We start from the raw sequence: 57,671 nt of genomic DNA on the forward strand, positions 1-57,671 counted from the left end.
TGAGGTCGGCGTGAAGATGGCGGTGGGCTACTGGGCGAACGCCGGACGAGCTCGCCATCGGGTGGTGGCGCTCGAGCATAGCTACCACGGCGATACCTTTGGCGCCATGTCCGTCGGCGCCCGCTCCGTGTTCACCGCGGCGTGGCAGCCGATGCTGTTCTCCGTGGACTTTCTGCCGTTTCCCGAGCGCGGCCGGGAAGACGAGACGATCACGGCGTTCGAGCGGCTGCTGCAGACGGCGGGCGATGATATCGCCGCGCTGATTGTTGAGCCACTCGTGCTCGGTGCCGGCGGCATGCTCGTCTATCCGCCATGGGTGCTGGGTGAATTATTGGCGTTATGCCGCCGATACGACGTGTTTTTGATCGCCGACGAGGTGATGACCGGCTTCGGGCGCACCGGCACCCGTTTCGCCTGCGAACAGGCAGGCGTCGTACCGGACGTGCTGTGTCTGTCGAAAGGGATTACCGGCGGTTTTCTGCCGATGGGTGTCACCCTCGCCAGCCGTCGCCTTTACCAAGGCTTCCTGTCCGAAGACCGGGGGCGGATGTTCTTTCACAGCTCCTCGTTCAACGGCAATCCGTTGGCTTGTGCCGCCGCCATCGCCAACCTTGCGATCTGGGCGGGCGAGCCGGTGCAGGCCCGCATCGATGCCATTGCCGCCCACCATACGGCGCGCCTCGCGAGATTCCGCGATCATCCGTTGGTTGCGGATGTCAGACAGTGCGGCACGATCGCCGCGCTCGAACTGCGCAGCCAGCAGGCCGGGTACCTTTCGGATCTCGCCCCGCGGCTCTACGCGTTTTTCTTATCGCGCGGCGTTTTGTTGCGTCCCCTCGGCAACGTGGTGTACGTCTTGCCTCCGTATTGCATAACAATCGACGAACTCGACGGGATTTACGATGTCATCGGGGACTGTCTGGCCGCTCTCGGAAATCGAAGCCTCTAGCGCCGATCTGGTGGAACCGGTTCGCGCCCGCCTCGCTTGGTGGGTCGAACATCCGGTTCAGCATGCGCGCTTCCTCAACACGCTGGCGCTGATGGAGCATATCGGCAGCCGCAAGATCATGGTCAGCCAGACACGCGGCGCGCTCGGCCAGGACATCCTCAAGCATCTCGCCGAGGAAACACGCCATTCGTTCTTCTTCAAGCGCGCGGCCGAGGGCATCGCCCGACGAACGCTGGAGTTCGACACGAAGGACGCGGTCGCGCCGGGCTCGGCGTGCATGTATTTCGGCCGTCTCGACGCCTCGATTGGCGCGGCGCTCGGTCGCGACGTTCACATCGAAATCCCCTACCTCTACGTCTCTCTGACCATCGAACTGAGGGCGATCTGGACCTACCGCCTCTATCACGACGTCCTGACGCGGCACGCGGCGAGCCTGTCGTTGAAAAGTGTCCTTGCCGAGGAGGAAATGCATCTCGATCAGATGCTCGCCCGCCTCGAACACCTGAGTGCCGCGCCGCGGGACTGGTTGCCGGGGTTCACGGATACGGAAGATCGCCTGTTCCGCAGCTTCTGGTCCGCGCTCGAAGCTGACAGCGGCGGTGAACGCCGCGCGGCCTGAACCCAACCGCCCCGATTCCGCCCGCCGGCTGCCATCATCCGATCCCGCGGATACAAAAAGGGCGCTGCCCGCAGGCAGCGCCCTCGCTGCTTAAACAGCGTTTGCGCGATCGCGCTGGTCCACCGCTGGCTGCTTACGCGGCGCGGCGGGTATCCGCAACCTGCGGCTGAGCCGTCTCGACGGCTGGCCCGGCACCGATCTGAATGCGCCGCGGCTTCATTGCCTCGGGCAACTCGCGTACGAGGTCAATCACCAGCAGACCGTTGTTCAGCTTGGCGTTCACCGCATGGACATGGTCCGCGAGCTGGAACTGCCGCTTGAACGAACGGCTGGCGATGCCGCGATAAAGAAACGCCGTTTCGGTCTCCGCGTCTTTCTTGCGGCCCTCGACGACGAGTGCATTCTCGCGAGTCTCGATCGCCAGTTCGCCCTCGGCGAAACCAGCGACGGCAAGCGTGATCCGGTACTGATCCTCTCCCGCCTTCTCGATGTTGTAGGGCGGATAGCCGTTACCGGCCTCGCTCCATTGAACCGAGTTTTCGAGCAGGTTCATGAGCCGATCGTAGCCGACGGTCGAACGGAACAACGGGGAAAAATCGAAGGTGGTCATGGCTGCACATCCTTTGCATCAAGCAATGTGTCATCGCCGCTGAACGGCCGCGGCGCACGAGGCCGTTCGCGGCACCGAACCCCGATCGGGCATCCGGCAACAATGAGGTATGATGACAATTGCCGCTTCGCAAGCCCCCGCGCCACGCCTTTTCCAGCGCTTCAGTCGCCCCGCAGCTTCGCATTGAGCGTGTACGTCCCCGTCCAGCGTCCGCTTGCGAGGACATGCGTGTCCATCGCCTGGAGCGCGTCCGCGCCACCGAAACGGGCAGGAAGATCGAGGCTCGCAACATCGAGGGCATAGACGGAAAAGTGGTAATGATGGACGAGTTCGTCGTTCCATGGCGGGCACGGTCCGTCGTAGCCGCCGTAATCCCCCTTCATCTGTTCGTCCGAGGCGAACCAGTCGGTATAATTGTTGATCCCGCGCACACCGAAGTCGCTGCGGCCGGTTGGCTTGCCGCCCGGAGTAATTCCGCTGGAATCAGCGCCCTTCGCCAGCTTGCGGGTGCTGGGGGGAATGTCGACCAGGACCCAGTGGAAGAAATCGACACGCGGCAGATCGGCGGAGACCACCTTGCCTTCCTGGTTGACGTCATCCCCACGGGACGGAACATCCGGATCGCAGCAGACGATCGCATACGACCGCGTGCCTTCCGGGGCGTTCGACCAGCGGATCGCCGGGCTGACGTTTGGCCCCATCGCGATATGGCCCTGCTCGGCCGGCACGCAGAAGGCGTATTCGTCCGGGATCGGATCGCCGTGAGCCCAAGCGTCGATCACCACATCAAGTGTCTTGTTCATGTCCTCTCCCCTGTCGATCTGTTTATCCCACGCGAGGCACCGCAACGCCTGCGCGAGTGGCGAACCCTAGCATACTTACCGGCAGCCGATCAGCGGGCAACGCCCCCAATTCCGGGACGCGCGGGACAGTGGACCCGCTGTGGCGTGGGGCTGCTATTTCCAAGCAAGAAAGGCATGCTCATATTAGGCAGGTCATGCGAGAGCAGGGGACGTGCCAATGACGACACGACGATCTGCCTGGCGGCGGCGTTTGCTGCCGTTGCTCGGGGGTGGGGCGCTCGCTGGCTGTGCCTTTCTCCAGACGCTGCCGCCGCCGTCCGATCTCGCCGAGCGCCTCGGTGACTTTCCCACGACCGGGCTGCCGCTGGCACGCCCCGTCGTCGTCTATTGGAACGAGCATCAGGTACCGTTCATCGAAGCCGAAAGCGACGACGATGCCGCCTTTGTTTTGGGGTTGGTCCATGCTCACCTGCGCCTCGGCCAAATGGCTGTTTTTCGTCGCATTGCCGAGGGGCGCACCGCCGAAATGGTCGGACCGCTCGCTCTCGACATCGACCGCGGTCTGCGGACCCTCGGTTTCGGACGCGCGGCACCGGCGATCTTCGCAACGATGCCGGACGACTCGCGGCGCTGGCTCCGGCGTTTCGTCGACGGCATTAATTACTACCAGGCGACGGCGCGGCGGCTGCCGGCCGAATACGCCATTCTCGGCCTGTCGCGCGAGCCGTGGAGTCCTGAGGATCTGCTCGCGGTTGGCCGGCTGGCCGGCAGCGACGTCAACTGGCTCGTCTGGTCCAATCTGCTCAAGCTGCGTGGCCGCGACGACTGGCCGATGATCTGGGCCCGGCTCGCCGGGGCGGGCGGCGATCGCGCCGTGCCGAGGACGGGCGAACACCAGGGCGCGGCGTTCCATATCGACGGCATCCTTTCCGGGCTCGCGCGCTCCGGCAGCAACAGCCTCGCCATCGCGCCGACACGCACGCGCACCGGCGGCGCTATTCTCGCCAGCGATCCCCACCTCGGTCTCACTCTGCCGAACACCTGGCTGCTCGCCGGGTTGAAGTCGCCCTCGTACCACGCCGTCGGCCTGATGCCGGCGGGCTTGCCGATCTTTGCCATCGGCCGCAACCCCCACATCGCCTGGGGTGGCACCAACATGCGCGCCGCCTCCAGCGATCTCGTCGATGTCTCCGCCCTGCCGACCGAGGAGAAGTTTGCGCGAGAGGAGACAATCCGCGTGCGCTGGTGGTTTGATCGCACCACGACGGTCCGTACAACCCGGTTTGGCCCGATCCTCTCCGATGCACCGCAGATGCGCGGGCTGCCCGTCCCCGAGGTTTCGCTCCGCTGGACCGGTCACGAGGCCAGCGACGAAATCACCGCGATGCTCGCCGTCGCGCGGGCGCAGACCTTCGACGGCTTCCGCGCTGCCCTCGCCGGCTTCGCCGCGCCGGGCCAGAACATGCTCTATGCCGACGCCCAGGGGAACATCGGCCAGGTCCTGGCTGTGCGTGTTCCCGTCCGGACCGGGCCGCCGGACGATCTCATCGTCTCCCCGGCTGAAAGCGATGCAAGCTGGCGACGAATGCTCGGCCCGGCAGACTTGCCGGCAACGCTGAATCCCGAACGCGGGTTCATCGCTTCGGCGAACAACAAGCCCACGCATCTTGCCGAGAACACCACCGTTGGCTGGTTCTTCTCACCCGACGACCGCGTCCGGCGCATGGCGGAACTGGTGAGCGCTGGCGATCGCATCGGAATTGAGGACATCACGGCGATGCAGCGCGACGTCCGGGTGGTGTCGTCCGCGACCCTCGCCCGACTGTTCGTCACGAAAATAAGCTCGGTCGGCATCGACGATGCGCTCGACGGCAATGCCGCCCGCGTTCTTACGCTGATGGCCACCTGGGACGGTGACTACCGCGCCGACGCGCAGGCTCCGGTCGCATTCGAACTCTTCCGGGTCGCGTTTATGCGCGATCTCTATCAGGCCCGCTTTGGCGAAGACGACTGGTCGGCGTTTGCCGGAGTCGGGCGGATCAATGCCCTCTTGATGGAGGACATCGCCGCGGCGCCTGCGGACGCGCTTGCGGCGCGTTTGCGACACAGCCTCGACGCAGCGGCAAGCCGGCTCGAGGGGTTCCCGACCTGGGGCGACATGCATCGCCTGCAGCTTCGCCATCCGCTGGCGGCGGTACCGGTGGTCGGCAAGCGCTATGTCTTCGCCGACCATCCGATCGGCGGCTCGTCGGACTCGCTGATGAAGACGGCTCACGCGGCAACGGATGAACGGCATCGGGCAAGTTACGGTGCCAACGCCCGCTCGATCGCCGATCTGAGCGATATGGACCGGTCGTGGTTTGTGCTGCTCGGCGGGCAGGACGGCTGGCTGAACAGTTCGACCTTTCTCGACCAGGCGCCGCTCTGGCTTGACGGGCAATATATCGAGATGCCGCTGCGCCACGAAACCGTGCAGGCGCAGTTTCGCCGGGTAATGATTCTGCAGAAAGGGGAGCCGCATTGATGAAATGCGCCATGCCGACGGTCGTCCCAGAAAGGCGCGATGAGACGATGCCGCGACGGCGCGCGCGCAGAGTGGACGCAACGCCGCTCCTCAAGCTCTATGCCCGACGCCGATACCGGCAGCTTACGATACAGGACCCCGTCGCGGCGCAGGAGCGCACGCTTTCGGCGCTGATCGCCAAGGCCCGCGCCACGCGCTTCGGGCGTGATCACGGTTTTTCCGCCATCGACACCGTTGCCGCGTTTCAAAGCGCCGTGCCGCTGCGCCGCTATGACGAGATGTGGCAGGCGTACTGGAAAGACGGTTTTCCCCGCCTGACCGAGGTGAGTTGGCCGGGGACCGTCCCTTATTTCGCGCAAAGTTCCGGAACGACCAGCGGCGTGACCAAGTACATCCCGTGCACGCGCGAGATGATCGCCTCGAACCGCAGGGCCGGCCTGGATCTGCTGTCCCACCACCTGATCAACCGGCCTCAGAGCACCATTTTCGCCGGGCGGAATTTCATGCTCGGCGGGAGTACCCGTCTCGTCGAACTCGCGCCTGGTATCTGGAGCGGCGATCTCAGCGGCATCGCCGGCCGGACCGCGCCCGCATGGTTTCGGCCGTTCTACTTCCCGTCACGCCACCTGGAAGTGATCGCCGACTGGGAGGAGAAGATCTCCCGGATGGCGCCGGCGTCGTTGATGAAAGACATCCGCACCTTGGGCGGTACTCCAAGTTGGATGCTGCTGTTCCTTGAACACCTGGCGTCGCTGTACCCCGATCAGCCGCGCCGTCTGCACGCCTTTTATCCGAACCTCGAAATGCTCGTGCATGGCGGAGTGAGCTTCGCGCCTTACCGCTCCGCGTTTACTGAATGGCTGACGGGGGGTCATGCGGAAACTCGCGAGGTTTACCCGGCGAGCGAAGGATTCATTGCCGCTGCCGATCGCGGCGACGGCGAGGGCCTGCGCATGATCGTCGATAACGGTCTCTTTTTCGAGTTCGTGCCGGTCGATGAGCTGGGCAGCCCTTCGCCGACGCGTCACTGGATCGGCAATGCCGAGACCGACATCAACTACGCGCTGGTCCTGAGCACCTGTGCGGGCCTGTGGAGCTACATCATCGGCGATACCGTCCGCTTCGTCGACACCCGCCCGCCGCGCATCCTGGTCACCGGCCGGACGTCTTACAGCCTCTCCGCCTTCGGCGAACATCTGATCGGCGAGGAGGTCGAGCGCGGGATCGCCACCGCGGCGGCGGCGATCCATGCGCAGATTGCCGACTATTCGGTGGGCGCCGTGTTTCCTCAAACCAGCGCCGATGTCGGCGGGCATCTGTTCATCGTCGAGTTCTCGGGCGCGCAGCCCTCAGGTGACTCACTCGCCACCTTCGCCAAGGTGCTCGACGAGACGCTCGCCGCCATCAACGAGGACTACCAGGTTCACCGCACCAACGATTTCGGCATGCGCCCGCCGCAGGTCCATCCGGCACCGCACGGAACCTTTGCCGCCTGGATGAAGCGCCGCGGCAAGCTCGGCGGCCAAAACAAGGTGCCGCGCATCATCACCGATCCCGCGTTGTTCGAGGATCTGAAGGCGTTCAGCCAAGGGCACGGCGCGGAGCAAGAAAGCTTCTGACCGAGGATAAATCCGGGGGTTCCCGATAAGCGCGAGGTATCAGATGGCCTCGTTGATGGTAAGCTCGAATAAGCCCGTCTGAGGAGGGAAGCAAGAAAAGGTAAAACCGACCGTAATCGGAACCGACGGCAAGGACACGCTGGCCGGTGATATGTAGTCGACCGGCGGAACCAATGCGTCTTTGGAGATCGAACTTGGCAATGCCACAGACTCAATCGACGGCAGGGACGGCGGATATGTGAGCGACTTCCACCAGTCGCTTTTTGGCCTCGCCGGCGATGATGTCATCGCCGGAGACATATTCATATTGGGCCGGAATGCCGAGGTCGACATCCTTGTCGGCCACGGCGAAGACGCTTCCTACTATTACTACGATGCCCAAGGATTTCGCGGTGGTGACGATACGGTCGTTGGCGACTTTCTCGCCGGCCCGGAGAATGCGTGGTGCCGGATCGTCGCCGCCGCCGGCGCGAGTTCCATTGGGCGGTTGAACAGCGTCTCCGTTGCAAACGATGTGGCCTTCGGGGAAGGCGGAGGGGATGTGCTCGTGGGCGACGTCGACCGGCGGGAGCAGGCAGCCGAACTCTTCCTCACGGCCTATGCGGGAAAGGGTTGGGATGAATCTACTCTGGCCGGTGGAGACGAAAACGAGGTCCGCGCGTTTTCCGATGTATTGTCCGGCGGTGGGGGGGGGACGACTTACTTGTCGGCGATCTCACCTCGCTTCGATCGGCGGCAAACTACAGTGGCGGTGCCTCGCTCCGAGCGGCTGCCGGGACTGGAGGCAGCACTTCCTCTGGGTATTACGGCGACAGCGAAGACGGCGGCAAAGGCAATAACGTTCAGGCCTTCGGCGACGCGCTGGCCGGCGGGGACGGCGCCGACACCTTCGTCTATCCGGCCCGGGACGCATTCGACTTCGGGGCGCGGTCCCTCGATGTGATCGGCGATTTCGGCGACGGCGACAGCCTCGATCTGAGCGACCTCGTGCGGAAAGGAGAGATCTCCGGGGAGACGATCGATGTGGCGCTGCGGCTGCGCGTCGATGCTGAGGGGGCGACGATCGAGGCCAACGTCGCCGATCCAATGCTATGCGGTGACCAGGCGGTCGAGCGCGGGTTCGGGGCGGGCGACGATCGGCTCGAGGTCGAGACCAATGTCGAGGATGGGGGCGCTGTGGGTCAGCCAGCCGAGTGAGACGATATCGACGCCGGCCGCGGCGATATCACCGAGATTCGCGAGCGTGATCCCGCCCGACGCTTCGGTGACCATGCGACCGCCGACGATCTCGACCGCCTCGCGCAGCCGCGCCGGAGGCATATTGTCGAGCAGCACCGCATCGGCGCCGACGGCGACGAGCTCGCGAAGCTGATCGAGGGTATCCACTTCCACCTCGATCTTGACCATGTGTCCCAGCCGCGCCCGCGCGCGCTCGACGGCGGCACGGATGCCGCCGGCGGCGACGATATGGTTGTCCTTGATCATCACCCCGTCGTCGAGGCCAAAGCGGTGATTGGCACCACCGCCGACGCGAACCGCGTACTTCTCAAGCGCTCGCAGCCCCGGCGTCGTCTTGCGGGTGCAGACGATGCGCGTGCGCGTGCCGGCGACGACGTCCGCCGCGGTGCGCGTCGCCGTGGCGATGCCGCATAGCCGGCACAAGAGATTGAGCGCCGTCCGCTCCCCCGTCAGGATCGGCCGCGCCGGGCCCTCGACGACGGCGATGGTGCCGCCTTGCGGCACGTCACTGCCATCGGGACAGTCGACCACCATCGACAGGCCGGAGTCGAGCAGGCCGAACACCGACAGCGCCACCGGCAGGCCGGCGACGCGGCCCGGGCGGCGGGCAACGAAGCGGGCGCGGACGAACGCGTCGTCCGGGACCACCGCATCGGAGGTGAGGTCGCCGGCGAGGCCGAGATCCTCTTCCAGCGCCCGACGCACGATGCCTTCATACATCAACGGATAGAGCGGACCCACGTCGATCATGTCTATTCCTTCGTATCATCCGCCACGTTCTTATCGCCCGGCGGGCCGCACGCGACCGGAAGAGTGCCCGTGACTACGGTGCGACGACGCGCGCCCGGTCACGCACGCGATCGTTTTCGATATCGGCCATCGTCAGCACCTGCCGGCGCTCCCAGTCCGCGCCCGCCTCGGGATGATCGGCGCGGAAGTGAGCGCCGCGGCTCTCCGTGCGCCGCAGGGCGGCGGTGACCAGTAACCGCGCGACGGTGAGCATGTTGTCGAGTTCGCCGGCACGACGAAGACCGGCGAAATCGGCGGGGCCGTCGGCGAGCGCCTCTGCCTGCAAAGCAGCAAGCCGAGCCTGAAGCGCCGCGAGGCCGGACGAGGCCACAGCGAGACCGTCGCCCGTGCGGACGATGCCAACGTGTTCGGTCATCAGCGCGCGCAGCTCGGAGCGCATCGCCTCGAGCTCGGCTTGCGGCAATGCCGCAATCACCGGCGTGCCACGAGCGGAATCGACCGCCGGACTGCTCGTCCGCGCGGATGCACGGATATCCCCGGCGACACGATGACCGAAGACGAGCCCCTCAAGCAGCGAGTTACTGGCAAGGCGATTGGCGCCATGCACTCCCGTCATCGCCACCTCGCCGCACGCCCACAGGCCGGCAACGCCGGTGCGACCGTGCTCATCGGTGACAACGCCGCCCATATGATAATGGGCCGCCGGAACGACAGGGACCGGCCGCTCGCAGGGTTCATAGCCCGCCTCCCGGCAGAGGGCCAGGCCTTGCGGGAAACTCTTCTCGCCCTTTGCCGCCAGTGCCGGACGCATGTCGAGCATCACCGGATGCCCCGATGCTGTCCGCCGGGCGATGGCGCGGGCGACGACGTCTCGCGGCGCCAACTCGGCCAGGGGATGTTCATCCGGCATGAACCGGTGCCCGTGTTCGTCAAGCAGCAGCGCGCCGGCGCCGCGCAGCGCCTCGGTCAGCAGCGGCAGACGCGATCCGCCGCCGGCACCCGCCGGCAGCAGCGCGGTCGGATGGAACTGAACGAACTCGATGTCGGCGAGCCGCGCCCCGGCGCGCGCCGCCAACGCCAGCCCGTCGCCGGTTGCTTCGACGGGATTCGTTGTCGCCCGCCACAGGTTGCCGGTGCCACCCGTCGCCAGCACGACGTGGTTCGCGTGAACCTGAACCCACCCATCATGGGCGTGAAAGGCGGTCAGCCCGGTGACGCGCTCACCGTTGCCGACCAAGTCGGTAACGAAGCAGTCGGTCACGATGCGAACCGAGGGCGTCGCCGCGATCATTGCCAGCAGGGCGCCGACGAGATTGCGGCCGGTAGCGTCACCTCCGGCATGAACGATGCGGTCGATCGAATGAGCGGCCTCCCGGCCGAGGACAATGCGTCCGTCCGGCGCGCGGTCGAACGGCACACCGGCATCGATCAGCGAGCGCACCGCTTGCGCCCCCTCGCGGGCGAGCAACAGGGCGCGGGCCTCATCGACGAGTCCAGCGCCAGCGGCGACGGTATCGGCGGCGTGGCTTTCCGCGGTATCGCCAAGCCCCACCGCAGCGGCGATGCCGCCCTGGGCAAGCGCGCTCGATCCGCTGGGCGCCGCCGGTGTCTTGGTCAGCAGCAGTACCGGCGCCGGTGCCAGCGCCAGCGCGCAGGCGAGTCCGGCGACGCCGGAACCAACGATGACGACACTGCTCCGCCAGTGCTGAACGAAATGCTCTCGATATGCATCGGGCATGGGTGACGTTCCTTTAGCGGCCGACCGCCAGCATGCGCTCGACGGCGAGCCGCGCACGGTCGGCGACCTCGGGGTCGATCTCGACGCGCGGCTCAAGCGTCTGCAGCGAGCGGTGGATGTTGGACAAGGTGATCCGCTTCATATGCGGGCACAGGTTGCACGGGCGGACGAACTCGACGTCGGGCACATCGGCGGCGACGTTGTCGCTCATCGAGCACTCGGTCACCATCAACACCTTGGCCGGTCGGCGGTCGCGAACGTAATCGATCATCTGCGCCGTCGAGCCGACGAAGTCGGAAGCTTCCAGCACGTCGGGCGGGCATTCCGGGTGAGCGATGACGACGAGGTTCTCGGTGCCTTGTCGGTAGCGGCGGACCTCGTCGCCGGTGAAGCGTTCATGCACCTCGCAATGGCCCTTCCACTTGATAATCTGGACCTTCGTCTGCGTGGCGACATAGCTCGCAAGGTACTCGTCCGGGAGGAAGATGACCTTATCGACTCCCAGAGACTCGACGATCTTGACGGCGTTGCCCGACGTGCAGCAGATGTCGCACTCGGCCTTCACCGCGGCGGACGTATTCACGTAGGTGATCACCGGAACGCCGGGATAGGCCTGGCGAAGCATCCGCACGTCATCCGGTGTGATCGACTCGGCCAGAGAACAGCCGGCGTTCATATCCGGCATCAGCACGATCTTGTCCGGATTGAGCAGCTTCGCCGTCTCCGCCATAAAATGCACGCCGGCGAGAACGATGACGTCGGCATCCGTTTCGCTCGCCCGCTGCGCCAGCGCCAGACTGTCGCCGACGATATCCGCCACACAGTGGAAGATCTCCGGTGTCTGGTAGTTGTGCGCGAGAATGACCGCGTTCTTTTGCCGTTTGAGCCGATTGATCGCGTCAACGAACGGCGCGTGCACGGGCCATTCAAAGCTGGGAATGATCCGGCTGACCCGCTCGTAAAGCGGCTGGGTGGCGGCCGCCACGTCGGGCGTATAGGCGAGAACGGCGTCTGCGGTTGCGATCATTTGAAACCTTGACCAAGCGAAATATCAAACGCGTATTTATGCTCGAATAGAGCATAATTCAACACTACTATCCCAAGGCGAGCGCCGGGGGTCAAGGCGCATTCATCCAACTGCAACGTGTTGTAACAGAATGTGAAGTCGCGACGCGTTTGCGGCTGCTCAGGGGCTGGGCGCGCTTGTGGCAGGCCACTTTGTATTTGCTAGAAAGAACATTTAAAGAACATATACCCGATCAGTCGACAGTTTTAGTCGTTTTAGGTCACATATCCGCCCTATCATTAATAGTAAAACAAACAAATATCTTGAACCGGCAGAAAGGCAGATGGTAAATATTAGCTCATATGGGTGAGATGCACGCGGATGGGGGGTCGATGACTCACAATCCGCCTCTGTGTGCGGCAGCCGCCGTGTCGGCTTGCCCGCGCTGGAGTTGAACAAAAAAAACAATATAACCGCAGGATAACGGGAAGTTAGAGGTAGCACGAGCAATGTTACGCGGGACCGTTTCGCAACTCGATGCAAGTATCGAGCCACTTCTTCAATATCGGAGCTCAATCAATGGCTACCATTACGGTCCCTGTGGGTGCTTTTCGTGGAGATACATGGACTCCTCTATCACAAATTTCTCAGTTTACCTGGACGAGCGCGGACAATAATCACGCTGTCGGCACACACGGTTCCTATACAATTGAGCTCGTTGGAAGCTCGAATGATATCGCCGTCTCCGGCGGCGACCTGACCGCGGGATCTATTGATTCATGGACGTACAAGAAAAGTGGTGTAACTCAATTCGCGCTGACTTCGCTTAGCGCTGTCGATCTGTTCGATGCGGGTATCACATCGAATACCACACTTCAACAAGCACTATTTGCTGGTGACGATACATTCACCGGCACCGTCAACATCAAGAATGTCATCTATGGCTATGGTGGTAACGATTCTTTCACCGGTTTCAGTAATCGCGACGTTTTCTTTGGCGGTAACGGCGACGATAGTCTCCTTGGCATGGCCGGTAATGACCTCCTGAAGGGCGACGCCGGCAACGATACTCTCGACGGCGGCACCGGCAGCGATCAGATGGTTGGCGGCACCGGCGACGACCTGTTCATCGTCGACAGCACCGGCGATACGGTCAACGAGGCGAGCGGGGGCGGCACCGATACGGTTCAGAGTTCGATCAGCTACACCTTGTCGACCTACCTTGAGAATCTGACGCTGACCGGTGCCAGCAACCTGCGCGGGACTGGCAATTCTCTCGATAACATCATCACCGCGAACACCGGAAACGACTCCCTGGTCGGTAATGCCGGCGATGATACATTCAGTTTCGCCTCAGCCGACCTGACAGTGGACGATACGATCTCCGGCGGCAGCGGCACCGATGTGGTCTCGATCTCCGACGCGGCAACCGTCATCGACGCCGATTTCACGCATGCCACCAGCGTCGAGGAGCTTGCCGAGGGTCTGACCAACGGCGCGCTGACGGCAACCTTGGGCGCGCTCGCCGACGCAGCCGGACTCACCAGCGTTACCGGCAATGGCACGGGCGCCGATGCAATTACCGTTGGGGCAGCCTTCGAAAACGACCTAACCATCGATCTCGGCACCGGCGGCAATGACAGCATCGATGCGTCCGCTTATACCGGCGATCTGACCGTCCAGTCGGTCGCCAGCGGGATTGATGCCAACGACACCATCACCGCTGGTAGCGGCGACGATGCCCTGGAACTCACTGCCGATAACGGCACCGCCACGCTTGGCGCCAACGTTACCGGCATCGAGACGATCACCGTCGAGGAAGGTGAGTCGACAACCGACGACATCACCATTGTGACCAACGACGCCAACGTTGGTGCCGGCGACACCCTCACCGTCGACGCCTCGGCGCTGACCGACAGCGACGCGACGCTGACCTTCACCGGATCGGCCGAGACCGACGGCAACTTTGACGTTACCGGCGGTGCTGGCGACGACGTCATTACCGGCGGTGCCGGCGATGATACGATTGATAGCGGCGGCGGCAATGACAACCTCACCGGCGGTGCGGGCGACGACATGTTCGCCTTCCTGAACGCCGACTTCACCTCAGGCGACAGCATTACCGGCGGTGCCGACGACGATACGATCGCGATCAGCGACGCGGCGACGGTCGTCGATGCCGACTTCACCAATGTCGCAACCACCGAGGTGCTCGAACAGGTCACCGCGGCGACGGCGCTGACCGTAACCCTCGGCGCATTGGCTAACGCCTCCGGCCTCGCCACGATCATCGGCAACACCGGCGTGGATACGGTCACCGTTGGTGCCGGCTTCACCAACGCGCTGGAGGTCGACATTTCGACCGGCGCCGACAGCGTGGATGCCTCGGCAAGCACCTCCGCACTGACGATCGTCGCCGACGCCGCCGCGATCACCGCCGCCGATACCCTGGTTGGCGGCAGCAACGACGACGGCGTGATCCTGCTCACCGCCGACAACGACGCGACCGGCGCGGTGTTCGGCGCCAGCGTCAGCGGTTTTGATACGATCACTGTTGTCGAGGGTGATCCGGTCACCAACGACATCAAGATCACCATCAACGACGCCAATATCGGCTCGGGCGACACCCTCACCGTCGACGCCTCGGCGCTGACCGACAGCGGCGCGACTCTGACCTTCGACGGCTCGGCGGAGACTGACGGCGACTTCTCGGTTATCGGTGGCGCCGGCGACGACACCATCCTTGGCGGTGACGGCGACGACCGGTTTTACTTCACGAGTGATCACTTTGATTCGAGTGACAGCATCACCGGAGACGACGGAAGCGATGTGATCTACATCACCGACGCTGCCACCGTTATTGACGCCGACTTCACCAATGTGACCGGTGTTGAAGGGCTGGGTCAGGCTACGGCGGCGACCGCCTTCACGGCAACCCTTGATGAACTGGCGATGGACGCCGGCTTGACGGCGGTCGGCGGCAACACGGGCAACGACTCGATCACCATTGGCGCTGGCTTCACCAACGACTTGGACGTCATCATCAATACCGGCACTGACACCGTCGATGGCTCGGCGTCGACCGCCGACCTGACGGTAATCGCCTCCGCCGCCTCGATTACCGCCGCCGATGAGTTGCACGGCGGCAGCGATGACGGCGACGTGATTGAACTCACCGCCGACAACGACGGCACCGGCGCGGTGTTCGGTGCGAACGTCGACGGGTTCGAGACAATCAGCGTCGTTGAAGGCAATACTCCCACCGACGACATTATCATCACCACCAATGACGCCAACGTGGCCGCGGACGATACCCTCACGGTTGATGCCTCGGCACTTACCGATTCTGGCGCAACTCTAACCTTCGACGGAACGGCCGAGACCGACGGCAATTTCTCGGTGACCGGCGGCGCGGGGGACGACAGTTTCTCTGGTGGCGCGGGAGACGATACGTTCGACGGCGGCGCCGGCTCGGGCGATACCGCCGATTATTCCGACGCGGGGACGGCTGGCGTCATCGTCAACCTGACCAATCCATTCAGCACCAATGCGTTCGGCAGCGATATCGGATTTGATACACTGCTCAACGTCGAGCATATCATCGGCACCGACTTCGCCGACATCCTGACCGGCGGTATCTCGGCCAGCACCCTCGAAGGCGGTCAAGGCGACGATCAGATCAACGGCAGCTCGTCCGCCGACAGCCTTGACGGTGGCGCGGGTCTGGACATCATCGACGGCAAGCAGGGTGCCGACGACATCAATGGCGGCACCGGCGCCGACACGATGACCGGCGGTGCCAGCTCTGATACTTTCATCTTTGCCGCCGGAGACAGCGGTACACCGAGCGCCACAAACTTCGACGTCATCACCGACTACGCCGGCGATACGATTGATTACAGCGCTAGTTTGGTGGCCACCGACACCAGCGGCGGCGGCACCGCCCCCGGGAATGCTGCTGTCGATGCCGATGGTGTTGCGACGTTCGATGCGGCTGACGATACGCTTGCCGAGCAGATCGTTGCCGTTGAGGCCGATCTTGGTGGTGACACCGCCGGTGAATACGCATTCTGGGAGTTCAACGGCTCCACCTACATGTTCATCTCGGACGCGGTGGCCGGCGTCGGCGTTGACGACGTGCTCATCAAGCTGAGCGGCGTGACCGGTCTGACCACGGCCAATCTGGCGGGAGGCGATCTCGTCATATCATAGTCGGGATCGGCCGCGCCGCGGCCGACAACCGTTCGTGCCGCAATAACCGACGCGCGAAGGGGCCACCCCGGTGGCCCCTTTTCTATGCCTCGGCCCTCGGTCGAACCTGCCAATACTGCACGGCGTCGGCGGCAGGTCGAGCCTCAGGCAACGCTAAAGCGGGCGCGGGCGCCGCGCTCGATGGCAGCGGCGATCAGCCGGTCGATCTTGAGGCGATGGCGGATCATCTCGAGCATCCGCGCCTCTTCCTCGGGAACCTCCTGGTCGGCGGCGGCAACGTCGCAGGCCAGCGCGTAGGCGGTCTCGCGCAGCCGCGTCGGCAGCGCCGCCTCGATCTGCGCGAACGCCTCGTCGAGGCCATCGTCGTCGTTGAGCAGTTCGGCGCAGGCGGCGGCCGTCTGCATGACGAGCTCTCGATTATAGTCCGCGAACACCGGCAGGGTGCGGATGATCTCGCCGATCTTTTGCAGTTCGGAGTCCGGCATGCGCCGATCGGCGGCGGAAACAAGAACCATGGTGTAGATCAATGCGGCGTGGTGACTGATCATCTCGGAGCCTCGGTTATCGACGCAGGTCGGGCGGGAAGGCCGTTCGGCGAGAGGGTTAATGCGCGCCCGGGTGGGTCAACGTCAAGCCATGTACCGGCTGGCGCGATGGATGCCCGACAGGAATGCCTGGGGAGAATGCCGACGAAGAATGCCAGGTGGGGTCAGCCGCTCAGCAACGCCCGGGTTTCGGCGATGGCCTCGGCCAGCCCCAACCGGCGGATCGAAACGCCGTCGGGAAAGGCGCCGGATAGCCGGCTCGGCAACTGGCGATCGAGCATGACGAAGACGCCACGGTCGCCGGCGCGGCGGATCAGCCGGCCGTAGGCCTGCTTCAACTTCAACCGTACCAGCATCTCGTCATAGCGCCGCCCTCCCATCGCCTCGCGCCGCGCCCGGTGCAAAAGGCTCGGCCGCGGCCAGGGTACCCGGTCGAAGACGATGAGGCGCAGCGAGCGGCCGGGAACGTCGATGCCGTCGCGCACGGCGTCGGTTCCGAGCAGGCAGGTATCCTCCTCGGCACGGAAGATATCGATCAGCGAGCCGACGTCGAGCGGATCGACGTGCTGCGCCAATAGCCCGAGTCCGGCCTCCTCGAGCGGCTGGGCGATCGCCGCGTGCACCGCGCGCAGCCGGCTGATTGCGGTGAACAGCCCGAGCCCGCCGCCATTGGCAGCGACGAAGAGCGTCCGGTAGGCCGCTGCCACCTGGCGCACATCGTCGCGAGCGACGTCGGTGACGACGATAACGCGGGTGCAGGCGGCATAATCGAACGGTGAGGACAGCGCCGAGCGCTCAGGGGCTGCATTCAAGTGCCGCGCGCCGGTCCGGTGCTCCGCTGCCGCCCAATCGGCGCCTGCGTCGCCGGTGCCGTCGCGCAGGGTCGCCGACGTGATCAACGCGCCATGGGCCGGGCGTAGGACAATGTCGGCGAACGGGCGCATCGGATCGATCCAGTGGCGACAAAGCCCGACATCGAGCTCCCGACCTTCGGCGCGTTCCACCGACAGCCAATCGAAGAACCCCTCCGGTTGCGGCTGGTCGAACGCTCGCAGCATCGAACGCCAGCCGGCGAGAGGTTCGCTTGCCCGCCGCTGGATGCTGCGGCGCAGGCCGTCGATGCGCTGGCGCGCGGCTGTATCGAGCGTTTCCGCCTCATCATCGAGCCGCGTGACAAGCGCCGCGACCAAGGCCCGCAACGGTCGGGCGAGCTGGCCGAGCGCCGCTTCCAGCGTCGACGCCGCTTCGATCAACCCCGGAACAGCTGGTTGAGGTTCGGTCTCTAGGCTGAAGGACAGCTCGCCCTCGCGGCTGCGGGCGTAGACCTGCTGGCGGACAAGGGCGAGAAATGCCTCGGCGGGTCCCATTGGTGTGCCAGCGGCGAGGCGCGCGCGCCAACCGGGACCGGGAAGGCCGCGGGCATGAACGAGCGCCTCATCGAGGGCAGTCGCGGCCTCGCGCTGCTCTCCGATCATCTCGAAGGCCCGGTCCTTGAGGCCTCGCCGGCGCTGGCGTCCCCCATCCTCCGCGCCTCTCAGCCAGCGCCGGAGTTCGGCGGTTTCCCGGCCGCTCAGATGCAGCGAAAACGTCTCATCCGCGGCGTCGAAGAGTTGATGTCCTTCGTCGAAGACGTAGCGCGTTGGCAAAATGTGCTCGTCGGCGCTGCGCGCTGCCTGGATGATCACCAGCGCATGGTTGGCGACGACGATCTCGGCTCGCCGCGCCCGGCGAATGGCGCGTTCGACAAAGCAGCGCCGATAGTGGCGGCAGGCGCCGTAGATGCATTCCCCGCGGGTATCGGTGAGATCCAAGGTGAGCCCGGCGCCGAGCAGATCGGCGAGCCAGGCGGGAAAATCGCCGCCGACCATATCGCCGTCGCGTGTCGCCAACGCCCAGCGGGCGACGAGGCCGAGGGCGGTTGCATCTTCGCGACGGGCCGAAAGCCGCTCCAGGGCCTCCTCGTAGTTCAGCAGGCAAAACAAATTCTCGCGCCCCTTGCGGACGATCACCTTTTGTCCCTTGTCCCGCAGGTCGGGATAGGCACGATCGAGCTCCTGATCGAGCTGACGCTGGAGGTTGCGCGTATAGGTGCTGATCCATACCGCGCCGTGGTTTTTCTGCGCCCAGAGCGTCGCTGGCGCAATGTAGCCAAGGGTCTTGCCGATGCCGGTGCCGGCCTCCGCCAGGACGACGCGTGGCTCATCCGAGCGATCGCGCGGCATGAACGCCGCCGCGGCGCGCGAGGCATAATCGAGCTGCTGCGGGCGTGGCTCGGCCGAGACACCCAGGAGTTGAACGAGACGCGCGCGCGCCTCGACCGGTTCGACGGGGCGCGAATCGGGTGGTGCCTCGCCGGCGCGATCCTCCCAGTCCTTGATCTGCAACCACACCCGCATTCCGTCTTCCGGCCGATCGACCCCGGGCGACGCGGAGCCCGAGCCAAGGGCGGCGAGAACCGATGGAGCCCAGCGCCATCCGCCACGGGCCATCGTCCGTGCGATCGCGGTTGCGTTTCTGCCCGGCGATGCGGTGAGTTCAGCGAGCAGCGCGCGGGCGGCGGCGAGAAGCATCTGCGCCTGAGCCTCGCGCGTCTGCGGTACCGTCAGCAGGAGCGCGTCGGCAAGGCCACGCGGTGTCGGTACGCAAAAGCGGCCCGGGCGGACAAAGGCGAACAGCTCGAGGACGTCGTGAGCGTCGATCGCCGGCAGGTGCAGGCGTCTCGCCGCTACGCGCGCGTGACAGACGACGGGCGCGGCACCGCGGCGGAGGCGCTCGGCTGCCGCCGCGAGCGTCAGCGTCTCGTTGGCTCCCGCTTCTATCCAAACCGCTTCGCGCGCGCCGACCACCAGCGCCGGAACGTCGGGCAGGCACGCGCGGGCGGCGGCGAATGCGGCATGAGTCATGCCCCACTATAGCGCTCCGGACGCGTTCGCCATCCCTTCACGTCGAAGTCGTCGAGATGACTCTGTCGCCAAACAGGAGCATTCGGTTGTATTCGCTCCCAGCCTTTCATGGTGCACTCTTCTCACGGAGGGATGGAATCATGGAGGATGGAAGAATACGCCACGGGCGAGGTTCTTCGTGCAAGTGCCGCAGAGCCTGGGTCTGGGCGGGCGAGGCCTAGCCGGTGCGACAGAGGCGGCCCGTGATCACCGCCCTCGTTGCGCGCGCGATTGTGCGATAGGGCGGGGGGGGGGGAACGGAGAGAGGGCATGATCCGCATCACCGAGCGCATCGCCATCGACGAGGCGGAGATCGAGGAGAGCTTCGTGCGCGCTTCGGGGCCGGGTGGGCAGAACGTCAACAAGCTGTCGACGGCGGTGCAGTTGCGCTTCGATGCCCGGCGTTCGCCGTCGCTGCCGGCAGCGGTGCGGGCGCGCCTCGCGCTGCTCGCCGGCCGGCGGCTGACCCAGGACGGGGTGATCGTGATTATCGCCCGCCAACACCGCACCCAGGACCACAACCGTCGCGACGCGCTTGAGCGCCTGGTCACGCTGATCCGCGCGGCGGCGCAGCCCCCGCGGACGCGCACGCCGACGCGGCCGACCGCGTCGTCACGCCGCCGGCGCCTGGACGCGAAGGCTCGCCAGTCGCGGCGCAAGACCGAGCGCAGCGGCGCAGTGGTGGACGACTGATCGATCGCTTGTGCGTCGGGCAAGCGGAGCCAGCGGATAAGCACGCATGAAACGCGGCGTTGATCCCGCATGCTCGCGCAGCGTTGACAAGGCCGTCGCGGCCGGACATAAAGTCCTCTTTTGGAATGCGGGGCCGGTGGCGGAACACCGGCCCAACGTGTTTTTGGGAGGGGTGCGATGATTCCGCCGGTCATGGCGACGTACGACCGGTTCGACCTAGCCGTTGATCGCGGCGAGGGCGCCTACATCGTCGCTACGGACGGTCGCCGGTTTCTCGACTTCGGTGCTGGTGTCGCGGTGAACGCGCTCGGCCACTGCCACCCGCACCTCGTAGAGGCGTTGCGGGCGCAGGGGGAGCGGGTCTGGCACTGCTCGAACCTCTACCGCATTCCCGGGCAGGAACGGCTGGCGGCACGCCTCGTCGAGGCCAGCTTTGCCGATGCCGCCTTTTTTTGCAACTCCGGTGCCGAGGCGATTGAGTGCGGCATCAAGCTGGTGCGCAAATACCAGCACGTCGCCGCCGCACCCCAGCGCTATCGCATCATCACCTTTACCGGGGCATTCCACGGCCGGACGCTGGCCACCATTGCCGCCGGCGGTTCCGCCAAGTATCTCGCCGGTTTCGAGCCGGCGGTCGACGGGTTCGATCAGGTCGCCTTCGGCGATCTCGACGCCGCCCGCGCCGCCGTTGGTCCAAAGACCGCGGGCATTCTCGTCGAGCCGATCGAAGGCGAGGGCGGTATTCACGTGGCATCACCCGCATTCCTGCGCGGGCTGCGTGCGCTGGCCGACGAGCACGGCCTCTTGCTGTTTTTCGACGAGGTGCAGTGCGGCATGGGTCGCACGGGACGCCTGTTCGCCCACGAATGGGCTGGTGTCGTTCCTGATGTCATGGCGCTGGCCAAGGGCCTCGGCGGCGGTTTTCCCCTGGGGGCCTGTCTCGCCAACGCCCGTACCGCGGCGGCATTTTCTCCGGGGAGCCACGGCTCGACGTTTGGCGGCAATCCGCTGGCGATGGCGGTGGGCAATGCCGTGCTCGACGTCATGCTCGCCGATGGTTTTCTCGCCGGTGTCGCTGCTGCCGCCTCAGAGCTGCAGCGGCGCCTGGCGATACTGCCTTCTCGCCATCCAGCCGTTATCGCCGAGGTTCGCGGCGCGGGTCTGATGTTGGGGCTGCGTTGCGTCGTCGAAAATCGAACGCTGGTACGCACGTTGCTCGGGTTGGGCCTGCTGGCGATTCCGGCGGCGGACAACGTCGTCCGCCTGCTGCCGCCCCTGATCATCGGCGATGGCGAAATCAACGAAGCCTGCACCATCATCGAGCACGCCTGCGCGGAGCTCGGCAGCCGTGCGGCGTAGATGTCTGCGCCAAACGTTGCGATACCATCGCTTATGATGGGGCCAAGACACTTTCTTGATCTTGATCGCTTCGCTGGCGATGTGTTGCGGCAAATTCTCGATCGCGGCCTGCAGATCAAACGCGCCGGCCGCGCCGGCGCGGATCGGCGTCTGCTCGAGGGCCGGACACTGGCGATGATCTTCGAGAAACCCTCGACCCGCACGCGGGTTTCGTTCGAGGTCGGCATGCGCCAGCTTGGTGGCGACGTCGTGCCGCTCAGCGACAGCGCCTCGCAGCTCGGCCGCGGTGAGACGATGGCGGACACGGCGCGGGTGCTGTCCCGCTATGTCGACGTGATCATGATCCGCACGGACGAGCCGCAGAAACTAGCCGAACTCGCCGAATTCTCCAGCGTTCCGGTTATCAATGGGCTGACGGATGAATCGCACCCGTGCCAGCTCATGGCCGACGTTATGACCTACGAGGAACATCGCGGCAGCATCGCCGGGCGGACGGTGGCCTGGAGCGGCGACGCCAATAACGTCGCCCGGTCCTGGGTCCATGCTTCGGTCCGCTTCGGTTTCCGTCTGCGCGTCGCCTCGCCGATGCCGTTTCGCGGGCGCAAGCGGCTGATGGACTGGGTGCGCGCCGAGGGCGGCGAAGTGATCCTCGCCAGCACGCCGGAAGAGGCAGTCGAGGGCGCCGACCTGGTGGTCACCGATACGTGGGTGTCGATGGGGATGAAGGAGGCGGAACGGCGCCATATCGCGCTTGCCCCCTACCGAGTCGACGAGGCGCTGATGGCCCGTGCCCGGCCCGACGCGCTGTTCATGCATTGCCTGCCGGCGCATCGCGGCCAGGAAGTCAGCGAGGGTGTCATCGACGGGCCGCAGTCGGTGGTCTGGGACGAGGCAGAAAACCGCCTGCACGCACAAAAAGGCATTCTCGCCTGGTGTCTCGGCTGACTTGCGCGTCTCGGGCACGGTCCGCGGACACGGATCGATGACGGACGACGACGGAATGCTCCCGCCGCTCACGGTTGACTGCGTCCAGCCGTTTCAAATCGAGGCGACGGGCGTGCGTGGCCGGCTCGTTCGCCTCGGCGCCACGCTCGAGGGCGTTCTGGCTGGTCACGCCTATCCGCCGGCGGTCGCAGCGATGCTGGCGGAGGCGCTGGCGATGGCCGCGGTGCTGTCGAGCAGCTTGAAGTACGATGGCATCTTCACCTTGCAGCTCGAAGGAGACGGGCCGGTCGGGTTGATGGTTGTCGATTACACCAGCAGTGGTCACGTGCGGGGCTACGCGCGATTCGACGCTGAACGTCTGGCCGCCGAGGCGCCCGCCGCCAACGCGTCCGTCCCGCAGCTGTTCGGCGCGGCGCGGATGTCGTTCACCGTTGATCAGGGCCCGGACACCGCGCGCTATCAGGGGATCACCCCGCTGGAGGGGGCAACGCTCGCCGCGTGCTGCCACGCGTATTTTCGTCAGTCAGAGCAGCTGCAGACGGCGATCATGCTGTGTGCTTCGGATATGGCACGCGCGGAAGAGCCGCGCCGGGCCGGTGCGCTGATGATCCAGCGCCTGCCGATCGCAAACCCGCTGCAGTCCGACGCCGCGGAAGACGACTGGCGGCGCGCCGTCGCCATGATGAGCAGTGCCACCGCCAGCGAACTGTTATCACCCGCGCTCGCTGCCGATTCTCTGCTTTACCGGCTGTTCAATGAAGATGGCGTGCGAGTCTACCGCCAGCGGCCGCTGGCATACAGATGTCGCTGTTCACAAGCGAAGGTCGAGCGCACGCTTGCCGCCTTTCCGCTTGCCGAACTGATGGCGATGGCTGAGAACGGGGTGCTGCAGGTGACCTGCGAGTTCTGCAAGGCGAACTACGTCATGGACGAGGCCGCCCTGCGGGCAGTTGGCTCCCGCTGACCAGAATAGAGATTGAAGCAGACGTTCGGGGCTATCGACGATGAAGACCGCGAGCCTGATCATCCTTGCGCTATTGGTCCCCTTGGGGGTGACGAGTTGCGAGACGTCTCCGGCGCCGCCGCGCGAGCTATCGTTCGTTCACGCGTCGCCGATCCTGCTCAATGTCGGCACCGCCGAGATCGACTCGAAGTATCACAGTTCCTCCTCGCCACCCAACATCGAGGGGACGGTGACGCCATCGCCGGAGGGCGCGCTTATCCGCTGGGCGCAGCAGCGGCTGCGTTCCGTGGGCACGCAGAACGTTGCCCGGTTCACCGTCTTGAATGCACCGCTGACGGCCGAGACCCTGCCGGCTTCCTCGGCGCTCTCTGGTGTGTTCGGCAGTGCGCCGGGCCAGCGCTGGACGGTGACCCTCGAAGCCCAGATCGAGATCTTCGACGACAGCGGAAGCCGCCTCGACGGTTACAGCGCCAAGGTCTCGCGCACGCGCGACATGGAAGGCGGGCTGACCTACGAGGAGCGCAATCGCCGCTGGTTCGAGATGCTCTCGGCGACGATGAACGAGTTCGACTCGCAAATGGAATCGGGACTCCGTCAGTACGCTGGCTCATGGTTGCGGTAAGCGTGGTGTGACGTATTCCGGCCGCTTTCTCGCTCTCGCGGCAGTCGTCGGGGTTTTGACCGGTCTTCTCTCCACCGGCTTTCAGGTGGGGATTGCCCTCGTCATCGGCGGCTATGCGGCGGTGGTGCGCCGGACGGCTGAAATCGGCGTTCCCGGCTGGATCGTCGCCGCGTCACTGAGCGCGGTGATGGTGTCTGCTGCGGTGCTGATCTTGCGCCGGATCGCGCCGGAAGCCGCCGGGAGCGGCATTCACGAAGTCGAAGCCCACATCGATGGCGTGCGCCCGTTACGCTGGAAGCGGGTGCTGCCGGTCAAGTTCGTCGGCGGTATCCTCGCCTTGGGCGCCAACCTGACCGTGGGCCCGGAAGGCCCGGTTGTGCACATGGGCGGGGCGGTGGGCCGGATGCTGGCCGATCGGTTCCACTTGCGCGGCGAGCACGGCAAGGCTCTCGTCTGTGCCGGCGCAGGCGCAGGCATCGCAGCCGTATTCAACGCGCCACTCGCCGGCTTTCTGTTCGTGCTCGAACAGATGCGGCGCCATTTTTCGCTCACCGTCGTCTCGTTCCACGGCCTCGTTCTCGCCTGCGTCAGCGCAGCGATCGTTACCGCCTTGTTCTTCGGCCAGGGGCCGGCATTTCCGATCAAGGATTATCCGACTCCGGCGCTGCTCGATCTGACGCTGTTCGTTGCTCTGGGGGCCGGCATCGGCGCTGCGGGCACCTTATTCAACCGGGTGTTGATAACGACGATTGAGGTCTTTGAGCGCGTCCGCCGCTGGCGCCCGCTCGTGGTGGCGCCGATGATTGGCGCGGCGACAGGGGTGCTGGTGGTCGTCCTTCCTCACGGTGTCGGCTCGGGGCAGGCGCTCACCCTCAAGCTGTTTCTCGAACCGTTCGGCTGGCAGATGTTGGTCCTGCTGCTTGTCGTTCGGCTGCTGACGACTCTCGTCAGCTACGCGGCGGAAGCACCCGGCGGAATATTCGCGCCATTGCTGGCGATCGGCGCGATCACCGGCCTCGCCTTCGGGCAGTTGTTTGGCGCCCTTTTCCCCGGTCTCGTCGCCGAGCCGGGGGTTTACGCCCTCGCCGCGATGGGGGCGCTGTTTGCCGCGACACTGCGCATTCCGCTGACGGCAATCGTTCTCGTGATCGAGATCACCAACAACGTCGGCGTTTCCCTGGCGATCATCGCCAGTTGTCTCGCCGCCAGTCTCGCGGCGCAAGCGCTCGGCGCCAAGCCACTCTATGAAGACTTGCTGGAGCGCCTGATCGCGCGCCAGAAGCGTCATCTCGGGGAGGGCGAGGGTTAGCGCGAACCGACAACAAAGTCGCCGACGAACTGCTCGTAAAATGAAATTAATGGATCGCGTATTGCCAATGCCGTGGAAAAGACCGCCACAATAACCAGCGTGGCAATAATACGAGCTTCGATTGCATTAGCCTTGGGCTCAAGGGCAAACAGCTTCGCCACGCATTTCAAGCGCATGTGATGATCCGTCGGTTGGCAAGTAGATGTGAAATTTCTGCGGAACCTACGGCCGCCGACACGACACAGTCAAACGGCATTTTACGATCCTTGCTAAGGAATTGATAGGCTTGACACCTTGCCTTAACACCCGTCGCCAAACGCTTCTTAACCGCGAAACGTGCGGAATTTAATCGCGACTCGAAATCAAAATTAACCGAAGAAAACGGCGAAGGTGAGGCGATCCCGTGGGATGCTCAACCTGTTTGCGCCGGCAACGTGCCGCGAACGAATCGCGCTCGATCGCGCACTGTCGCGACACCAGGGCCTCGATGGCGATTAGGATCGGCTTCCCCGCGGCATCATCAGACGAAGCCGCCCTCGCTGCCGCAGGATTTGCCGACCATTGCCAGAAACTCGCGGCGTGTCGCCACGTCCTCGCGGAAGGCCCCGAGCATGCGGCTCGTCGTCATCACCACGCCGGGCTTGTGCACGCCGCGCGTCGTCATGCACTGGTGCGCGGCCTCGATCACCACGGCAACGCCTTTCGGCTCGAGGATCTCGTTGATGGTATTGGCGATCTGCGCCGTCATCTTCTCCTGAATCTGCAGCCGACGGGCATAGATATCGACGACTCGCGCCAGCTTGCTGATGCCGACGACGCGGCGGTGCGGCAGGTAGGCGACATGCGCGCGACCGATGATGGGGGCGAGGTGATGTTCGCAATGCGATTCGAAGCGAATGTCACGCAGCAGGACCATCTCGTCGTAACCGTCGGTCTCCTCGAAGGTGCGGCGCAGGATCTCGACCGGATCAGTCGTATAACCGCTGAAGAATTCTCCGAAGGAATCGACCACCCGCCGCGGCGTCTCGACCAGGCCCTCGCGAAGCGGATCGTCGCCCGCCCAGCGGATCAACGTGCGAACTGCGGCCTCGGCCTCCTCGCGGCTCGGCCCTGCGGGCACAGCCGCGCCGTGCATCTCACGACGTCGCGAGGCGCGGTGCTCGATTTCAGCAAGCTCGTCGCCGGCGTCGGCGTCTGACGCGAATTTCCCGTCGCTCATCGGCCTGCTTTCGCTTGGGCGCTCAATGCACCACAACCCGGTTGTGCGGGCTGTCGAGCGAGAAGGCGGGAATGACGATATCGAACTGCTCTCCGGTTTCGGCGCGCATCTGGTAGCTGCCCATCATGATGCCCGACGCGGTGGCGAGGGGTGTGCCGCTCGCGTACTCGAACGCCTCACCCGGGCGTAATACCGGCTGCTTGCCCACGACACCTTCGCCACGAACCTCGTTCAAATGGCCCTTCGCGTCGGTAATCATCCAGTGCCGGGTCAGCAACTGAACGGTCTCAGCGCCCCCGTTTTGAATGCGCACATGATAGGCCCAGACGAAGTGGCTGGAATCGGGGACCGATTGGTCTTCGAGAAAATAAGGCTGCACGGTCACGGTGATTCCGCGAGTGGTCGCCGCATAGTGCGGTTGCTGTTCGATCGAAGGCTGTGTCACGTTCTCTCCCGTTCCCCGCGCCCGCTCGCTTTGAGAAACGCGCGGGCGACCGCGGTTAACATGTGTCCGGCGGCGACATTTGTCCAGGTTTCTGCCGGTCTTGCCGGTTTTGCGCTTCGGGGTTATGGCACTGAGCAGGTGGCGCCACCGAGGACGCAGAACTGGGCACAAAAGGGATGGTTCAGCGCGACCGTCCTTGTGGAAGTGGCCAGTCCGGCACCGAGGTCGAAACGCCGATCGTAGGGCAGCAATGTGCACGGAACCACGACCGGGCGATCATCGCCCTTGCGTTTGATCACCATGCGCGCGCTCGCGCACATCATCTGTCGAGGCGTAACGCCGAGGATATCCCAACAGCGCGCGGTGATCTCCGGCACCTCGGCGCGCAGGTCCATTTCCGGAAAGAGGACGAGGGCCCGGGGATCGCTGGCATCGAGCGGCAATTTCTCGGCGGTGAACAGCCGCGCGAAGCCATTCCGCACTGCGTCTTCCGGCTCACCCCAGAGCGTACGCCCGGCGACGTGAACGCAAAAACCATTCGCGCACAGCCAGCGTAAACCTTCCAGCATCGGCGACCAGCTGCCGATCCCGCGCACCAACTCATGCTTGTTCGCATCGTAGTGATCGACCGAAATGCGAAGGGCGAGGGATTTGGCGAAGCGCTGGCGCAGGGCGAGAAGATCCGCGCGGTGGTGATGCATCGGCTTCATCGCGTTGGTCAGCACGAGCGCCCGGTATCCGCGCTCCAGCGCCACGGTCAGCATCTCGGGGAACTCGGGATTGAGAAACGGCTCACCGCCGGTAAAGCCGATCTCGACCAGTTCCGGGGCACATGTCTTCGCCTCGTCGAAGAACGCCACTGCTTCGGCCAGGCTCAGATAGGCGAGGCGGTCATTGCGCGGGCTCGATTCGATGTAGCAGTTCTCGCAGGCGATGTTGCACAGGGAGCCGGTGTTGAGCCAAAGCGTGCGCAGCCCGTCAAGCGTTACCTGGGCGCGCGGCTCGCCGGTCGCCGTGAGCGTGGGATCGATAAACTTGCCGCGGTTGCCTTGGGCGGCGGGTGGCGGGGTGCGGGTCATGGTTTCGCCTGGTTCACGGGGGGCATCGTTCCATTGCTGGCGCATTATGGCGGATGCGCGAAGGCACCATACACGCTCTGCGGATAGCCGTCGTTTGCGCCCGGCTTGCCAGCCGCGACGGCGGCCATTATAGAGTCGTATGAGATGTCGGGATGCGGGTGTAGTTCAATGGTAGAACGACAGCTTCCCAAGCTTTAGACGAGGGTTCGATTCCCTTCACCCGCTCCATCGTCCCGGCCGGCTGCTGAGGGGTCGCCTGACCCGTCCTTCAAATCCTGGTCGCCCAAATCCTTGTCACCGCGCCGCTCGATGTCGGCAGGAGAGGGGGGCAGCTCGTCATCGGCGAGGCGCGCGCGCGTGCCGAACGAAAGCACGCCGAGACCGAGAAACACGACCACGGCGCCGGCAAGCCAGATTGGAATGCGCTCGTTCAGTGGAAAGGCGTTGGAAATAAGACGGGCGCCAATGGCGCCCGTGCAGGAAATCGTTGCTCCCAGGATCCAGTAGACGCTTCGCGGCCACCGGGGAAGCTTGGCGTTGATTTTGATCACAAGTTACCCTGAGCCGCCTTGACGATCGTAATCAGCACGGCGGCGAAGATCGCGGACGTGATCACGCCGGAAATGTTGGCACCCAGCGCATGGGGCAGAATGATTGCTTCAGGATTTTCCTTGGATACGGTCTTCTGCGCGACTTTCGCCGTGGTCGGCACGCAGCTGACGCCGGCGATGCCAATGACCGGGTTATACTTTCCTCCCGAGATGAAATAGAGGATGTAGCCGCCGATCAGACCGCCGATCGCCGAGAACGTCAGAGCGATGATGCCGAGGATGAGCAGGATCAGGACCTTCTCATCGAGGATCGTTTGCGCCTCGCACAAGACCCCCAGGGTGAACCCCAGGAAGAATGTGGCCCCGTAGAGGACCTGGTTGCTGAACAACTCGTGAAAATACGTCAGACCGCTTTCACGAATGACGACGCCGAGGAACAGGGCCAGGAACAACGGAGCGGCAACCGGGAACAGCAGGCACAGAGCGATGCAGGCGACGACAGCAAACACCAGCTTTTCTTCGGAGGTAACCTGCCGGGTTTTTTCGATCGGCATGGCCAGTCCGCGCAACTTTGCCGGCACCAGTGCTTTGATCAGGTACGGATAGCCGCCGTAGGTCAGGCCGAGATAGAGATATCCGACGACCGTGATCGGCACGAAGATCTCGGGTGCGAGAACCAGGGCGGCAAACAGCACCATTGGCCCGTCCGCCCCGCCGATGGTCGCCGTTGCTGCCGCTTCGTTGATCGGAAGTCCGAGCCAGACGCCGAGCGGGAAGGCGACGAGGGTTCCGAGCTCGGCACAGACGGCGATGAACATGCTGCGGAACGGCCGTGCCATAACGAAGCCGACGTCGAGCAGGGTGCCAATGCCGAGGAAGACGAGCACCGCGATCAGGCCGTTGGAGAAAGTAAAGGTATAGATCGGTTGCAGAAAATCGATCTGCAGGACGTTCATCAGAGCGGTCGGATCGGACTCCAGCGGATTGAGGAACAGTGTTCCCATCTTTCCGTGCTCGAAAAACAGCACGCCCGCGTTCACCGCCGCCATCCCGAGCCCCATCGGAATCATGAGCAGAGCCTCGAGAACGCCTTTCTTGCCGAGATAGATCAAAAGGACGCCCAGCAGGATCAGGCCGATGCGGCCGTAAAAGATCTTTGTATCCGACGCGGCGAGTGTCGCTATCCCCTGAAAAATTTGCAGAAAATCGATATCGGGCACGGCGGGACCTCCGGCCTTAGGAGATGGTCAGGAGCGGCTGACCGGCGTCGACCGCATCACCCTCCTTGACCGCAATCGCTGTAACCTTGCCGTCCTTGTGCGCGGAGACGACCGTCTTCATCTTCATCGCTTCGATCACCGCGACTTTATCGCCGGTTTTGACCGCGTCGCCGACGCGCACGCTGACCTCGATAACGACGCCACCTAACGGTGCCGCCTTTTCGTCCGGGCCGCCGGCAGCTGCCGGTGCGGCCGCAGCCGGAGCCGCCATTGGCGCCGGGGCCGGCGCCGCGGCACGCGCCGCTGCCATCGTGCCGGGCGTCGGATAAAGCGTTCCCCCCGTCCCCTCGGTGACGTCCTCAACGACGACGTCGTACACCTTGCCCTCGACGGTGATCTTCAGATGCCTAACCATGTTTCCGTCCCTTGAGCTCAATTCTAATCAACGTGGCGTGCGCTGAGGCACGTGAGAAGTCTGATGCATCGTCCGGCCCGAGGCGGTCCAGGCGGCGCCGCGGGGCACCTCGCCAATGTGGACCAACCGATGCGCGCCAAGGATCGCATAGACCGCGGCAGCGACCGCGGCGACGTGCGCCGCCGTTTCATCGACGACGGGTGCGACCGAGATCGATACGGCGGTCGGTGCCGCAACGGCCTTCTTTTTTGACTTGCTGGCAGCGAGGACGATGACGATGCCGCGGATGAACACGGCGGACAGTCCGGCGATGACCGCCATCATCCCGTAGGAAAACGCCGCCAGCTTGATTGTGGATTCGATATCCATCTCCAGCCTTCCTTCTGTTTCCTGTGCCCACGGTTTCCTGTGCCTGGGAGTCTCGCGTTCCGAGGCGTGGGGGCTAGAGCGGAATGTTGCCGTGTTTTTTCGGCGGGCGCAGTTCACGTTTGCCGAGCAGCTTGCGCAGCGACAGCGCCACCATGCCGCGAGTCTGCGAAGGCTCGATCACGTCGGTGATATAGCCGCGCGAGGCTGCCATGTAAGGAGAGGCGAACTCCGCCCGGTATTCGGCGACGAGTTCAGCGCGGCGGGCCTTGGGATTCTCCGCCTCCTTGATCTCCTTACTGTAGAGGATGTTCACCGCGCCTTCCGCGCCCATTACGGCGATCTCGGCGTTCGGCCAAGCGTAGACGAAATCCGCGCCCATTTCCTGGCTGCACATCGCGAGATAAGAACCGCCGTAGGACTTGCGGGTAACGACGGTGATTTTCGGCACCGTGGTGCTGGAGTAGGCGAAGAGCATCTTCGCGCCGTGGCGGATGATACCGCCGCGTTCCTGATCGATTCCCGGAAGGAACCCGGGAACGTCGACGAGCGTGACCACGGGAATGTTGAAATCGTTGCAGAAGCGGATGAAGCGCGCGGCCTTGTCCGATGCGTCGATGTCGAGCGCGCCGGCCTTCTCCATCGAGTTGTTGGCGATGATGCCGACAACGACGCCCTGCACCCGACCGAAACCAACGATGATGTTGCGGGCGAACAGCGCGTGCACCTCGAGGAAGTCACCGCCGTCGACGAGGCGGCCGATGATCCCGTGCATGTCCATCGGCTGTGACGGATCGGATTCGGCGAGTGCGTTCATGCCCTCGTCTTCACCCATTTCGACCGCGTCGTTGAGGTTGTGCGGCGGGTCCTCGGTGTTGTTCGCCGGGAAGAAGCTGAGCAGCTTTTGGGCGATAGCGATGGCGTCGCCCTCGTCTTCGGCGACGAAGTGAACGTTGCCGCTGATCGAGGCATGCATCATCGCCCCGCCGACATCTTCCATGCTCACATCGCGCCCGGTCACCGCCTTGATCACCTGCGGGCCGGTGATGAACATGTGGGCGTTCTGCCGGGTCATGATGATCCAGTCCATCAGCGCCGGCGAGTAGGAGGCGCCACCGGCGCACGGGCCGGCGATGATGGCAATCTGGGGAACCACGCCCGACAGCAGAACGTTGCGATAGAAGACGTCGCCGTAGCCGGAGAGTGCGTCGACCCCCTCCTGGATGCGGGCGCCGCCGGAATCCTTGAATGCGACCACTGGCGTGCCGTTCTTCAGCGCGTAGTCGAGCGCTTGGCACATCTTCTTCGCGTGCATCTTGCCAAGCGTGCCGGCGACGACGGTGAAGTCCTGGCTGAACGCCGCGACCTGCCGCCCGGCGACATAGCCGGTGCCGACGACGACTCCGTCCGCTGGCAGATCCTTGTCAGTCATGCCGAACGACGTGCACGTATGACGGATGAACGTGCCGAATTCCTGGAACGTTCCTTCTTGAAAAAGGCTGGTCAGTCGATCGCGTGCGGTAAGGAGGCCTTTTTCATGGCGATCCTTGATCTTCTTTTCGCCGCCGGCGGCGATCACGTGTTTGTGCTTGTCCCTGAGCGCTTTGAGACTTTTCGAATCGAGAGGCATGGCAGTAATTTTCCCTCCTGCGCGCGGCCGTCCCTTCCGGTCCACACGATCGAAACGCCGCAAGTGCCACCGTCATCGGAAAAATTTGCGCCGCTTGCCAGCGGCGCTTACGAGATGCTTCTTGGCGGCAGTCCCAAGCGATTAAGTATGCTAGGGTTTTTCGGCTTTCGCTCGTTCTTGGTCCCTGTTGGCCCCGGCACCATAAGTGCGTCTCCGAGACGTGTCAAAAAAATACGTGAGAATGCGTCTCCTTTGTTGGTCGCATTGTAATATCACCGAAAAATGCAAAATCAGGAGTTGAACGATGGTCGAAAGCACTGGACCTCTGGGTGGCGTGCGGGTCCTTGATCTCAGCCGCGTGCTCGCCGGGCCAGTGGCGACCCAGTTATTGGGCGACCTCGGAGCCGACGTCATCAAGGTCGAGCGTCCCCGTGTCGGCGACGATACCCGGCACTGGGGGCCGCCGTGGCTGGCGGTGAAGGAGGGCAGCGAATCACCGCCGAGCGCGTATTATCTCAGCGCCAACCGCAACAAGCGCTCGATCGCCGTCGACCTCAAATGCGCCGAAGGCCAGGACATTGTCCGACGTCTCGCTCTGTGCTCGGACGTTGTCGTCGAGAACTTCAAGGTCGGTGATCTTGCTCGCCTGGGGCTCGATCATGCGGCACTGTCCGCCCTCGCGCCGGCGCTTATCTATTGTTCGATCTCGGGGTTCGGCCAGACCGGCCCGCTGGCGGGACTCGCGGGCTATGATTTCCTTGTGCAGGGCATGGGGGGAATCATGAGCCTGACCGGCGATCCGGACGGGCCGCCGATGAAAGTCGGCGTTGCCGTTGCCGATGTCGTCTGCGGTCTTTATGCGGCGACCGCCATTCTTGCAGCGCTGCGTCATCGCGACGCCACGGGTGAAGGACAACACATCGACCTCGGCCTGCTCGATACGCAGGTCGCCTGGCTGGTCAATCAGGGCCTCAGTTATCTGACCTGTGGAACGCCGCCCGCCCGCCTTGGCAATGCCCATCCCAACATCGTTCCCTATCAGGTTTTCCCCAGCCGCGACGGCCACTTTATTCTCGCCGTCGGAAATGACGCGCAGTTTCGCCGGTTCGTCGAATTCGCCGGCCTCGCTCATCTTGCCGACGACCCGCGATTTGCCGACAATCCATCGCGGGTCTGCAACCGCCTCACCCTGGTGCCGATGTTGGAGGCGGCATGCCGCCAGCATCCCACCGCATTCTGGCTCGAGAGCCTGCAATCGCTCGCCGTTCCCTGCGCGCCAGTCAATGATCTGCGCGAGGTGTTCAGCGACGCGCAGATCCGCCATCGCGGTATGCGCGTCGAGATGCCATACCCGCAGGCACAGCGGGGATCGGTCGAGTTGATTGGCAACCCGATCCACTTTTCGCGGACACCGGTCGATTATCGTCGACCGCCGCCGGCGCTGGGCGAGCACACCGACGAAGTCTTGGAAGACGTCCTGGGATTGACTCCGGAACAAAGAACGCTGTTGCGCCGCAAGAACGTCATATAGGCCCATTTGGGGCAATAATGCGCTGTTGATATCTGGGATATTTCCGCAACCATATGAAAATAAAAGAGTCATACTGACCGTGTACGTAAAAGTATTGTCCATTGACTCATCGCTGCCTGTGGGCACACCTTTCCGGACAGGTTGCTGAGGCATGAATCAACTGAAGCTAATGGGTCAGCCGACAGCGAACGGTCATGATCGAAACGTGGTTTGCGCTGGGGAGCGAGCCGTCGGCCAAGTCCCGGCGTCATCAAGCAAGGGGAGCGGGTATGGCAAAGGGGACGGTGAAGTGGTTCAACGCCACGAAGGGCTACGGGTTCATCACGCCAGACGACAGCGACAAGGATGCGTTCGTTCATGTCTCCGAAGTCGAGCGGTCGGGAATGGAACGGCTGACCGAGGGACAACGCGTGTGTTTTCAGATTCGCCAGGAAGCACGCGGCCTCAAGGCTGTCGGCTTGACGCCAGCGGACTAACGCCGACGGCACAGGCGTAAGCCGCTTCTTTCGTCGGCCACGTTCTTTCCATTTGCCTCGCCAGACGCCGCGGTTGGACGGTTCTGCGTCCCCGCGAAATGGATCGCCTTGCCGGTCGACAAAGCTTTGTCCCGGCTGCCGACACGGGCATCGGCCACGACCCCCTGGCGATATCGACCGGGCGGATGGCCGATCGGTCAGATGTTCGCCTCCGCTCATTTTGTCGTGCCCAGACCCGTTCCCATGTCCTCCCTGTCGCAACGGCGGTCTTGCCGTCCGCATGCGCCGCCCGTGAGCACTTTTGCGCCCGGCGAAACGTTGCGATCGGCGCTTGCAGCACGCGGGCAATCTGGGAATGCTTATTCTCCAGGTATTCCTGAGGTATCATCGGCGTTAATTCGTCAATCGGGTACTTCGAACCGATACTGCGGGAGGCAAAATTGGACGTCTGGGACGAGGCGCGAACCCACCTTGACGGATTGCCGGGGGGCGGTGGTTTGAACATCGCGTTCGAAGCCGTCGATCGGCACGTCGCCCATGGCAGGGGGGAGGCGATTGCCTTTCGCTTCGTTGCTGCCGACTTCTCGATCCGCACCGTGACGTTTGCCGAGTTGATGCGCCAGACGAACCGCTTCGCCAATGTCCTGGGTACGCTCGGTGTCGGCGCCGGCGACATGGTGTTTGCCTTTGCCGACCGGCGACCGGAGGTTTACGTCGCGGCGCTTGGCTGCCTGAAGGTCCGCGGCGTTTTTTCGGCCTTGTTCGCGTCCCTTGGCGAGCAGGCGCTTCAGTCGCGCCTCGCCAAGGGGCTCGGCAAGGCCCTCATAACTGTCGCTCCTCTATACGCGCGCCGCGTGGCGCCAATTCGTGCCGCGCTGCCGCTTCTACGCCACGTCCTTATCGCCGGCGACGATGCCTCCTCAGCAGGCACGCTCGATCTCGATCGGTTGATGCAGGAAGCCGACGATACCTTTTCCATTCCGCCCACCGATCCCGAAGATCCCGCCTTCGTTCATTTCACCAGCGGTACACGCGGCTCGCCCAAAGGCGTCGTCCATGTTCATGCCGCGGCCATCGCTCATCATTCCACCGCGGCTAGCGTTCTTGGCCTGCGTTCCGACGACGTGCTCTGGTGCACGGCCGATCCGGGGTGGGTTCTCGGAACGTCGTACGGGCTGATCGCTCCGTTGCTGCACGGTGTGGAGACCCTGATCGACGAAGACGCCTTCGATGCTACCCGCGCGTATCGGATTATCCAGGACCATAAGGTCAGTGTCCTTTATACGACGCCAACGGCCATCCGGGTGATGATGACCGCCGGCTCGCGGCTCGCCCGGACGTTCGACCTCAGCTCGTTGCGCCTGATTGTCAGTGCCGGCGAGGCGCTCAATCCCGAGGCGGTCCGCTGGGGCCGGCAAACCTTCGCCCTCGATATCCACGACACCTGGTGGCAAACCGAAACCGGCGCCATCGTCATCGGTACGCCGGCGGCGGAAGACGTCGTCCTTGGAACGATTGGCACTGCGGTTCCCGGCATTGAGGCAGCGGTCGCGCACCGGCGCGCGGATGGCAGCGTCGAGATCGTGCGCACGTCGAGCGAAGTCGGCGAACTGGTTCTCTCTGCGGGCTGGCCGTCGATGTTCCGCACGTATCTTGGCGAGCCGGAGCGCTACGAGCGTTCTTTCAGCGACGGCTGGTATCTGACCGGTGATTGTGTCTGTCGCACCGCCGACGGCCGGTTTTCCTTCGTTGCCCGTGCCGACGAGGTCATCAAGTCCGCGGGCCAGCTCATCGGCCCCTCGGAGGTCGAGGCGTGCTTGCTCGAATATCCTGGCGTCGCCGAAGTCGGAGCGGTTGGCACACCGGATCCGATCATTGGCGAGGCGGTCAAGGTCTTCGTCGTCCTGCACGATGGCGTTGCCGCCGACGAAACTCTGCGGGTCGCGATGATCGAGTTTGCTCGCCACCATCTCGGAGCGGATATGGCCCCGCGCGAGATCGCCTTCTGCCGCGACCTGCCCAAGACGCGCAGCGGTAAGATCGTGCGCAGCTTGCTCAAGGCTCGTGAACTCGGCCTGCCTGAAGGCGCGTTCGACTTCGACGACCTCGACGATTCGCTCCCGGCCTGAGCTCCGGGCGCGTTATTTCGCGCGGCGGCGGCTCGGCGTGGTGTCGATGCCCCCCCCGGCCGCGGATGGCCGAGCCGTACGGCCACAGCGAATCGGTATCCGTCCGATGGTGCCCGCCGATCGAACACCATGTTCGCCGGGATGAGCAACATAAGTTGCCGGCACGGCGACGCGAATCGCGTTGCTGCCATTTTGCCTTTTGTTTTTCCAGCCGTTACGGCGTAGGTGGGGCGCTGGCGAGGGATCGTTGCCGCAGCGTGCCGCGCTGCCCTTTTCGCTGCGCCATACCTTTGCTATATCTTGGCCACAATTTAAGTGGAGTGGTCTGCGCCGTGCTCAAGGCATTAATTGCGTCCTGCGGTGTTGCTTGCGCGCTGATCGTATGGGGACAGCCGGCAAGGGCCGGCACCGAGTGGTCCCAGCCGTTCAAGGCCGATCGCGTTCTCGTCGTCAAGAGCGAGCGGCAACTTTATCTCTTGCGGGACGATAGGGTTATCGGACGGTATGCCATCTCGCTCGGTCGATCGCCGGTGGGCGACAAGGTGTTTCAGGGCGACGGCCGCACACCGGAAGGCATTTACGCGCTTGATGAGCGCAACAACGGCAGCCGTTTCTACCGGGCGATTCACATCTCTTATCCCAACTCCCAGGATATCGCGGAGGCGCGCAAGTACGGCGGGCGGCCCGGCGGACTGGTGATGATCCATGGCCAGCCGAGCGAATTCAACCGCGGCTACCACGACCGCTTGGCGTGGGACTGGACCGAAGGTTGCATTGCGCTCAGCAACGCCGAGATGGACGAAATTTGGCAGGCGACCGAGATCGGCACGCCGATCGAGATCTTGCCGTAATCACGCAACCATCAGTGCACAAAAGCGAACTTCCCCCGGCTTGGGATCATGTCGCGCTTGATTTCTGGCGCCACTCATCTAAAACCCGAATGGGCGCGGTCTATTCCGCGCCCTGCGTGCATCAAACCCCAAGGATTACCGCGGAGGGGAAAATGAGGATCGGTTTCGGCAAAATTCTGCCGGCTGTGCTTTTGGCAAGCACGTTTGCTGTCGGCGCGTGCGCCTCGTCGGGCGAGGTGGACGACCTGAAGGCGAGCGTCAGCTCGCTGCAAAGGGACGTCGCTGGGTTGAAGTCCGATACGGCCGCCGCTCGTTCCGAGTCCGCGAAGGCCGCGCAGGAGGCCCGTTCGGCCGCCGCCGCTGCCCAGCAGGCTGCCGCAGAGGCCAAAGCTGCCGCCAACGCAGCCAACGCCGCTTCGGAGAAGTCGGATCGGATGTTCCAGAAGTCGCTGCGCAAGTAGCACGAGGCTTCTCGCAACCCATGACTCCCTGGCTTCTTACGTCGGGGAGGATATTGGTTGTGCGGCCGGTCTGCGGATAAAGAACCACGGCAGACGGCCGTTAAAACAGACGCCAGATGTCCTGTTTCGCGCTGCTCCTGGATCGCTCGGCGACGATCGCCGGCAGACCCGGGCGCGAGGCCGGCTGATGGTGGTGAGTAGGGCGGAATCCGCACAAGGATTCCGCCCTTTCTCGTTTATTGCCGGGGTATTGGCGCTTTTTCACCGATCACATCCGCACCGGACGGGAACTGAGCTGGCGGAAGCCGCTACCCCGAATCGGGAGGTAAACGCGCGGCGTGCATGCGCATGGCGTCTGCAGTATAATTAATCATCTTGAGACGTTTCGTTCGATCGCACAGTGGCGAGCGCGTGTCGCATGGGACGGGCGCGATGAAAACGATTTTGCTGCCATTTCACGATGAAGAGGCCGGGCGGACCGCGGTCGAGGCGGCGGCGTTCATCGTTCAGCGATATGACGGCTTTCTGCAGGGGCTCCTCGTCCAGGAGGGTCCTCATGTCAGTTTTGGGCGCAACATGCCGGTGCCCGCCGAATATCTCGCCCAGGCCGTGCGACAGTGGCGGGAATTTGCCGCTTCGGCGCGCGAGCATTTTTTCGCGCTGACCCGCGACCGGGGCATGGTGCCGGGTGAGATCGAGAGCGCCGGCGCCGGACCGATGGCGGCCTGGCGGGAGGTCGAGGGGCGGGAAAGTCAGGTCGTCGGCGAATACGGCCGGTTATTCGATCTCATCGTGGTTGGTCGGTCCGGCGAGCAAGCGGCGGTCCGCTGGGAGGAGACCTGCGAGGCGGCACTGTTCGAAACCGGAAGGCCGATTTTGCTGGCGGCGCGTCGATCCCGCATGGCGCTGGGCGAGCACATCATCATCGCGTGGAACGGATCCACCGAAACGGCGCGCACCGTCGCGCTGGCATCGCCACTGCTGACTGCGGCATCGTCGGTCACGGTCCTGACGGTAGAGGGTGGCATGGTGCCCGGGCCATCCGGTGCGGAATTGGCCGCGCACTTGCGGCGCACCGGTGTTGCGGCCGACGGTCTCCGGGTAAGCGCCGAGGGGCGGACGGTCGGTGAGGCGATTCTCGAGACCTGCGAGGAACGTGGTGCCGACCTGCTGGTTAAAGGCGCCTATACGCGCAGCCGGCTGCGTCAGATCGTGTTCGGCGGGGCGACCGAGCACGTGATGCGATGGGCCAGACTCCCTGTCTTTCTCGCGCACTGAAAACGGCGTGCGGGAAAAGCGCGGGGCCGGTGAACGCCGGTTTGCCATGAGGGGGCCGAGGTAGGAGTCAGGTGCTGCGACCGCCGATGAACACGCCGACGGGGCGCAGTCCGACGATGGCATCACACACAACTTTCATCGCGGCGAGCAGCGGAACGGCCATCAGAGCGCCGGGGATGCCCCACATCCATGTCCAGGCGACAATCGAGATGAATACCGCCACTGGATTCATCGTTAGCCGCCGGCCAACGATGACGGGCGTGACGAATTGCGATTCAACCAGATGCAGGGCGAGATAGATGATCGCCGGCAGCATTCCGTCAACGACCCCCGGGAAGGAGAGCAGACCGACCAGCGCGACAATGCCCACGCCGATAACGGCGCCGACGAGAGGAACGAAGTTCAGCACTGCCGCCATCGTCCCCCAGAGAATGGCGTTCGGCATGTCGAGCAGCCAGAGAGCGAATCCGGTAGCCAGACCAAGGCCGGCGTTGATCAGCGTGACAGTGGCAAGGTAGGCGGAAAGCTTACGCTGGACATCGCGGGCGATATTGATCGTTTGTTCACCGCGGCCACCCGGCATGACCTGACGCAGCTTGTCACGGAAGAGTTCTCCCGTGGCGAGGAAGAAGAACAACAGGGCGAACAGAATTCCAAGAGTCGAGCCGACGAGTTGCAGCACACTGACGGTGCGCACAAACAGTCCGCCCTCTTCCACCACCACCCGTTGCGGGACCTGCTGAGGGCTTTCGAACGTAGTCATCGCCTCGACCTGCTGCGAGGCTTGACGCATGTCCTCGATCGGTTCCTTCAGCAGGCGGAACTTGCGTTCGAGCTGCTTGGTGATCTTCGGCAGTTCCGCCGTCCACTTCGCCGCGGGATCCGCAAGCAGGCCAATGCCGCCGACAACGAAGCCGACCAGGGCGACGACGACGATCACCGATCCCAAAGGCGGTGAGATGTGCAGGCGCGCGAGCGTGCGGACGACGGGAGCGAGCAACATCGCCAGCAGGGTGGCGACGACGATCGGCATGAGCACCGCCTGGGCGAGATAGAAGGTGTAGAGAATCGCCAGCGCGAACAGCCCAATTGTAGCAAGCGCGCTTGCCCGGGCGAGATTGATGCCGGGCCCGGGGGACACCCGGTCAATCCTCTTCGTCGCCGTTGCCATCCCAGCGGTAGGGATGTTGCGGATAGGTGCCGAGGACGCGAACTTCCCGGGAGAAGAAGCCAAGTTCCTCGAGGGCGAGGCGTACACCCCGATGCTCGGGGTGACCTTCGACCTCGACGTAGAATTGCGCGGCGTTGAACCGGCCGCCGACGAGATAGCTTTCCAGTTTGGTGATGTTGACGCCGTTGGTGGCAAAGCCGCCCAGCGCCTTGTACAGCGCCGCCGGCACATTACGCACCCGAAAGACGAGGCTGGTCATCGACGGGCCTGCCTTCGGATGCGGGATCAGCGGTTCCTTCGCCATGATCAGAAAACGCGTGGTGTTGTGTTCGGCATCCTCGATGTTGGCGCGCAGGCTGACGAGCCCGTAGATGTCACCAGCAAGTTCCGAGGCGATCACCGCCTGGGTTCGATCGCCGGCCTCGGCGATCTCGGCAGCGGCGCCGGCCGTGTCGAGGCGAACGACAGCGTCGAGGCCAAGCTCGCGAATCAGCGCACGGCACTGGTTGAGCGCATGGATGTGGCTGTGCACATGCGTCAGGAGATCGATTCGTGCGCCCGGCAGCGCCAGCAGGTGATGATTCACCCGCTGGTAGTGTTCGCCGATGATGTAAAGGCCGGAATTCGGCAGCAGGGTATGAATATCGGCGACGCGGCCGGCGACGGAGTTCTCGATCGGGATCATCGCGAGGCCGGCGGCGCCGTCGGCGACCGCGGTGAAGGCATCCTCGAACGACCGGCAGGGAAGCGTCGCGAGCTCTGGGCGCGCCGTCCGGCACGCCAGATCGGAATAGGCGCCGAGCGCTCCCTGAAACGCGATCGTCCGCTGGGGATCGGTTGCCGCCGGGGGGGGCGCCGCATGGGCGCTCACGGGCGGGCGCCAGCGAGGATCGCGCGCGCGCGGGCAAGATCGCCTGGCGCGTCGACGCCGAGTGGAACGGTATCGACGACGGCAGCGTCGATGCGCATGCCGTTTTCCAGTGCGCGCAGCTGCTCGAGCCGTTCGCGCCGCTCCAGTTCGCCCGGCGGCAGCGTGACGAATCGCTCGAGCGCGGCGCGGCGGTAGGCGTAAAGGCCGATGTGGTGCCACAGCGGACCATTGCCGGCTGGAATCGTCGATCGGCTGAAGTAGAGCGCCCGGCCGATCGATGCGCCTGGCGCCAGGGAAAGGGCGACCTTCACTACGTTCGGATCGGTGCGCTCGGCCGTCACCTCGATCGGCGCCACCAGGGTGGCGATGTCGACCGCTGGATCGGCCAGCGGGCTGAGGGCGCCATGAACAAGGCGCGGATCGAGAGTCGGCAGATCGCCCTGCAGGTTGACCACGACGTCGTGGCCTGCGTCGGGATCGAGACGGGTGAGGGCCTCAAAGATTCGGTCCGAGCCGGAGGGATGCTCCGGTCGGGTCAGGATCGCCTTGCCGCCGGCGGCTTCGACCGCGGTTGCGATCTCCGCCTCGGCGCAGGCGACGACGACCGGGCCGACGCCCGCCTCCATCGCTCGGCGCCAGACCTGGACGATCATCGGCACACCACAAATCTCGGCGAGCGGCTTGCCTGGAAGGCGCGTCGACGCCATCCGCGCTGGCACCAGAATTATCGGATTCATTGAAGATTTTCGCGTTTGCGAGGACATGGCAGCGAAATAGCACAGACGAGATGGGCCGTGCCACTTTCACCTCTAGTCCATGGAGATAATGGGGGGATTGAAGGACCCGGAGGCTTCCGACTATTGTGCCGCCCTCAAGGGTGGAATTGGCCTGCTAAGCCGACCGAACGGGTGGTTGGGGCACCGGAAGGAAACAAAAAATGCATTTTTCCCTGCTCGAAAAAATCGGCGCATCGGTGCTGCTGTGCGCCTGGATGATCTATGGCGCAAACGTTCTTGGCGGCACGCTCGTACACGTGCGGGAGCACGAATCATCCATGGAGGTGGCCAGCGCGCCGGCCGAACATGGCGCCGGCGGGGCCGCGGCGGTGGAGGAAACCGATCTCGGCACGCTTCTCGCAGAGGTTCAGCCGGCCGACGGCGAGAAAATCTTCAACAAATGCAAAGCGTGCCACACGATCGAACAAGGTGGTCCGAACAAGGTCGGCCCCAATCTCTATAACGTCGTCGGCGGGCCGCGGGCACATATGGAGGGATTCGCCTATTCGCCCGGTCTTGCCGCGATGCACGGCGAGCACTGGACCTACGCCGATCTCAATACCTTCCTGACCAGCCCGAAGGCTTTCGTTTCCGGAACCAAAATGACGTTTGCCGGTCTCAGCAGCCCGAAGGACCGGGCGGCGGTGATCCGCTTCCTTGCCGCCAATACCGAGGCGCCTCCGCCGTTCCCGGCCCCGGCCCCGAAGGCAGCGGCTCCTGAAGCCGCGAAAACGGCTGCTGTCGAGGCTCCGGCGGCACCGGCCGCCGCGCCGGCGGCTGCGGCCGACATCAAGACGCTGCTCGCTTCGGCTGATCCGGCCGCGGGGGAGAAGGTGTTCGGCAAGTGCAAGGCCTGCCACAATGCCGAGAACGGCGGACCGAATCAGGTCGGCCCCAACCTGTGGGGTGTCGTCGGCCGGCCGATCGCCCATCACGAAGGGTTCAATTATTCGGCGGCTCTTTCGGCGAAGAACGGTGAGACCTGGACGTATGAAGAGCTGAACACGTTCATTACCTCGCCGAAGGCGTTTGTGCCCGGTACCAAGATGACGTTCCCCGGCCTTCCCAAACCCGAGGACCGGGCGAACGTGATCGCGTTCCTGCGGACCAAGGCCGATTCGCCGGTCCCTCTGCCGTGACGCATGGCCGGTGAGCGCCGAGCGATGAGCGACGTCGACGTCTATGCGGATCTCGCCCAGCGACTGGCCGACGCCGTGCGGCCGGTGGTTCTGCCGCGCTTCCGCAGCGGCGTCGCCTACGACGTCAAGGCCGACGCCAGCCCGGTGACCGTTGCTGATCGCGAGGCGGAGGCGGTGATGCGCCGGATGATCGGGCAGAGCGCGCCCGATCATGGCATCCTCGGCGAGGAGCATGGTGGCGAGCGGCTTGGCGCCAGCTACGTCTGGGTGCTCGATCCGATCGACGGCACCAAGTCGTTCGTTACCGGAAAACCGCTGTTCGGCACGCTGATCGCGCTGTTGCGCGACGGCGTGCCGATCATCGGCGTCATCGACATGCCGGCCCTTGGCGAGCGCTGGGTGGGAATCACCGGGCGGCCAACGACGTTCAACGGCCAGCCGGTCCGCACCCGGCGGTGTGACCGGCTCGATCGGGCGTGGCTTTACGCAACCTCCCCGCAGATGTTCAAGGGCGAGGATGCCGTGACCTTCGAGCGCCTGCGCGAGCGCTGCTACGCGGCGGTGTGGGGCGCCGACTGCTACGCCTATGGTCTGCTTGCCTCGGGCTTCGTCGATCTTGTCTGTGAGGCTTCGCTGCAGCCCTACGACTACTGTGCGGTAATGCCGGTAATTACCGGCGCCGGCGGCATGCTTACCGACTGGCAGGGCGTCGCTCCCGGCCTTCGTGGCGACGGCCGGGTGATCGCCGCTGGCAATGCTGCTCTGCACGCCACCGCCCTCGCGGCTCTTAAGGGAGAATGACCGCGGTCGCGACGGCTTGCATGGGGCGGTTGCGGCGCCCTCGATCCAGCGACGGGCGAAACGGGTGGATCGCACGGGCGCTCATCGCCCTGCTGCTCGCACTGTCGGGCGTGCCCGCTGGCGCCGCTGATCCCATCATCCATACCGCCCACGCCATCGCTATGTATGGCGAGCCGAAGTACGGGCCGGACTTCACCCACTTCGAATACGTCAATCCCGACGCGCCAAAGGGCGGTGAGCTGCGGCTCGGCGCAGCCGGTACCTTCGACAGCTTCAATCCCTACATCATCAAGGGCAATCCGGCGGCCGGCGCCGGCGCCGAGACGCTGACGGTGGCGAGCGAGGACGAGCCGTTCACCCGCTATGGGCTGATCGCCGAGACGATCACCTGGCCGGAGGACCGCTCGTGGGTCTCGTTCACCTTGCGGCCGGAAGCGCGCTGGCACGACGGAACACCGATTACCGTCGACGATGTCATTTTCTCGCTCGAAACCCTGAAGACCAAGGGGCAGCCCTTTTATCGGTTTTACTATGCCAGTATCGATCATGCGCAGCAGGTGGGCGAGCGAACCGTCAAGTTCGTCTTCAAGGAGGCGGGCAATCGCGAGTTGCCGCTGATCGCCGGCGAGATGCCGATCCTGCCCAAGCACTACTGGGAAGGCCGCGATTTCGAGCGATCGACGCTTGAGCCGCCGCTTTCCTCCGGGCCTTACCGCGTTGCCGAGTACGAAGCCGGGCGCTACGTCATTCTCGAACGCGTGCCCGACTACTGGGGCGAACATCTTGCCGTCAACGTCGGGCAAAACAACTTCGCGCGCATGCGCTACGACTACTTCCGCGACGAAACCGTGCTGCGTCAGGCCCTGAAGGCCGGCGTGCTCGATTTTCGCATCGAAAACCAAGCCAAGGCGTGGGCGCTCGACTACGACACCCCGGCGGTGCGCAAGGGCTGGCTGAGGAAGGAGCTGTTCCCCCACACCCGGCCGGCGGGGCTGCAGGCGCTGGCCTTCAACACCCGCCGTCCGGTGTTCGCCGATGCCAAGGTGCGCGAGGCGCTGGGGTATGCCTTCGACTTCGAGTGGACCAACCGGGTGCTGTTCTTCGATCAGTACAAGCGCTCGTCCAGCTACTTCAGCAACTCGGAGATGGCCTCGTCCGGTCTGCCCGAGGGCGAGGAACTGCGCATCCTCGATGCCTACCGGGGGCGGGTGCCCGACGCGGTTTTTACCCAGCCGTTCACGGTGCCGACGACCGACGGCTCCGGCTGGCCGCGCGAGAACCTATTGAAGGCGCTGGCGCTGCTGCGGGAGGCCGGCTGGGTGGTGCGCGATCAACATCTGGTGAACGCGGCAACCGGGGAGCCGATGCGCTTTGAGATCCTCATCGTCTCTCCCACGTTCGAGCGAATCATCCTGCCGTTCGTGCGCAACCTCAAGCGGCTCGGCATCGAGGCGTCCATCCGCCTCGTCGACGAATCGCAGTACATCAACCGCCTGCGCGCCTTCGATTTCGACATGGCCATGCTGGTCTGGGGCGAATCGGATAGTCCCGGCAACGAGCAGCGCAGCTTCTGGGGTTCGGCCGCTGCCGAACAACCGGGTTCGCGCAACTACATCGGCGTGCACGATCCCGTCATCGACGGATTGATCGAAGGGGTGATCGGCGCCAGCGACCGCGCCAGCCTGATCGCCCACACCCGCGCCCTCGACCGGGTGCTGTTGTGGAATTTCTACGTCATCCCCGCCTGGCACCTCAGCGCCGATCGCGTGCTCTTCTGGGATAAGTTTTCCTTTCCGGCGGTCTCGCCCGAGCACGGCGTGCAGATCGATACCTGGTGGTACGATGCCGAAAAGGCGGCGCGCCTCAAGGCGGCGATGACCGGGGCCAGCGAGGGGTAAGCGATGACCGCCTATATCATTCGCCGGTTGCTGCTGATCATCCCGACCCTGTTCGCGATCATGCTGATCAATTTCGTGATCATCCAGACCGCGCCGGGCGGACCGGTCGAGCAGATCATCGCCCGGCTGACCGGCGAGGGCGCGGCGATCACCGAGCGCGTCAGCCAGAGCGGGGCGGGCGAAACCCTGGGTGCGCAGCCGGGAGGCGAGGGGGCGGCCGGCAAGTATCGCGGCGCGCAGGGACTCGATCCCGAGTTCATCGCGGCGCTGGAAAAGCAGTTTGGCTTCGATAAACCGCTCTACGAGCGCTTCTGGTTGATGCTCAAGCACTACGCCGTGTTCGACTTCGGCGAGAGCTACTTTCGCAACCGCAAGGTCGTCGACCTGGTGCTCGACAAGATGCCGGTATCGATCTCGCTGGGGCTGTGGACGACGCTGATCACCTACCTGATCTCCATTCCCCTCGGCATCCTCAAGGCGGTGCGTGACGGCACCCGCTTCGACGTCGCCACCTCGGTCGCGGTCATCGTCGCCAACGCCATTCCGGCGTTCCTCTTCGCCGTGCTGCTGCTCGTCGTCTTCGCCGGCGGCAGCTACGTGCAGTGGTTCCCGCTGCGTGGCCTGACCTCCGAGAGCTGGGCGGATCTGTCTTGGCCGGCGCGCATTGCCGACTACTTCTGGCACTTGGTCCTTCCGATCACGGCGATGGTCATCGGCGGCTTCGCGACATTGACGATGCTGACCAAGAACTCGTTCCTCGATCAGATTAACCAGCAGTACGTGCTGACGGCGCGGGCAAAGGGCCTTTCGGAGAAGCGGGTGCTCTACGGCCACGTCTTCCGCAACGCCATGTTGATCGTCATCGCCGGCTTTCCCTCGGCCTTCATCGGCATCCTTTTTACCGGCACCGTGTTCATCGAGATCATCTTCTCGCTCGATGGCCTCGGCCTGCTCGGCTTCGAGGCTGCCTTCCAGCGCGACTATCCGCTGATGTTCGGCACGCTTTACTTCTTCTCGCTCGTCGGCCTCGTCCTCAATCTCGTCGGCGACGTGATGTACACCATCGTCGATCCGCGCATCGACTTCGAGGCACGGCAGGCATGAGCGGCCGGGAACACATGATCCCTTCGGCACAAGGACGGCCGAACGACCGCTTCCTCGGCTTCAAGATCACGCCGCTCACCCGCCGGCGCATCGATGCGTTCAAGGCCAACCGCCGCGGCGCCTTTTCGCTGGCGATCTTTTCGGTGCTGTTCATCATCAGTCTGTTCGCCGAGCTGATCGCCAACGACCGGCCGATCCTCGTCGTCTACGACGGCGACTTCTACACACCGTTTCTCAAAGCATATCCAGAGACCACCTTCGGCGGCGAATTTCCCACCGAAGCCGACTATACCGACCCGGCGGTCAAGCAGCTCATCGCCAAGCACGGCTGGATGCTCAATCCACCAATCCCTTACAGCTATCGCACCGTTGCCTGGGAGCTGAGCCTTCCCGCCCCCTCGCCGCCGGATGCGACCCACTGGCTCGGCACTGACGATCAGGCGCGCGACGTGCTGGCGCGCACGATTTATGGCTTCCGGCTGTCGGTGCTGTTCGGCTTTACCCTGACACTCGTCTCGGCGGTGGTGGGCGTCGCCGCCGGCGCGGTGCAGGGCTACTTCGGCGGTTGGATCGATCTCACCTTCCAGCGGTTCATGGAGGTATGGTCGTCGGTGCCGACCCTCTATGTGCTGATCATCCTCGCCAGCATTGTCGAGCCGACCTTCTGGTGGCTGCTGGGGATTCTGCTGCTGTTCTCATGGATGAGCCTTGTCGGCGTCGTCCGTGCCGAGTTCCTGCGCGCCCGCAATTTCGACTACGTCCGCGCCGCTCGCGCGCTGGGCGCCTCTGATCCGGTGATCATCGTCCGCCACGTGCTGCCCAATGCGGTGGTGGCGACGATGACTTTCCTGCCGTTCATCCTCGCCGGCTCGGTCACTGCGCTCACCGGCCTCGACTTCCTCGGCATCGGCCTGCCGCCCGGCTCACCGTCACTGGGCGAGCTGCTGGCTCAGGGCAAGGCCAACCTCCAGGCACCCTGGCTGGGATTCACCGGCTTTTTCGTCATCGCCCTGATGCTGTCGTTGCTGATCTTCATTGGCGAGGCGGTACGCGACGCCTTCGATCCGCGCAAGGCAATCGCTACCAGTCCGCCGGCTCTGGGTCTGTCCGGCGGTATCGCCGCGCCGGCCCACCAGCCCCCGCAAGCGGCAGGGGGGCGGTAATGGCGGAGCGGCCAAGACGCACGCGTTTCGGCGCGCGGCTCAGTTGGTTGCGGCGCGCCGGGCGTTGCGAAGCGAGCGGCGCATGAGTTCGTCGCCGATGGCGTCGACGACGTCGATGCCCATCGCCATCACGTCGCTCGACCATGGATCGGCGGACCCGGCGATGGCCGAGATCATTTCGCGGAGTTGGTCCTCGTCCATCGTCTTGAGTGCATCGAACATGGCGTTCATCTCCTCGGGCGGCCGCGCTGCGGCCGGTAGTCACCCACGTGTGGTGTTTTCAGCCCCAGACTGGCGCAAGAAGATTACGAAAGCGTTTGCATTACCCATGCCGTGGGGCGACGGATGAACAACTCTGCCAGTCCGCTGGCGCACGAGCGGCCGACTTTGCTCAACGTGCGCGATCTCGCCGTTTCCTTTGGCGCCGGCGTCCGGCAGGTGGATGCGGTGAGGGGGATTTCCTTCGACGTCGGCGAAGGTGAGACGGTGGCGCTGGTCGGCGAGAGCGGCTCGGGCAAGTCGGTGACCGCGCTGTCGGCGATGCGCCTGCTGCCCTATCCGCACGCCTGGCATCCATCGGGCAGCATCCGCTTTCGCGGCGAGGAGGTGCTGGCCGCTCCGCCGGCACGGCTGCGGGCGCTGCGCGGCGAGCGCATCGCCATCGTCTTCCAGGAGCCGCTGACCTCGCTCAATCCGTTGCATTCGATCGAACGGCAGATCGCCGAAGTGCTGCTCGTTCACCGCAAGATGAGCGAGGCCAAGGCGCGGGCCCGGGTCATCGAACTGCTGCACTTGGTTGGACTCGGCGAGGCGGAGGCGCGTTTGCGCGACCTGCCGCACACCTTCTCAGGTGGTCAGCAGCAGCGGGTGATGATCGCGATCGCGCTTGCCAACGAGCCTGACCTTCTCATCGCCGATGAGCCGACTACAGCGCTCGACGTTACCATCCAGGCGCAGATCCTGGCGCTGCTCAAGGACCTTCAGGCGCGCATGCGCATGGCGTTGCTGCTGATTACCCATGACCTCGGCATCGTGCGCCTGATGGCGGAGCGGGTGTGCGTGATGAGCGAGGGGTTGATTGTCGAGCAGGGGCGGGTTGCCGACATCTTCGCCGCTCCTCAGCATCCCTATACCCGCAGGCTGCTGGCGAGCGAGCCGAAGGGTCGGCCGCAGCCGGGACCCGCGGACGCGCCCGAACTGATGCGCGTCGGTAACGCCAAGGTGTGGTTTCCAATTCGTCGCGGCTTCCTTCGTCGCACCGTCGGTCACGTCAAGGCGGTCGACGGTGTCTCGCTGTCCGTGCGCGCCGGGCATACGCTGGGCGTGGTCGGCGAGAGTGGCTCGGGAAAGAGCACGCTCGGCCGGGCGTTGTTGCGTCTCGGACCGTCCGAGGGCTCGATCGTCTTCGATGGCCGTGAGTTACAGACTCTTGGCTGGAGCGCCGTGCGGCCACTGCGCCGACGCATGCAGATCGTCTTTCAGGACCCTTACGGCAGCCTCAGCCCGCGGTTGACCGTGGGCGAGATCATCGGCGAGGGGCTGGCGATTCACAAGCTCGGCAGCTCGGCCGAACGCCACGGCCGTATCGAGGACGCCCTGCGGGAGGTCGGCCTCGATCCTGAGGTGCAGCATCGCTATCCACACGAGTTCTCCGGTGGCCAGCGACAGCGCGTCGCCATCGCCCGCGCCCTCGTGCTCAAACCGGATTTCATCGTGCTCGACGAGCCGACGAGCGCCCTCGATATGTCGGTTCAGGCGCAGATCGTCGAGCTTTTGCGCCGGCTACAGCAGACGCATGGCCTCGCCTACCTGTTCATCAGTCACGATTTGAAGGTGATCCGCGCGCTGGCGCACGACGTCCTGGTGATGCGCCGCGGGCGCATCGTCGAGGCCGGGCCGGCCGAGCGCATTTTCGCCGCCCCCAAGGATGACTACACGCGCACCCTCATCGCCGCGGCCTTCGATCTGCGCACCGGCGCGCCCGCAGCCGGTTGAGCGCAAGCGGGCTCAGGGACCGAGCAAGCGGGCGTGATGCTGGAGGTGCTCGGCGATGAACGTCGCGATGAAGTAGTAGCTGTGATCGTAGCCGTCCTGCAGGCGCAAGGTCAGCGGCACCCCGGCGGAGGCACAGGCCTTGACGAACAGCTCGGGGCGAAGCTGGACGGTGAGAAAGTCGTCGGCGGTTCCCTGATCGACGAGGATCGGCGATGCCCAGGCCGACGACCCCACGAGCTGGCATGCGTCGTGGCCGGACCACGCCGCACGGTCGCCGCCGAGGTAACCGGTGAATGCTTTCTCGCCCCACGGCACCTCCGAGGGGGCGACGATCGGCGCGAACGCCGAGAGCGAGCGGAAGCGGGCGGGATTCTTGAACGCCACGGTCAGCGCGCCGTGTCCGCCCATCGAGTGGCCGGAAATACCCATCCGGCCGGGATCGATGTTGAAGGCGGAGGCCACGAGGTCGGGCAGCTCCTCGGCGACGTAGCTGTACATCCGGTAGTTGGTCGACCACGGCGCTTCGCTCGCATCGAGGTAAAAGCCGGCGCCGGAGCCGAAGTCGTAAGTGTCGTCCTCACCGGGAAGGCTCAGGCCGCGCGGGCTGGTATCGGGAGCGACGAGCACCAGGCCCAGCGCCGCCGCCTCGCGCTGGGCGCCGGCCTTTTCGGTGAAGTTCGCCCAGGTGCAGGTGAGGCCCGACAACCAGAAGACCACCGGCCGGCGCTCGGCCATCGCCTGGGGCGGCAGGAAAATCGAGAACTCCATCGGCGTGCCCGTCGCCTGCGAGGCGTGGCGGAACACCGCCTGGGTACCGCCGAAGGCACGGTGGCGGCGAACGAGTTCGAGGGACATCGGCAGCTCCGAAAGTGCGGCTCGCGCCGATCGCTAGAAGGTGACGACGGTGCGGATCGACGAGCCGGCGTGCATCAGATCGAACGCCTCGTTGATGCGCTCGAGCGGCAGGACGTGGGTGATCAGATCATCGATGTTGATCTTGCCATCCATGTACCAGTCGACGATCTTCGGCACGTCGCGCCGGCCGCGGGCGCCGCCGAACGCCGTGCCGCGCCACACCCGCCCGGTGACCAGCTGGAACGGCCGGGTCGAGATCTCCTCGCCGGCGCCGGCGACACCGATGATGATGCATTCGCCCCAGCCCTTGTGGCAGCACTCCAGCGCCTGGCGCATCAGCGTCGTATTGCCGACGCACTCGAAGGCGTAGTCGGCGCCGCCCCGGGTGAGGTCGACGATGTAGGGGACGAGGTCGCCCTCGACCTCCTTGGGGTTGACGAAGTGGGTCATGCCGAACTTTTCGGCCATGGCGCGGCGGCCGGGGTTGATGTCGACGCCGACGATCATATCGGCACCGACCAGGCGCGCGCCCTGGATGACATTGAGGCCGATACCGCCGAGCCCGAAGACAACGACCTTCGCTCCCGGCTCGACCTTGGCGGTGAAGATGACGGCGCCAAGTCCGGTGGTCACGCCGCAGCCGATGTAGCAGATCTTCTCGAACGGGGCATCGTCGCGGACCTTAGCGACGGCGATCTCCGGCAGCACGGTGTAATTGGCGAAGGTCGACGTTCCCATGTAGTGATAGAGCGGATTCCCGCCGCTGGAAAACCGGCTGGTGCCGTCCGGCATCAGCCCCTTGCCCTGGGTCGCGCGGATCGCCTGGCAGAGGTTGGTCTTGGGGTTGAGGCAGTATTCGCACTGCCGGCATTCGGGCGTATAGAGCGGGATGACGTGATCGCCGGGCTTCACCGAGGTTACCCCGGTGCCGACCTCGACGACGACCCCCGCACCCTCGTGTCCGAGAATGCATGGAAACAGGCCCTCGGGATCGCGTCCGGACAGCGTGAATTCGTCGGTATGGCAGACGCCAGTGGCCTTGATCTCGACCAGTACCTCGCCGGCGCGGGGCCCGTGGAGCTGGACGGTTTCAACGACGAGAGGTTTTCCGGCTTGGTAGGCGACGGCGGCACGCACATCCATCGACAATAATTCCTCGCTTGCTCCGCGCTTGGATCGCCGGCGTTCGTATCGGCGCCGGCGGTCGGTTTAGCGCGTTGATTTCCCGCGGCGAGTCTAGCATTGCGCTGCCGCCGAGGGTAGGTCCCCCGGCCGTCCGCCCTGGGCTGAACGCAACCGGCGCCGGCCGGGGCGGGGGCGATTCCTCGCCCTTGGCATTGACAGGCTTGGCAGGCGAACCAGATTTCGCTGATAAGACGGGTTTCGCGCACACGGCGCCCCGCGTTCACGCGGTCGTCGCTGCGTCGGCGGCACCGGTTCGATGTCGAGGAGGATGGAATAACGTATGCCTGCCTTCAATAGTCCGCATCTGCTCGGCTTTGATCATATCGAACGGCTGCTCGACCACGTCTCCAAGTCCTCGGGCGAGGGCTATCCACCCTACAACATCGAACAGATCGGCGATCACGGCCTGCGAATCACCCTGGCGGTCGCCGGGTTCGGCATCGATGACCTGAACGTGTCGCTCGAGGACAAGCAGCTCGTCATCCGTGGCCGCAAGCAAGAAGACGACGGCACGCGCGTCTTTCTCCATCGCGGCATCGCCGCTCGGCAGTTCCAGCGCAGCTTCGTCATTGCCGAGGGCATCGAGGTGATCGGCGCCTCGCTCGACAAGGGCCTGCTCAACGTCGATCTGCAGCGCAAGATCCCCCAGCCGGAGATCAAGACCATCGCCATCGTTAATGGCGCGCCGGGTGACAGCGTCGCCGAAGAGCCGGGCCCATCAGCGCGCCGGCGGACGATCGACTTCGCCACCAAGAGGTGAGGGGAACCAGGGGGGAGCAATTCTGACGTTTGTTGCGGCGCTGGGCGATGCCTCGGGTTGAAATTGCGCGAATCGCCAATTGCGACCGCTCGGGCGGGTACAATGCAGACATCAGAAGCGGCGGTCACGCGTTTCGCCGAGGCTGTTGAGAAAGTCGATGACGGCTGTGGGTTTGGGGGTGGCAGGTGTCGTAGAGGCTCGCGGTATTCGCGATTCCTTTTGCCGCCTGCGGGCGGCGAGGTTTGCGGCGACGGCGGGGTCTAAGCGGCGCGGAGGGTGGTTGGCGAGGGCGGCAGGACAGCCCTTGCCAGGCGTTTCAGGTTCTGGACGATGGCGGCGAGCAGGAACTCGTCGGTGGCGCCGGTGAGACCACGCGGCCTGAGCCGGGTCAGGCCCATGGTTGTCTTGGTTTCGGCGAAACGATGTTCGATCTTCTTGCGTTCGCGGGTTGACTGGCGATAGGCGGGAGTTTCCATCAGCGAGCGGACATAGTCCCGCGCATCCTCGTTGACGTCGCGGTTGACGCTGCGCTCCGGCGAGAGCGTGCACTGCGGCTTCAGCGGGCAGGCGGTGCAGTCGCTCTTCTTCGCCCGATACTTCAGTGTCGTTCCTTCGTAAATCCTGCCGGTCGAGCGTAGCGCCTTGCCATTCGGGCAGATGTAGAGGTCGTTGGTCGCATCAAAGGAGAAGTCCTTGCGGCTGAAGCGGCCTTCCTGTCCGATCTCGCTCTGCTCCCAGACCGGGATATGCGGATCGATGTTGCGTTTCACCAGCCAGCCCAGCATCTCGCCGGTGCCGTAGGCGACGTCGGCAGCGATCCGTCGCGGTTTGAGGCCGAACCGGTCACGGGTGGGCTCGAGCATCGTCTCGGTCGCGTCCACTTCCTTCGAGATCCGCGTCGGCGTCGCCGCCACATCGACGATCACCGCCTCCTTCAGATCGATCAGGCAGTTGAAGCTGTAGGCGAAGGCCGCCTTGAAGCGGCCGCGCGTCGTCCAGGCGGCACACGGATCGGACGGTGAGATCGCCTTCGGCACCCGCCGCGGATTGGTCGGCGGGGTCTCGCTGTCCAGCGCCGCAAGATACTCGGCAACCGGCCGGCGCGCCTGCTGCTCGTCCGTCCAGTCGATCGCGGCGCCGCCCGTCACCCGGTTGAAACGGCTGGCGTTCGCCTCGATGACGCTGGCATCGACGGCGAAACCCTCACCGCCAACCAGCCCCGCCGCCAGGCACGCGCGCACCACGCCTTCGAAGACCCGCCGAAACACCACGCTCTCCCGGAAGCGGCCGTGCCGGTTGACCGAGAACGTCGAATGGTCGGGTACCGCGTCTTCCAGGCCGAGGCGGCAAAACCAGCGATAGGCGAGGTTGAGCTCGACCTCCCGGCACAGCCGGCGCTCCGAACGGATCGAATAGCAGTAGCCGACGATCAGCATCCGGATCATCAACTCCGGATCCACCGACGGACGGCCGGTGTGACTGTAGAACGGCGCGAGTTCCGCGCGCAGCCAGCCGGATCGACGACCGCATCGATCCGGCGCAGCAAATGATCGGCGGGAATACGATCTTCCAAACAAAACTCGTAGAACAATCGCTCCTGCCGACCCTGCCGCTCGCCCATCATCGCCGTGCCTCCGCCGCTGTAAACCCAGCGAGACGGAATCACCCCCGGAAAGCCGCTGCAACCCGGACTTTTTCAACAGCCTCGGGATAACGCGTCGGGCCGCGATGGAACGATCAAGGGCGGAATTGAAACGGCGATGCTGGCCGGCGTTGCGCGCGCTTGATCCTCTCGGGATGTTTCGATAACGTGCGCCCTCCATCGGCGGGCCAGTTCTCCCGCCGGTGCTGAGAATGCGGTCGTGGCGGAATGGTAGACGCGCAGCGTTGAGGGCGCTGTGGGCGAGAGCCCGTGGAAGTTCGAGTCTTCTCGACCGCACCATCCTTCCGGCGCCATACACTGGCGCCGAACATCGACGCCAAACAACACGGGCGCCAGCCACCGGCGCCGAACATTTGAGCGTCGATCCCGCGAAAAAGATGCGATGATGAACGCCGGACCGGTGATGGAACGCTGGCGCGCCTGGCGCCGGGCGAGGTGAGCAAGCAATGCCCGAAACTTATGACCTCGTGCTTCACGGTGGCACGGTGCAAATGCCTGGCGGCGGCGTCGAGACCGACATCGCGGTTAGGGGCGGGCGAATTGCTGCCTTCGGCCGCTTTTCCGCCGGCGATGCCGGGTGGTCACTCGACTGCCGCGGGCTGCATGTGCTGCCCGGGGTGATCGATACCCAGGTGCACTTCCGCGAGCCGGGCCTCGAGCACAAGGAGGATCTCGCCACCGGAACGGCCGCTGCCGCCCTCGGCGGGGTGACCGCGGTGTTCGAGATGCCGAATACCCGGCCGCCCACCACCGGTGCGGGTGATTTCGCCGAGAAATGCCGGCGTGCGCGCGGCCGCGTTTGGGTCGACGTCGCCTTTTTCATCGGCGCCACCGCGGACAACGTCGACGACCTTGCGGTTCTCGAAACCCTGCCGGGTTGCGCCGGCGTCAAGGTGTTCATGGGAAGTTCCACCGGAGACCTCCTGGTCGCCGACGATCAGACCCTCGCCGATGTGCTCGCCCACGGCAGCCGCCGGGTTGCCGTGCATGCCGAGGACGAAGCGCGGCTGAAAGAGCGCTGGGCGCTGGTTCAAGACGGCGCGGATCCCGCCCGTCATCCACAATGGCGCGATGTCGAGACGGCGCAGACGGCGACTCGCCGACTGCTGGCCCTGCTTGGCGAGACGCGGCGACGGGTCCATGTCCTGCACGTCACCACCGCCGAGGAGATGGAGCTGCTGGCGCAAGCCCGCGATCTGGTGACCGTAGAGGTCACGCCGCAACACCTGAGCCTGGCGGCGCCCGCATGCTACGAACAGCTTGGCACCCGCGCGCAAATGAACCCACCGATTCGCGGTGTTCGCCATCAAGAGGCGCTGTGGCGCGCGGTGGCCGACGGCATCGTCGATTGCATTGGCTCGGATCACGCCCCGCACACCCTCGACGAGAAGGCCAAGCCCTATCCGCAGAGTCCGTCCGGGATGCCGGGTGTCCAGACACTGGTCCCGGTGATGCTGGATCACGTCGCTGCCGGGCGCCTGAGCCTTGAGCGCTTCGTCGACTTAACGAGTGCCGGTCCGGCGCGCATCTACGGGATCGCCGGCCGTGGGCGGATCGCCCGTGGTTACCGCGCGGACTTCACCGTCGTCGACCTCGCGGCGCAGCGGACGATTTCGGATCGGGAGATGGCCAGCCGATGCGGCTGGACACCGTTCGATAACCAGAAGGTCCGTGGGTGGCCGATGGCGACGGTGGTGGCGGGCCGCATCGTCATGCGGGAGGGAACACTGATCGGCAAGCCGGCTGGCCGGTTGGTTGACTTCCTCGACTGCCTCTAGCGGGGCGCCAGCAGCGGAGCCTCGAGCGGTAAACGCGCCGGCGGTAAAGACTGGCCGCCGCGATCCTAAAGCGTGACCTCGACGCGCGGCGGCTTGGTATCCTTCGGATCATAGGCGGTTCGGCATTCGCTGACCTGCCGGGCGTTCGCGCCGGCGTCGATCAGCGCCCGGCGGAAATTGGCAGTGCGTTCGCCGGCCAGGGACCATAGCCATCCGGCGAGCTCCTCGGCCTTTTTGTCGCGGCCCGGCCCGCTCGCCGGTGCCCCGGCTTCAACGAGCGCGGCATCGAGGTCCTGGATGGTCGACCGGCCGCAGACCTTGAGCGAAAGCTTGTCGCGCTCGGTAAGGACGCGGACCAATCCCGCCGCCATGTCCTTGGCGGTCCCGTTCAGCGCGGAACTGTTCGGCTCGAACGGCACGGGCTCGAAGGTCATGCCTCCGCCGCCCGCGACGCTGGCAATGAGCGCCACCGGCGCGAAGGCGAGCTGGAAGGGGGCGAGGACGGCCGCCTGCAGCGCGCCGCCGACCGCCTGGCTGATCGCGTCGGAAAGATCGAAGCTGGGACTGTTCAGTTCCCCCGAGACCGGCAGCTTGAGCTTGATCCGGCCCTGGCTGTCCTGGAGCAGGCCGACCACCGTTTCGATCGGCACACCGACCGAGGCCGACAGCCGGGCGGCATCCTCCGGCGACAGGGCGCTGAAGTTCAGGTCGCGCAGACCGACATCGATGTTGCCGTTAAGCTTGCCCTGTGTCGCCGTGGCGCTGACGTCGAGGTTAAGCCGGCCGCTTTCGACGTTGACGCCGATCGCCTGCGCAGCGTAGGGCGAGAGCGGCGGCAATTCGAGCCGCTGCAGGCGGCCGTTCAGATCAAAGGATGGCGCCTTGCCGAACGGCGCCGCCCAGCCGGCGAGCGCGAGGTCGGTAAACTCGTTGATGGTTGCTTCCAGTCTCAACGTCGCCTGCTGGCTGGGATCGCCGGAATCGACGTTCAAAACCTGCAGCGCCTTGACGCCGACGGTGAAGTTGGCGTTGGGGACGATCGAATCGTCGCGCAGGCGAATTTCCGCGGGATTGGCGATGCCGAGGCTGCCGAGGCGGAACCGCCATCCTTGCTCGGAGGCCTGGGTGACGGTTTCGGCCGCTTCCTTTGGCCGGCTGTCGTCTGCCGCCGTGCCGGTCAGGTAGGCGCGGCTGGCGAAGACATCAAGGCTGTCGAGAACGATGCGGCCGATATCGATCCGCTTGCGGCTGTTCACTTGCACATCGCCCACGCTCAGCGTGCGCATCTTCAAGGTCGCGAGCTTGCCGGCCTCGACGATCGTCGAGATGCCTTCCGCCTGCAGATCGGCGCGGGCATCCCACGTCTGTCCGCGCGGGTCTTGCGACACATTGACGGCATCGAGACGCGTGCGC

49 protein-coding genes, 2 tRNA genes and 1 pseudogene (2 of these 52 running past the window's edge) are annotated in these 57,671 nt (G+C 64.7%); 28 read left to right on the forward strand and 24 right to left on the reverse strand.

Going from position 1 to position 57,671, the window contains the following annotated elements; all coding sequences use genetic code 11:
- On the forward strand, window positions 1–949 hold the 3' portion of the coding sequence (locus tag IPK66_14545; protein MBK8176435.1) for an adenosylmethionine--8-amino-7-oxononanoate transaminase. Its footprint begins 338 nt before the window's first position; 949 of the gene's 1,287 nt are visible here — the last part of the coding sequence; its start codon lies beyond the left edge, outside the window; its stop codon occupies window positions 947–949.
- The gene (locus IPK66_14550; protein MBK8176436.1) at window positions 903–1,568 is read left to right on the forward strand and encodes a hypothetical protein; all 666 of its coding nucleotides are present in this window, start codon (window positions 903–905) and stop codon (window positions 1,566–1,568) included. Before IPK66_14545 ends, IPK66_14550 begins: the two co-directional genes overlap by 47 nt.
- A 133-nt stretch (window positions 1,569–1,701) precedes the next feature.
- Here IPK66_14550 and IPK66_14555 read toward each other — a convergent pair whose 3' ends face one another.
- Together IPK66_14555 and IPK66_14560 are read right to left on the reverse strand one after the other, a co-directional pair.
- On the reverse strand, window positions 1,702–2,178 hold the full coding sequence (locus tag IPK66_14555; GenBank protein MBK8176437.1) for an Hsp20 family protein: 477 nt from the start codon (window positions 2,176–2,178) through the stop codon (window positions 1,702–1,704).
- A gap of 161 nt (window positions 2,179–2,339) precedes the next feature.
- Window positions 2,340–2,981, reverse strand: a complete 642-nt coding sequence (locus tag IPK66_14560) for a YbhB/YbcL family Raf kinase inhibitor-like protein (GenBank protein ID MBK8176438.1) — start codon at window positions 2,979–2,981, stop codon at window positions 2,340–2,342.
- Window positions 2,982–3,198: 217 nt separating this feature from the next.
- On the opposite strand from IPK66_14560, the gene IPK66_14565 reads away from it, so the two are divergent.
- From IPK66_14565 to IPK66_14575, 3 genes are all read left to right on the forward strand, one after another.
- Window positions 3,199–5,505: a penicillin acylase family protein gene (locus IPK66_14565; GenBank protein ID MBK8176439.1), complete on the forward strand. Its 2,307-nt coding sequence runs from the start codon at window positions 3,199–3,201 to the stop codon at window positions 5,503–5,505.
- Window positions 5,506–5,552: 47 nt separating this feature from the next.
- Window positions 5,553–7,124 carry a GH3 auxin-responsive promoter family protein gene (locus tag IPK66_14570; GenBank protein MBK8176440.1) on the forward strand — a complete coding sequence of 524 codons (1,572 nt, stop codon included), beginning with the start codon at window positions 5,553–5,555 and terminating at the stop codon, window positions 7,122–7,124.
- Window positions 7,125–7,362: 238 nt separating this feature from the next.
- Window positions 7,363–8,067, forward strand: a complete 705-nt coding sequence (locus tag IPK66_14575; protein MBK8176441.1) for a hypothetical protein — start codon at window positions 7,363–7,365, stop codon at window positions 8,065–8,067.
- A 146-nt stretch (window positions 8,068–8,213) separates the two neighbouring features.
- On the opposite strand, the gene IPK66_14580 is transcribed toward IPK66_14575, so the two are convergent.
- The 3 genes from IPK66_14580 to nadA form a co-directional block, all read right to left on the reverse strand.
- Complete coding sequence (locus tag IPK66_14580; GenBank protein MBK8176442.1) at window positions 8,214–9,113, reverse strand: carboxylating nicotinate-nucleotide diphosphorylase; 900 nt, start codon at window positions 9,111–9,113, stop codon at window positions 8,214–8,216.
- A 73-nt stretch (window positions 9,114–9,186) separates the two neighbouring features.
- A complete protein-coding gene (locus IPK66_14585) occupies window positions 9,187–10,851 on the reverse strand; it encodes an L-aspartate oxidase (protein ID MBK8176443.1) in 1,665 nt (554 codons plus the stop codon).
- 13 nt (window positions 10,852–10,864) lie between these two features.
- A complete protein-coding gene (nadA, locus tag IPK66_14590; GenBank protein ID MBK8176444.1) occupies window positions 10,865–11,878 on the reverse strand; it encodes a quinolinate synthase NadA in 1,014 nt (337 codons plus the stop codon).
- A gap of 558 nt (window positions 11,879–12,436) precedes the next feature.
- Between nadA and IPK66_14595 the strand changes: the two genes are divergently transcribed.
- Complete coding sequence (locus IPK66_14595; protein MBK8176445.1) at window positions 12,437–16,069, forward strand: calcium-binding protein; 3,633 nt, start codon at window positions 12,437–12,439, stop codon at window positions 16,067–16,069.
- Window positions 16,070–16,212: 143 nt separating this feature from the next.
- Here the strand turns inward: IPK66_14595 and IPK66_14600 are convergent, their stop codons facing one another.
- Both IPK66_14600 and IPK66_14605 read right to left on the reverse strand, forming a co-directional pair.
- Window positions 16,213–16,617, reverse strand: a complete 405-nt coding sequence (locus tag IPK66_14600) for a tellurite resistance TerB family protein (protein ID MBK8176446.1) — start codon at window positions 16,615–16,617, stop codon at window positions 16,213–16,215.
- A 161-nt stretch (window positions 16,618–16,778) separates the two neighbouring features.
- On the reverse strand, window positions 16,779–19,517 hold the full coding sequence (locus IPK66_14605) for an ATP-dependent DNA helicase (GenBank protein MBK8176447.1): 2,739 nt from the start codon (window positions 19,515–19,517) through the stop codon (window positions 16,779–16,781).
- A gap of 309 nt (window positions 19,518–19,826) precedes the next feature.
- Between IPK66_14605 and arfB the strand changes: the two genes are divergently transcribed.
- The 6 genes from arfB (at window position 19,827) to clcA (ending at window position 25,448) form a co-directional block, all read left to right on the forward strand.
- A complete protein-coding gene (gene arfB / locus IPK66_14610) occupies window positions 19,827–20,249 on the forward strand; it encodes an aminoacyl-tRNA hydrolase (protein MBK8176448.1) in 423 nt (140 codons plus the stop codon).
- Between the two features lie 177 nt (window positions 20,250–20,426).
- On the forward strand, window positions 20,427–21,608 hold the full coding sequence (locus IPK66_14615) for an aspartate aminotransferase family protein (GenBank protein MBK8176449.1): 1,182 nt from the start codon (window positions 20,427–20,429) through the stop codon (window positions 21,606–21,608).
- 33 nt (window positions 21,609–21,641) lie between these two features.
- On the forward strand, window positions 21,642–22,553 hold the full coding sequence (gene argF, locus IPK66_14620) for an ornithine carbamoyltransferase (protein MBK8176450.1): 912 nt from the start codon (window positions 21,642–21,644) through the stop codon (window positions 22,551–22,553).
- Between the two features lie 37 nt (window positions 22,554–22,590).
- On the forward strand, window positions 22,591–23,517 hold the full coding sequence (locus IPK66_14625; GenBank protein ID MBK8176451.1) for an Hsp33 family molecular chaperone HslO: 927 nt from the start codon (window positions 22,591–22,593) through the stop codon (window positions 23,515–23,517).
- A gap of 40 nt (window positions 23,518–23,557) precedes the next feature.
- On the forward strand, window positions 23,558–24,139 hold the full coding sequence (locus IPK66_14630; GenBank protein MBK8176452.1) for a hypothetical protein: 582 nt from the start codon (window positions 23,558–23,560) through the stop codon (window positions 24,137–24,139).
- A gap of 7 nt (window positions 24,140–24,146) precedes the next feature.
- Window positions 24,147–25,448: a H(+)/Cl(-) exchange transporter ClcA gene (gene clcA, locus IPK66_14635; GenBank protein ID MBK8176453.1), complete on the forward strand. Its 1,302-nt coding sequence runs from the start codon at window positions 24,147–24,149 to the stop codon at window positions 25,446–25,448.
- Here clcA and IPK66_14640 read toward each other — a convergent pair.
- The 4 genes from IPK66_14640 to IPK66_14655 all read right to left on the reverse strand — a co-directional run bounded on the left by IPK66_14640 (window position 25,445) and on the right by IPK66_14655 (window position 28,191).
- The gene (locus tag IPK66_14640) at window positions 25,445–25,624 is read right to left on the reverse strand and encodes a hypothetical protein (protein ID MBK8176454.1); all 180 of its coding nucleotides are present in this window, start codon (window positions 25,622–25,624) and stop codon (window positions 25,445–25,447) included. The genes clcA and IPK66_14640 overlap by 4 nt on opposite strands.
- Window positions 25,625–25,968: 344 nt before the next feature.
- Complete coding sequence (gene folE, locus IPK66_14645; protein MBK8176455.1) at window positions 25,969–26,667, reverse strand: GTP cyclohydrolase I FolE; 699 nt, start codon at window positions 26,665–26,667, stop codon at window positions 25,969–25,971.
- Between the two features lie 22 nt (window positions 26,668–26,689).
- Window positions 26,690–27,097 carry a Co2+/Mg2+ efflux protein ApaG gene (gene apaG, locus IPK66_14650; protein MBK8176456.1) on the reverse strand — a complete coding sequence of 136 codons (408 nt, stop codon included), beginning with the start codon at window positions 27,095–27,097 and terminating at the stop codon, window positions 26,690–26,692.
- A gap of 137 nt (window positions 27,098–27,234) precedes the next feature.
- A complete protein-coding gene (locus IPK66_14655; protein ID MBK8176457.1) occupies window positions 27,235–28,191 on the reverse strand; it encodes a radical SAM protein in 957 nt (318 codons plus the stop codon).
- A 154-nt stretch (window positions 28,192–28,345) separates the two neighbouring features.
- On the opposite strand from IPK66_14655, the gene IPK66_14660 reads away from it, so the two are divergent.
- Window positions 28,346–28,419, forward strand: a tRNA-Gly gene (locus IPK66_14660).
- On the opposite strand, the gene IPK66_14665 is transcribed toward IPK66_14660, so the two are convergent.
- The 5 genes from IPK66_14665 to IPK66_14685 all read right to left on the reverse strand — a co-directional run bounded on the left by IPK66_14665 (window position 28,386) and on the right by IPK66_14685 (window position 32,373).
- Window positions 28,386–28,742: a hypothetical protein gene (locus tag IPK66_14665; GenBank protein MBK8176458.1), complete on the reverse strand. Its 357-nt coding sequence runs from the start codon at window positions 28,740–28,742 to the stop codon at window positions 28,386–28,388. The two genes, IPK66_14660 and IPK66_14665, sit on opposite strands and share 34 nt — an antisense overlap.
- Window positions 28,739–29,962 carry a sodium ion-translocating decarboxylase subunit beta gene (locus IPK66_14670; protein MBK8176459.1) on the reverse strand — a complete coding sequence of 408 codons (1,224 nt, stop codon included), beginning with the start codon at window positions 29,960–29,962 and terminating at the stop codon, window positions 28,739–28,741. The genes IPK66_14665 and IPK66_14670 overlap by 4 nt, the downstream gene beginning before the upstream one ends.
- Window positions 29,963–29,978: 16 nt before the next feature.
- On the reverse strand, window positions 29,979–30,377 hold the full coding sequence (locus tag IPK66_14675; GenBank protein ID MBK8176460.1) for a biotin/lipoyl-binding protein: 399 nt from the start codon (window positions 30,375–30,377) through the stop codon (window positions 29,979–29,981).
- A 27-nt stretch (window positions 30,378–30,404) separates the two neighbouring features.
- The gene (locus tag IPK66_14680; GenBank protein ID MBK8176461.1) at window positions 30,405–30,746 is read right to left on the reverse strand and encodes a hypothetical protein; all 342 of its coding nucleotides are present in this window, start codon (window positions 30,744–30,746) and stop codon (window positions 30,405–30,407) included.
- A gap of 73 nt (window positions 30,747–30,819) precedes the next feature.
- Window positions 30,820–32,373 carry an acyl-CoA carboxylase subunit beta gene (locus IPK66_14685; protein MBK8176462.1) on the reverse strand — a complete coding sequence of 518 codons (1,554 nt, stop codon included), beginning with the start codon at window positions 32,371–32,373 and terminating at the stop codon, window positions 30,820–30,822.
- A gap of 304 nt (window positions 32,374–32,677) precedes the next feature.
- Here IPK66_14685 and IPK66_14690 point away from each other — a divergent pair, with 304 nt between their 5' ends.
- From IPK66_14690 to IPK66_14715, 6 genes are all read left to right on the forward strand, one after another.
- Entirely contained in the window at window positions 32,678–33,904 is a 1,227-nt protein-coding gene (locus IPK66_14690) for a CoA transferase (protein ID MBK8176463.1), read from the forward strand.
- A gap of 269 nt (window positions 33,905–34,173) precedes the next feature.
- Window positions 34,174–34,380: a cold-shock protein gene (locus tag IPK66_14695; protein ID MBK8176464.1), complete on the forward strand. Its 207-nt coding sequence runs from the start codon at window positions 34,174–34,176 to the stop codon at window positions 34,378–34,380.
- 383 nt (window positions 34,381–34,763) lie between these two features.
- Window positions 34,764–36,509 (forward strand): AMP-binding protein, encoded by a 1,746-nt coding sequence (locus IPK66_14700; protein MBK8176465.1) that lies wholly within the window; start codon window positions 34,764–34,766, stop codon window positions 36,507–36,509.
- A 65-nt stretch (window positions 36,510–36,574) separates the two neighbouring features.
- On the forward strand, window positions 36,575–37,360 hold the full coding sequence (locus IPK66_14705; GenBank protein MBK8176466.1) for a L,D-transpeptidase family protein: 786 nt from the start codon (window positions 36,575–36,577) through the stop codon (window positions 37,358–37,360).
- Window positions 37,361–37,374: 14 nt separating this feature from the next.
- Window positions 37,375–37,821, forward strand: a complete 447-nt coding sequence (locus IPK66_14710; GenBank protein ID MBK8176467.1) for a hypothetical protein — start codon at window positions 37,375–37,377, stop codon at window positions 37,819–37,821.
- A 432-nt stretch (window positions 37,822–38,253) separates the two neighbouring features.
- Window positions 38,254–39,099, forward strand: a complete 846-nt coding sequence (locus IPK66_14715; GenBank protein ID MBK8176468.1) for a universal stress protein — start codon at window positions 38,254–38,256, stop codon at window positions 39,097–39,099.
- A 67-nt stretch (window positions 39,100–39,166) separates the two neighbouring features.
- Here IPK66_14715 and IPK66_14720 read toward each other — a convergent pair whose 3' ends face one another.
- The 3 genes from IPK66_14720 to IPK66_14730 are packed head-to-tail and all read right to left on the reverse strand — an operon-like array spanning window position 39,167 to window position 41,878.
- Window positions 39,167–40,240: an AI-2E family transporter gene (locus IPK66_14720; protein MBK8176469.1), complete on the reverse strand. Its 1,074-nt coding sequence runs from the start codon at window positions 40,238–40,240 to the stop codon at window positions 39,167–39,169.
- Window positions 40,241–40,244: 4 nt separating this feature from the next.
- Window positions 40,245–41,141 (reverse strand): prephenate dehydratase, encoded by an 897-nt coding sequence (locus IPK66_14725; GenBank protein ID MBK8176470.1) that lies wholly within the window; start codon window positions 41,139–41,141, stop codon window positions 40,245–40,247.
- Window positions 41,138–41,878, reverse strand: coding sequence for a 3-deoxy-manno-octulosonate cytidylyltransferase (locus IPK66_14730; protein ID MBK8176471.1), 741 nt, complete (start codon window positions 41,876–41,878; stop codon window positions 41,138–41,140). The genes IPK66_14725 and IPK66_14730 overlap by 4 nt, the downstream gene beginning before the upstream one ends.
- A gap of 641 nt (window positions 41,879–42,519) precedes the next feature.
- On the opposite strand from IPK66_14730, the gene IPK66_14735 reads away from it, so the two are divergent.
- From IPK66_14735 to IPK66_14755, 5 genes are read left to right on the forward strand one after another with little or no spacing between them, the layout of a single operon-like run.
- Window positions 42,520–43,056, forward strand: coding sequence for a cytochrome c family protein (locus IPK66_14735; protein ID MBK8176472.1), 537 nt, complete (start codon window positions 42,520–42,522; stop codon window positions 43,054–43,056).
- A 24-nt stretch (window positions 43,057–43,080) separates the two neighbouring features.
- Window positions 43,081–43,857: a histidinol-phosphatase gene (hisN, locus tag IPK66_14740; GenBank protein MBK8176473.1), complete on the forward strand. Its 777-nt coding sequence runs from the start codon at window positions 43,081–43,083 to the stop codon at window positions 43,855–43,857.
- 20 nt (window positions 43,858–43,877) lie between these two features.
- On the forward strand, window positions 43,878–45,755 hold the full coding sequence (locus IPK66_14745) for an ABC transporter substrate-binding protein (protein ID MBK8176474.1): 1,878 nt from the start codon (window positions 43,878–43,880) through the stop codon (window positions 45,753–45,755).
- Window positions 45,756–45,758: 3 nt separating this feature from the next.
- Window positions 45,759–46,859: a microcin C ABC transporter permease YejB gene (locus tag IPK66_14750; protein MBK8176475.1), complete on the forward strand. Its 1,101-nt coding sequence runs from the start codon at window positions 45,759–45,761 to the stop codon at window positions 46,857–46,859.
- Window positions 46,860–46,873: 14 nt separating this feature from the next.
- On the forward strand, window positions 46,874–48,022 hold the full coding sequence (locus IPK66_14755; GenBank protein MBK8176476.1) for an ABC transporter permease: 1,149 nt from the start codon (window positions 46,874–46,876) through the stop codon (window positions 48,020–48,022).
- Window positions 48,023–48,061: 39 nt separating this feature from the next.
- Here IPK66_14755 and IPK66_14760 read toward each other — a convergent pair whose 3' ends face one another.
- Window positions 48,062–48,244 carry a hypothetical protein gene (locus IPK66_14760; GenBank protein ID MBK8176477.1) on the reverse strand — a complete coding sequence of 61 codons (183 nt, stop codon included), beginning with the start codon at window positions 48,242–48,244 and terminating at the stop codon, window positions 48,062–48,064.
- Between the two features lie 123 nt (window positions 48,245–48,367).
- Between IPK66_14760 and IPK66_14765 the strand changes: the two genes are divergently transcribed.
- Window positions 48,368–50,017, forward strand: a complete 1,650-nt coding sequence (locus tag IPK66_14765; GenBank protein ID MBK8176478.1) for an ABC transporter ATP-binding protein — start codon at window positions 48,368–48,370, stop codon at window positions 50,015–50,017.
- Window positions 50,018–50,029: 12 nt separating this feature from the next.
- On the opposite strand, the gene fghA is transcribed toward IPK66_14765, so the two are convergent.
- Both fghA and IPK66_14775 read right to left on the reverse strand, forming a co-directional pair.
- A complete protein-coding gene (gene fghA / locus IPK66_14770) occupies window positions 50,030–50,872 on the reverse strand; it encodes an S-formylglutathione hydrolase (GenBank protein MBK8176479.1) in 843 nt (280 codons plus the stop codon).
- 33 nt (window positions 50,873–50,905) lie between these two features.
- The gene (locus IPK66_14775) at window positions 50,906–52,015 is read right to left on the reverse strand and encodes an S-(hydroxymethyl)glutathione dehydrogenase/class III alcohol dehydrogenase (GenBank protein MBK8176480.1); all 1,110 of its coding nucleotides are present in this window, start codon (window positions 52,013–52,015) and stop codon (window positions 50,906–50,908) included.
- A gap of 322 nt (window positions 52,016–52,337) precedes the next feature.
- Between IPK66_14775 and IPK66_14780 the strand changes: the two genes are divergently transcribed.
- Window positions 52,338–52,817, forward strand: coding sequence for an Hsp20 family protein (locus IPK66_14780; protein ID MBK8176481.1), 480 nt, complete (start codon window positions 52,338–52,340; stop codon window positions 52,815–52,817).
- A gap of 260 nt (window positions 52,818–53,077) precedes the next feature.
- Here IPK66_14780 and IPK66_14785 read toward each other — a convergent pair.
- Window positions 53,078–54,441: pseudogene (locus tag IPK66_14785) on the reverse strand (transposase).
- A 232-nt stretch (window positions 54,442–54,673) separates the two neighbouring features.
- Here IPK66_14785 and IPK66_14790 point away from each other — a divergent pair.
- Window positions 54,674–54,759: transfer RNA gene (locus tag IPK66_14790), tRNA-Leu, on the forward strand.
- Window positions 54,760–54,926: 167 nt separating this feature from the next.
- On the forward strand, window positions 54,927–56,258 hold the full coding sequence (locus tag IPK66_14795) for a dihydroorotase (protein ID MBK8176482.1): 1,332 nt from the start codon (window positions 54,927–54,929) through the stop codon (window positions 56,256–56,258).
- Between the two features lie 65 nt (window positions 56,259–56,323).
- Here IPK66_14795 and IPK66_14800 read toward each other — a convergent pair whose 3' ends face one another.
- A protein-coding gene (locus IPK66_14800; GenBank protein MBK8176483.1) for a DUF748 domain-containing protein crosses the window boundary here: on the reverse strand, window positions 56,324–57,671 show its end. 2,360 nt of this gene lie beyond the right edge of the window; only the last 1,348 of its 3,708 coding nucleotides appear in the window; its start codon lies off the right edge, out of view; the stop codon is at window positions 56,324–56,326.

The organism is Rhodospirillales bacterium (assembly GCA_016712595.1).
Taxonomy (GTDB): domain Bacteria; phylum Pseudomonadota; class Alphaproteobacteria; order Rhodospirillales; family Defluviicoccaceae; genus Defluviicoccus.

Bases quoted from the DNA above. Each gene is read 5' to 3' on its own strand.
- argF (MBK8176450.1), top strand. From the start codon at position 21,642: ATGATGGGGCCAAGACACTTTCTTGATCTTGATCGCTTCGCTGGCGAT.
- IPK66_14765 (MBK8176478.1), top strand. From the start codon at position 48,368: ATGAACAACTCTGCCAGTCCGCTGGCGCACGAGCGGCCGACTTTGCTC.
- IPK66_14715 (MBK8176468.1), top strand. From the start codon at position 38,254: ATGAAAACGATTTTGCTGCCATTTCACGATGAAGAGGCCGGGCGGACC.
- IPK66_14565 (MBK8176439.1), top strand. From the start codon at position 3,199: ATGACGACACGACGATCTGCCTGGCGGCGGCGTTTGCTGCCGTTGCTC.
- IPK66_14585 (MBK8176443.1), bottom strand. From the start codon at position 10,851: ATGCCCGATGCATATCGAGAGCATTTCGTTCAGCACTGGCGGAGCAGT.
- IPK66_14655 (MBK8176457.1), bottom strand. From the start codon at position 28,191: ATGACCCGCACCCCGCCACCCGCCGCCCAAGGCAACCGCGGCAAGTTT.
- IPK66_14640 (MBK8176454.1), bottom strand. From the start codon at position 25,624: ATGCGCTTGAAATGCGTGGCGAAGCTGTTTGCCCTTGAGCCCAAGGCT.
- IPK66_14580 (MBK8176442.1), bottom strand. From the start codon at position 9,113: ATGATCGACGTGGGTCCGCTCTATCCGTTGATGTATGAAGGCATCGTG.
- IPK66_14750 (MBK8176475.1), top strand. From the start codon at position 45,759: ATGACCGCCTATATCATTCGCCGGTTGCTGCTGATCATCCCGACCCTG.
- IPK66_14600 (MBK8176446.1), bottom strand. From the start codon at position 16,617: ATGATCAGTCACCACGCCGCATTGATCTACACCATGGTTCTTGTTTCC.
- IPK66_14570 (MBK8176440.1), top strand. From the start codon at position 5,553: ATGCCGCGACGGCGCGCGCGCAGAGTGGACGCAACGCCGCTCCTCAAG.
- IPK66_14705 (MBK8176466.1), top strand. From the start codon at position 36,575: ATGGCCGAGCCGTACGGCCACAGCGAATCGGTATCCGTCCGATGGTGC.
- IPK66_14615 (MBK8176449.1), top strand. From the start codon at position 20,427: ATGATTCCGCCGGTCATGGCGACGTACGACCGGTTCGACCTAGCCGTT.
- IPK66_14685 (MBK8176462.1), bottom strand. From the start codon at position 32,373: ATGCCTCTCGATTCGAAAAGTCTCAAAGCGCTCAGGGACAAGCACAAA.
- nadA (MBK8176444.1), bottom strand. From the start codon at position 11,878: ATGATCGCAACCGCAGACGCCGTTCTCGCCTATACGCCCGACGTGGCG.
- IPK66_14550 (MBK8176436.1), top strand. From the start codon at position 903: ATGTCATCGGGGACTGTCTGGCCGCTCTCGGAAATCGAAGCCTCTAGC.
- IPK66_14625 (MBK8176451.1), top strand. From the start codon at position 22,591: ATGACGGACGACGACGGAATGCTCCCGCCGCTCACGGTTGACTGCGTC.
- IPK66_14775 (MBK8176480.1), bottom strand. From the start codon at position 52,015: ATGGATGTGCGTGCCGCCGTCGCCTACCAAGCCGGAAAACCTCTCGTC.
- IPK66_14605 (MBK8176447.1), bottom strand. From the start codon at position 19,517: ATGACTCATGCCGCATTCGCCGCCGCCCGCGCGTGCCTGCCCGACGTT.
- arfB (MBK8176448.1), top strand. From the start codon at position 19,827: ATGATCCGCATCACCGAGCGCATCGCCATCGACGAGGCGGAGATCGAG.
- IPK66_14730 (MBK8176471.1), bottom strand. From the start codon at position 41,878: ATGAATCCGATAATTCTGGTGCCAGCGCGGATGGCGTCGACGCGCCTT.
- fghA (MBK8176479.1), bottom strand. From the start codon at position 50,872: ATGTCCCTCGAACTCGTTCGCCGCCACCGTGCCTTCGGCGGTACCCAG.
- IPK66_14555 (MBK8176437.1), bottom strand. From the start codon at position 2,178: ATGACCACCTTCGATTTTTCCCCGTTGTTCCGTTCGACCGTCGGCTAC.
- IPK66_14695 (MBK8176464.1), top strand. From the start codon at position 34,174: ATGGCAAAGGGGACGGTGAAGTGGTTCAACGCCACGAAGGGCTACGGG.
- IPK66_14745 (MBK8176474.1), top strand. From the start codon at position 43,878: ATGGGGCGGTTGCGGCGCCCTCGATCCAGCGACGGGCGAAACGGGTGG.
- IPK66_14780 (MBK8176481.1), top strand. From the start codon at position 52,338: ATGCCTGCCTTCAATAGTCCGCATCTGCTCGGCTTTGATCATATCGAA.
- hisN (MBK8176473.1), top strand. From the start codon at position 43,081: ATGAGCGACGTCGACGTCTATGCGGATCTCGCCCAGCGACTGGCCGAC.
- folE (MBK8176455.1), bottom strand. From the start codon at position 26,667: ATGAGCGACGGGAAATTCGCGTCAGACGCCGACGCCGGCGACGAGCTT.
- IPK66_14595 (MBK8176445.1), top strand. From the start codon at position 12,437: ATGGCTACCATTACGGTCCCTGTGGGTGCTTTTCGTGGAGATACATGG.
- IPK66_14735 (MBK8176472.1), top strand. From the start codon at position 42,520: ATGACGTTTGCCGGTCTCAGCAGCCCGAAGGACCGGGCGGCGGTGATC.
- IPK66_14630 (MBK8176452.1), top strand. From the start codon at position 23,558: ATGAAGACCGCGAGCCTGATCATCCTTGCGCTATTGGTCCCCTTGGGG.
- IPK66_14690 (MBK8176463.1), top strand. From the start codon at position 32,678: ATGGTCGAAAGCACTGGACCTCTGGGTGGCGTGCGGGTCCTTGATCTC.
- IPK66_14680 (MBK8176461.1), bottom strand. From the start codon at position 30,746: ATGGATATCGAATCCACAATCAAGCTGGCGGCGTTTTCCTACGGGATG.
- IPK66_14755 (MBK8176476.1), top strand. From the start codon at position 46,874: ATGATCCCTTCGGCACAAGGACGGCCGAACGACCGCTTCCTCGGCTTC.
- IPK66_14560 (MBK8176438.1), bottom strand. From the start codon at position 2,981: ATGAACAAGACACTTGATGTGGTGATCGACGCTTGGGCTCACGGCGAT.
- IPK66_14675 (MBK8176460.1), bottom strand. From the start codon at position 30,377: ATGGTTAGGCATCTGAAGATCACCGTCGAGGGCAAGGTGTACGACGTC.
- IPK66_14760 (MBK8176477.1), bottom strand. From the start codon at position 48,244: ATGTTCGATGCACTCAAGACGATGGACGAGGACCAACTCCGCGAAATG.
- IPK66_14795 (MBK8176482.1), top strand. From the start codon at position 54,927: ATGCCCGAAACTTATGACCTCGTGCTTCACGGTGGCACGGTGCAAATG.